Raw genomic sequence first — 54,068 nt, forward strand, 5'->3', positions numbered from 1 at the left:
CGAACGAACCGCTGGTGTTCGGGTTGTCATGCCAATGGCATTGCCCGGTAGCTACGTTCGGAATCGATAACCGCTGAAAGCATCTAAGCGGGAAGCGAGCCCTAAGATGAGTCATCCCTAGGAATTTAATTCCTCTAAAGAGCCGTTCGAGACTAGGACGTTGATAGGCATGGTGTGTAAGCGTTGTGAGGCGTTGAGCTAACATGTACTAATGACTCGAGAGGCTTAACCATACAACCCAGATGGGTTTTACGGACCTTAGACAGAATATCKACACTTGATRAAGTKTGAACTCAAACAAAGCAAATCAGCTTTCCGAATTATTATTAACGTGGTCCAGMGATGGACACGGTAATAAACAGAATTTGCTTGGTGACAATAGCCTTGTGGAACCACCTGATCCCATCCCGAACTCAGAAGTGAAACGCAAACGCGCCGATGGTAGTGTGGGGTCTCCCCATGTGAGAGTAGGTCATCGCCAAGCGCCTAATTTAAATAATCTTAATTGATTAGTATAGAATTGCTGATATGGCTCAGTCGGTAGAGCGCATCCTTGGTAAGGATGAGGTCCCCAGTTCGATTCTGGGTATCAGCACCATTACAATCTAGTGTTTAATCCTAGAATAAAGAATTTGCTTGGTGACAATAGCATTGTGGAACCACCTGATCCCATCCCGAACTCAGAAGTGAAACGCAAACGCGCCGATGGTAGTGTGGGGTCTCCCCATGTGAGAGTAGGTCATCGCCAAGCGCCTAATTATCTCATTGAGATGTAACCAAGCCAGCTGAATAAGCTGGCTTTTTTGCGTCTGTAATCTGAACATTCTTTGCACTAATAGCAATGCTGCCGACTGTAAGTATTGCTATTAGCTTTGTTGGCGAGTTTTTTCTTCCCCTCAATACACAAGCTTTGCTTCCAGATTTTTCACTATTAATCGATAAAAAAAAGCAGCCAGAAGGCTGCTTTGAGGTGGTACTTTTGCATTAGTTTCGCATTAGTTTCGCATTAGGTTGCTTAAGCTTCTTTAAGCCACTGGGCAGCACGTTTAGCGAAGTAAGTTAAAATACCGTCTGCGCCTGCGCGTTTAAAGCAGAGTAGGGATTCCATGACGATGGCTTTTTCTGCTAACCATCCATTTTGGATTGCAGCCATATGCATGGCGTATTCACCACTGACTTGATAGGCGAATGTTGGTACTGCAAGTTCAGTTTTAACGCGATGCACTATATCTAAATACGGCATACCTGGCTTAACCATCACCATATCGGCTCCTTCTTGGATATCGAGTGCGACTTCATGCAAAGCTTCGTCACTGTTCGCTGGATCCATTTGATAGCTATGCTTATTTCCACCTTTGAGGTTACCCGCTGACCCTACGGCATCACGGAATGGACCGTAGTAGTTTGAAGAGTATTTTGCCGAGTAAGCCATTATTTGGGTGTTGACGTGCCCTGCCGCTTCTAATGCTTGGCGAATCGCGCCAATACGGCCATCCATCATGTCCGATGGTGCAATGATGTCTGCTCCAGCATCGGCGTGTGACAGTGCTTGCTTCACTAAAATCTCGGTGGTGATATCGTTAAGGATATAACCTGTTTCGTCTATGATGCCGTCTTGACCGTGAGTGGTGAAAGGATCTAGTGCCACGTCAGTCATGATTCCGAGCTGTGGAAAGGCTTTTTTGAGCTCGCGCACCGCACGTTGCACTAGGGCATCAGCGTTATAGGCTTCTTCTGCCATTAACGTTTTTTTCTCTGCAGGTGTCACAGGGAAAAGTGCAATCAATGGGATACCTAACTCAACCAGTTCTTCAGCTTCTTTCAGTAGCAAGTCTATCGAGTAGCGCTCAACACCGGGCATAGAGGCTATTTTTTCACTGCGATTAGTGCCTTCTAGAACAAACATTGGGTAAATCAAGTCATTGACCGTTAGATGATTTTCGGCCATGAGGCGACGGCTAAAATCATGTTTACGCATGCGGCGCATTCTACGCTGAGGGAAGGCACTGGTAATGATATTCACATTTGACTCCTAATTAGGTACTGGTCTTGCTTGATCCGACAAATACAAGCTGACTTGATTACGTCCACCGTTTTTGGCTTGGTAGAGGGCTTTATCTGCTTGTTCTAGTAATTTAGTACTGTGTTGATCGTGGGTCACTATATTGGCACTGACTCCGATACTGATAGTCAAAGGTATCGCTTCACCTTCCCATTCAAAATGAATAGAGGCAACAGCGTCTCTTATTGTTTCAGCAACTTGGAGAGCACCTTCTGCAGTTGTATTAGGAAGGATGATAGCAAATTCCTCCCCCCCAAAACGTGACACTAGATCCGTTGGCCGTTTTAAATGCTGCTGTAATGTTTGAGCTATTGTACGTAATGCTTGATCGCCTGCAAGATGACCGAATCTGTCGTTGATCAGCTTGAAGCGATCTATATCAAGCATTAACAGTGCTATGGGAGTTTCTTGCCTGCGACTGATCCGGCTTTCAGCGATTAAACGTTTATCAAAGGCACTGCGGTTTTTGACCCCAGTTAAACTGTCGATAGTGCTTTGTTCAGTGAGTTTTTGGTTTACTTCATGCAATTCTCTGAGCGTGATTTCAAGCTCTAAGGTACGTTCTTGTACCATTTGTTCGAGTTTCTCATTGCTCTCGGCTTCCGCTTTTAGGGCTTCTTCCCGCGCACTACGAATTTTCTGTGCTTGTTTCAAGGCTTCTTGCTGGATACGTAGTTTAGCTTTGCGCTCATCGTTATAGCGGATGGCGAGCACCAGAGACATGAAGATAATTTCAAAAGTCAGCCCAAGCATCACAGGCGTTTGCGGTTTTAAATTGAGGTCAATCACGCTGAGATAAAGCAAGCTACTGATGCAGGCGCCTGTCAGCATACTCACCCAGCCAATAGTGTACATACGTGCCAGTTTATGGCCATTGATAGCCTGAGTAATGGCAAAGACCATCAGGACTAGGCTGAGTACTGCAACGGAAATGATCTCGATATAGAGCGCCGTTCCATATTGGATAAATGGTGTGGCGAGTCCAACACAGAGGATATACACAGCACTATAGCGACAAGTGAGTAACATACGGCGGTTTAAATATTTGAGCTGTAATATTTTTTCAGTAAACATTAACGCAAATGCCATAACGATTGGCAGTAAAAACGGCACCATAACTTGCTGCAATAGCGGCCAGTCTGGCCAGAGGAATCGGAAGGCAAAACCGTTAATCGTGGCAACGAGTAAGGTCATGCTAAGGACATAGCCAGAGTAATAGCTGTAGCTGAATGAGCCCGATGCTATGGCGATAAAAAGGCTAAAAATGCCAATTGCGGCAAGTACACCAAGTTGGAATCCATGCTCAACGGCGGTAGATTCGGCAATTTGAGCTAAGTCATTAGAAGACCATAGGTTTAATGGTACTGCAGCACTACCTTCAGTTTGAATATGCAGATAGAAAGTATGGGAGTCATCTGTGTTGATCTTGAAAGGATATAGGAAAATATTGCTCAAGAATGGTCGATCCTCATAGGGGAATATATCACCCATCAGCACAGTATTCATGAGTTTATTATTGACTAAATGGTAGATAGTTACCTTGTCTAACAAAGGGTTATCTAGCGCTAAAATGCGCGAAAGTGTTTCGTCAGGGCTGGTTAAGCTGAAACTGAGCCAAAAATCATGGCCGCTGAGTTTTTGAATGTCTTTATTGGTAAAGTTATGCCAATCAGTTTTTGGCAAAGCTTGTATTTCGGCCAGTTCTTTTGCTGGTGTAGGGTGGCTGACCATTAACCAAGGCGTAAGGTTTAAAGGTGTCGTGGTTGACTCGTCAATGCTCAATAGGGTTGCCAAGGCCTGTGTTGGGTATATCCATAGCCACAGCAAGAGTATGAGTGGCATGTTTTTGTTAAGCATGGATTCGATCCAAATTAAAAAACGCTAAGCTATTTTGGTAGCAACGTTTTGCAAACTCATCCGCATCTTCTCCGCGTAGGTTTGCAATATAATTTGCGATATAAGGAAGGTATTCGGGCTTGTTTTTGCTCGATTTAGGCTTGGGCCGCATACTACGGGGGAGTAGGTAAGGGCTATCTGTCTCGATTAAAATGCGATTCTGCGGAATAAAGGGAACGAGTTGCGCTAGTTCTTGGCCGCGTCTTTCATCGCAGACCCAACCTGTTATGCCTAAGTGTAAATCTAGGTCAATATAGGCTTCCATCTGTGTGTGAGTGCCAGTGAAACAATGCAAAAGCGCGCCACTAAGCTGTGGGCGATATTCCCGCAGGATAGCAATAAAGTCTTCGTGGGCATCGCGTTCGTGCATTAGCACCGGCATTTGCAGTTCAACGGCTAAGGCCAGTTGGGCAATAAAAGCTTGGCGCTGGATAGGTCTCGGGGAGAAATCACGATTGTAGTCTAAACCACATTCGCCAACGGCAACCACTTGCGGTGCGTGACAGAGTTCAGCTTGTCGAGCGTTTGAGCCATCATGCCAACCACTGGCATGGTGGGGATGCACACCAGCAGTGCAGTAAAGTTGGTTAGGATATTGCTCGCATACAGCAATGGCTGCCGCACTTTCAGTTAAATCGCTGCCAATAACAATTAACGGCGAAACCCCTTGGTCCGCCGCCGCTTGTATTATCGATACAGTATCTTGTTCGAGTGCGCTGCCAAGTAAATTGACAGCGATATCTATGTATGAGGGCATTATTTTAGACGTTTTACCCGAACCTTGGCATTGCGATCATCGGTTCCCATTAAAAAAGAACCTAAAGCGGCTTTTTCAATATAGACAGTTTCACCTTGCTTAACATTGTACTTACGGCCATCAGTTTGTTTCCATACCTGACCGTTAGTGAAAGTCACTTTAATGTCTCCGTAGGCATCTTCAGCTATAGATTGAATCTCTAAATAAATCTTATCGACAGTATTTTCTTGAACACGCTTGGCTTCCATCCCAAAGTCATCGGCAATTTTTGCCGCTGGTGCTTGGGGGGCGGTTGCCACTATCGCTGCTGCAGTCGTAGGGACTGCAACTGTTGCTACTGTAGCCGGTATCGCTTGAGTGCTAATGGTGTTAGGTGTCATGCCTTTTAGGCTTTCTGCTAGCTTGTCATAGCAAATCAAGCGGTCGAGTTTATCGGCGGTTGCTGCACATTGGGTTAACTGTTGTTCAATGCTGGCATTTGCTTGGACAGATACAAGCATGATCGCTGCCGTGATAAGGGTTAAGCGCATGAGAATGTTCCTTATTATATTATTCCCCTAACGCCTTCGAGGACGTTAGTCGTTTGTTTGTTCAGTCTCTTCGTCTGACTCGTCATCTGGTTTGCTGTAGAAACGAGCCGCTAATAAACCGCCTTCGAACAATAACAGCATTGGTACAGCAAGCATAGTCTGGGAAATCACATCTGGTGGGGTTAATAGCATGCCGACGACAAAGGCGCCCACTATGATATAAGGACGTTTTTGCTTGAGATCTTCAGGTGTAGTGACACCTGACCAGCAGAGTAAAACAACGGCAATGGGGATTTCAAAGGATAGACCAAAGGCAAAGAACAGCTTCAGAATAAAGTTAAGGTAACTGGTAATATCTGTCGCAACTTGAACTCCCTCTGGCGCATTGTTAGCAAAAAAACCAAAAACAACAGGGAATACAAGATAATAAGCAAATGCAATGCCGAGATAAAACAATAAGGTACTGCTGAATAGCAGTGGCATCACTAAGCGTTTTTCATGTTTATATAAACCCGGTGCCACGAAGGACCAAATTTGAAATAACACGTAGGGCACTGCCACAAAAAATGATAAAACGAGGGTTAGTTTGAAAGGTGCAAAAAATGGTGCAGCGACATCCGTCGCAATCATGCTGCCACCAAGAGGTAAAGACTGCATTAAAGGTATTGCCATGTAGTGGTAGATATCATTTGCCCAGTACACACTACAAATGAACACTAATAACACACTGGCAATGGATTTTAGCAGCTTGGACCTAAGTTCAAGCAAATGGCTGATAAGTGGCTGCTGTTGCGACATGAATTATCCGTTGGCTTTCGGGTTAGAACTGGTATCCACGCCCTGAGATGCCTCACTTGAAGCAGCGGGAGAGGCCGATGTTGGACTCGCCTCTGCAGTGGCTGTTGGATTAGTTTGGCTAGCTTGAACTGGATTCACTTGAGCAGGTGTGTGAATTTGATTCTCAGGCGCAGGGGTGTCTTTTGATGGATCCTGAACCTGATAAGGGCGGTTCACTGACTGTGCCGCTTGCTTTAGTTGCTCAATAGACTCTTTGAGTTCAGGTGAGAGGTTAGATAAACCTTTGCTCTCTGCTTTTTTAAGATCGGCATGCAACTGCTCGATCTTCAGCTCCTGCTCAAGTTCTTCTTTTACCGAGTTCGCCATGCGTTTCATCGCACGGATCCAACTCGTTACCGAACGCACCGCAACCGGTAGACGTTCGGGGCCAAGAACCACTAGCCCCAAAACACCGATCAGCAGCAGCTCCATAAAGCCGATACCGTCAAACATAAAGAGTTACGCCTGTTCTTTGTTAGACTCAGGTTTCTTTTCAGTCGCCTGTTGAGTTGTTTGCGCTGTTTTAGCCGCTTCGGTGTCTTCTAATGCCTTCTTGTCTTCTTCTGAAGACATGGCGTTTTTGAAGCCTTTAACCGCACCACCTAAATCACCACCCAAAGAGCGTAATTTCTTAGTTCCAAACAACAAGACAACGATTAACGCAACGATAAGCAGTTGCCAAATACTAATACCACCCATGAAGGTATCCTCTTAATTGATATCGGTTCTATTATGAACCTCTGATTAATTAGTGCTAGCTAAAATTTGCGATTCTTTGGCCTAGATCGCCATCCTACAAACCACAATATCATGCCTGAAATTAGACAAACATAAGGGGTCCATAGTGTAGCGTCTCTATTAATCAATAACGTGCCACAGATCAATAAAACGGCAGAAGTGATAAGCAAGTAGTTACTCTTGTGTGCCTGCTGCTGATATTTCAAATACTTATCTAGCATTTGTTGCTGAGAACTCAGCAATTTCCTGCCTAACTTAAGATTATCGTAAATTAGTTCAGGGAATTCAGGTAGTTTATCAGCCCAATATGGCAGTTTTGTGGATACCTTTTTAAACATAGCTTTAGGACCGACTTGGTCGGCCATCCACTGCTCTAAAAAGGGTTTGGCGGTTTGCCATAAATCCAACTGCGGATACAGCTGACGGCCTAAGCCTTCGATGTAGAGTAAGGTTTTTTCCAACAATACCAATTGCGGTTGCACCACGATATCGAAGTGGCGCGCAGTGCGGAATAATTCCAGTAACACATGACCAAAGGAGATCTCGTCGAGCGGCTTGTTGAACATAGGTTCACACACCACTTTGATGGCCTGTTCGAAAGCTTGTAGATCGGTTTTTTCCGATACCCAGCCAGACTCAATATAGAGCTGGGCGATTCTGTGATAATCGCGATTAAAGAAGGCGAGGAAATTCTCGGCGAGATAGCGCTTATCGACTTCGCTGAGTGTGCCCATGATGCCGCAGTCGAGCCCAATGTAGTATGGGTTCTCAGGATGATCGCGGGAAATAAAGATATTGCCCGGATGCATGTCGGCATGGAAAAAGTTATCGCGGAATACTTGGGTAAAAAATAGTTCAACACCGCGCTCGGCCAATAACTTAAAGTTGGTACCTTGCGCTTTAAGTGCGGCAATATCCGAGACAGAAATACCGTAAATACGTTCCATCACCATCAGGCGTGGATAGCAAAACTCTTCATACACATAAGGCACATAGAGCGCATCTGAGTTGAGGAAGTTGTTGCGTAGTTTGACTGCGTTTAAGGCTTCGAGCTTAAGGTTTAACTCGCCTAAAATGGTCACGCGGTAATCTTCGATCACTTCAGCAGGGCGCAGTCGGTTACCTTCACCGAGGAGGTATTCAATCAGTTTGGCAGTTTGCGACATCAACTGCAGATCGGCCTGGATTTTAGCTTCTACATTAGGGCGCAGCACCTTAAGTACGACGTCTTTACCGTTAGATTTGAGGGTCGCGGTATGCACCTGAGAAATAGAGGCTGAGGCCAGTGGTATTTCATTAAAGTCATCAAATAGGGATTCAATCGGCGCTTTTAGCTCAGCTTCAATCGCTTGGCGGGCAAGTGCACCATCAAAGGGCGGCACTTTGTCCTGTAGCATGGCCAATTCACTGGCCCATTCATCGCTGAGTAAATCGCGGCGGGTTGAGAGCATTTGTCCAAGCTTGATATAAACGGGGCCGAGTTCCTGCATCGCCAATTTTAAGCGTTCGCCACCGGGCTTATTTTTATGCTTATTGCGGATCCAGAATAGGCTGTTACGGGCGAGTTTAAAGTACCAAGGTGTCATCTTTGGCGGCAATACGTCATCTAACCCGTACTGAAGTAAGGTCTTGATGACGTGGTAACCGCGGCGGATACTGGCAAAGGTCATGGCTTAATTTGGTCTCTTAATTGGGCAATCCGTTGTTCAATCGCGCGAGTGTCGGCAACTAAATCATCCATTTGATCGCGAAAGTGCACTAACTCAATTGGGTGCGGTGCGAGGCGATACTCTTCAACTGCGAGTTGTCCTAAGTGGGAGCGGGTTTTACGCAATACTTCGAGTGCAAAGTCTTTTACCTGATGGCTAGAACAGATGAGTTTGTGAGTGGGACCATCACCTAAATAACGGGATATTGTCTCGGCAAAGTCAAACTCGATGCTGCGTAGATATTGGCTAAAGCTTTGTAATAAATTGAGATCGCCTTCAAGCTTGAGTTTATCTTGCTTGATTAGTTCAGTCAGGTTTGCGCCTTCGGACACGCGGTAAAGCGTCGTCGCATCGGCATGTAGACTGACATCAACATCGCCTTCATAGCGGCTCAGTACTTGGATCTCTTTGGCAAACACTAAATAGAATGGCCAGCTGAGCTGTGATAATTGGATACGAAACACTTTGCCATGCAACTGGCGCTGGCGTAAATAATCGTCGCCCGCTTGGGCCTGAAGTTTTTTCAGACCCGTTTCAATTGCGGCGCAGGCAAGCAGCACAACTTCTTGCGGCATCATTAGAATTTATAACCACGGTGCAATGCGACAATGCCGTCGGTCATGTTGGTGTAGTCGACTTGTTCAAAGCCTGCATCAACCATCATTTGTTTTAATGTGTCTTGATCTGGGTGCATGCGGATCGATTCAGCCAGATACTCGTAGCTGTCGGCATCTTTAGTGATGAGCTCACCCATCTTAGGTAAGACTTTGAAGCTATATAAATCATACACTTTACGCATGATTTCATGCTGAGGCTTAGAGAACTCTAGCACTAATAACTTGCCACCGGGCTTAAGCACGCGGTTCATCGAACGCAGCGCCGCATCTTTATCGGTCACGTTACGCAGACCAAAGGCGATGGTAATGATGTCGAAGTGGTTATCGGGAAACGGCAGTGCTTCGGCGTTGGCTTGCACATAACTGACATTGTTGACTATGCCCTTGTCGCGCAACTTAGTGCGCCCGACTTTTAACATGGAATCGTTAATGTCAGCTAAAACCACTTCACCTTTATCGCCCACTAAGTGAGAGAATTTTGCAGTTAAGTCGCCTGTGCCGCCGGCCAAATCGAGCACTTTCATGCCAGGGCGGGCGCCAGAGACTTCAATGGTGTAACGTTTCCAAAAACGGTGAATGCCGAAGGACATCACATCGTTCATTATGTCGTACTTAGCGGCAACAGAATGAAACACGCCGGCAACGAGTTCAGCCTTTTTATCGGCCTCTACGGTTTTGTAACCAAAGTGGGTACTTTTAGATTCGCCCTCAGACATCAATGTGTTCCTATTGTTTTGCAATGTATTAGTTGCGAGTGTAAGCCATCGCCTGCATTTGCTGAATCTTTGATCTATCACTCTGTGATCGAGCTAGTAAACTAACTGCAATGCCTTAGCTTGAGGCACCCCTGAACAGTCGTAGGATTAAGTGCTTAGCGACCACGTAAAATGGACTGGCATTAGACCACAATATCAGGATTTGGTGAATAGCTTAGCGCCCAGTTGGGTGTAACTGGTGATATTCATTGTGCCAAAAATTGCATACGAGCCTGCACATAAGCGTAGATAAGCTCGCTTAGGCTTTGGCCAACATCCCTAAATCCGGCTTCAATCCCAGCTTCGTGGCAACTTGGTGCAGCCTCGGCTAAATGCAAATATGCGCATGGGCAGTGGCGGGCGATATAGCTGACATAATGCGCCGCATCGAGCAATGGCACACCTGCAGCGGTTGAAGCGCTACTGGGCATTTTAGCGATAGCATCGACGTCAAGTTCTAATCCTACGGGTAAACCTGTGTCATTAAGTTTGGCGGCGATTTCAAGTAAAGCTTGGCTAAGGCTGATTTCACGGCGAACCCAAATTTGTTGCAAGCTATGCCAAGTTCCCCCAAATTCGCTGAGTTGGCTTAGGTTTGCTTCGCTGTTTTTTAACTCGTGTAAACCCAGTACATGGTAGCAACCTAAGGCGCCGCGATCGGCTGCGTAACTAAAGCCATTGCCGCTGTGACGGCCTTCAAGCAAACGAAAATCCGAGTGAGGATCGAGATTCACCGCGGCGACTTGGCGTTGGTAGTGGCCGTAGGTTGCCATCAACAAACCATAGGCATTGTTGTGGCCGCCGCCGATGAGTATGGGTTCTAAACCCGCTTTTAAAATCGCACTGACGATGCGGATCACGCGCTCATCGAGTTGCTCCACCGCATCACGTAATTCATCTAGGGTAACGTTAGTGTTATCTGTAGTATTGCTCGTAGTTTGTTGCTGCAGATCGGCGGTGTTCACTTGGCCTAACACTAGGCATTCGGCGCCAGAAAGAAAATGATTCGATTGTAAATTGAGCCATTGGCGCATACTGGTTGTGAACGCATCGGTTGCACCGCCGCGGCCTAAATTGGCACGTGGGCCTATATCTTCGCCAACGCCGATAATGGCAAAGCTTGCACCGTGGGCTTTTGCAGTGGCGAGTATGGTCTCTAACGTGTGTTCGTGATTGGCCAGATGGACGCATTGGCCTAGCTTAGTTTCGCCCGTTCTTGTGCTGACGAGTGAGGCGATATCGGTATGGGTAAAAGGAATAAATTCAGGCATAGATTGATATTCTTATTCGGCCAGAGTCGAGCTATTGTGGCCAGAGTAGGGCGAGGATTCAATGGGGAAACGCTGAAAATAGTGAATAAAAAAGCCAGCTTAGCTGGCTTTCTTGACTGAACAGTGAGATTACTCAATGTCGAGTGGTTCAGGTGATAAAATTACGCCTGTGTTATCAGCATAAATGTGATCGCCGGGTAAGAAAGTCACACCGCCAAAATTGACTGGAATTTCCACTTCGCCCACTGAATTGCCATCAGCACCCACTGGAATTGAGGCAAGGGCTTGAATACCAATGTCTAACTCTTCCAATGCATCCACATCGCGCACAGAACCGTAAACGATAATGCCTTCCCAGTTGTTGCTAACCGCAAGTTCAGCGATAGCACCATCGATCAGCGCACGGCGTAATGAGCCACCGCCATCAATGAGTAAGACTTTACCTTGGCCATCCTCTTGTAGGACTTCGGTAATTAGGCCGTTGTCTTCAAAGCACTTGATGGTGCTAATAGAACCGCCAAAAGAGCTACAACCACCGTAGTTACTGAACATGGGCTCGACTACATCTACGACATCTAAGTACATGTCACATAGTTCTGAGGTGTTGTATTCCATATTTACACTCCTATTGATCCGCGTTGCGTACAGTTTAGCGAGTTTACGCCAGTATAAAAGGGATTATTGAAAAGAAAAGTGTTATCAATCACGGTATTGTTGCCACTTGGCTGTTAACACATCTGTAGTAAATTTTCGTCACACTATAGAATTTATTCGGTAAAACTTGATATTGGTCATTAAATAACGGTTTTTTATTACAACTCTGTTGCGCGTTTTGGTATTATATCCCAAGTTTAAATTAACTTACTTAACTTAATTTGCTTTAGGGGCATGGACCCCCCGTTACGCTTATGGACGGTAGAGGGCCTTCGAGAGGTGCCTATGGAAGCTGTAAATACGATTGAAATTATTGGTTATTTTGCCTCTATAATGGTGGCGATCTCTCTAATGATGAAGAATATCATTTGGTTGCGATGGTTGAATTTTGTAGGATGCACTCTGTTTGTGGTTTATGGGGTGTTTATTTCTGCTTGGCCTGTGGCCGGCATGAATGCGTTTGTTGCTTGTATTAATATTTACCATTTGACAAAAATTTACCGTGCTAAGGCAAATACTCCCGCCGCAGCCTAAGTTTTATTGGATTGTGTTGCTCTTGAGATTAACGTTTAGAGCAACACAATATCCTGTCTCAGTCCTATCGCTATTTCTAAATAAATCCCTTAGCCCCAGCATAACGTCTCTAGAATCCTTCTAGATCAAAACCTCAGCCATGCTTCTTGTCATAAAACCTTCGAGCAGATGTCACTTAGCCGTCACAGGTCTTTCTTAGTCTCAAGCTATCTAATAGTGCTTTAGCTAATGTGATTTAGGTTTAACTATTAGCAAACAGTAAATTAGCCGTGAGCAGTCAATAACGAATTCAATCGTGAATAGAGCCTTGGTGAGTCGGTTGGTTTCAGACTAAGCACTCTAAGCGTCGTCGAGAGAATGCACAGATTAACATCACAGTAAAACTCGCTGGTATGCCAGCAAGGAGCCTGTTTTATGTTGAGTTACGTTGCAGACTTAGATAAGCGAATGTTTTGCCATATCGTGAGCTTCACCCAGCACCATGGTTTATATGCCCATGCAAAGCGGGTGTCAGCGAGTGGCGATGGGCATGTGTATTTATATTTGTCCGTGGGTTTGATGCTAACGCACGCTCAAGGACAGGCTCTATTTAATTTGATGTTAGCGAGTTTTTTGGTTGAGTTACCTCTGTATTTACTATTGAAAAATAGTATTCGTCGGACACGGCCATGCCATGCATTAGTGGGATTTGAGAGTGGTTTTGAACCATCGGATTGTTTCAGCTTACCGTCTGGTCATACAGCTGCGGCCTTTGTGATGGCAACGAGCGTGGCACAAATTTATCCTGCGGCGGCTCCTGTGGCGTATTTATGGGCTTTTAGCATAGGGGGCTCACGTATTGCACTTGGCGTGCATTATCCCTTAGATATTCTGGCGGGAGCCTCATTGGGAATTGGGTCGGTATTGCTGGTTCCTCCAGTGATTTAATTCAAATATGCGCCTGTTAATCATTTCATTAGTGGGAATTCTCCTTCACTCATCAGTTTAAGGATACGTAATGCGAATACTCTACGGAGTTCAAGGCACAGGGAATGGCCACTTAAGTCGTGCACGCGTCATGGCTAAAGCATTGATGAAACAAGATATTGAAGTGGACTTTCTATTTTCGGGGCGTAAGCCTGATCAGTTTTTCGATATGGAGTGCTTTGGCGATTATCGCGTTCAAGCGGGAATGACGTTTGCGACGCACTCCGGGCGCGTGAATGTGCCACAAACTGTCCGGCAAAATTTGTCCTTGTCGTTATTTAAAGATATTAAAGCATTAGATCTTAGTTGCTACGATTTAGTGCTCAACGACTTTGAACCTGTGTCGGCTTGGGCTGCGCGGCGCCAAGGCGTGCCATCCATTGGTATTAGCCATCAGGCGGCGTTAACTCATCCGGTGCCAAAACTCGGTAGCACTTGGTTTAATGAGATGCTGCTCAATTATTTTGCACCAGTGGATGTGGCGCTGGGGTGTCATTGGCATCATTTTGGCTTCCCTATTTTGCCGCCTTTTGTCGAAGTGGATGCCAGCCCATTCGAACACACGCATCAGATTTTAGTTTATTTGCCTTTTGAAGATGCGGATATGATTGCTCATTTTCTGTCTCATTTTAGTGATTATCAGTTTTTGGTATATCACAGCCAACAACCTAAAGGCCAAGTTGCTGAGCACATTAAATGGCATGGTTTTAATCGTGAGGGGTTTAAGCAACATCTTGCCAGCTGCGGCGGTGTGATAGGCAATGCGGGTTTTGAGCTTGCCAGCGAAGCATTAACCTTAGGTAAAAAACTCTTAGTCAAACCACTGATTGGCCAGTTTGAGCAGTTATCGAATGTGGCGGCGTTACAACTTTTAGCGGCTGCAGATAGCATGATGAGTCTCGATGTGAACATAGTTAAGCGCTGGCTTAAAACGGCATCGCCTAATCCAATCGCATATCCAAAGGTGGGGGATACGCTGGTTAAATGGATTAACGGTGGCGACTGGCACAATAGTCAGCCGCTGTGCCAAGAGTTATGGAGCCAAGTCACGCTTCCCGATACTTGGCGTTAAACAGCGTTGCTGTTCAGATGAAAAGCAACTTAGGCACTAGCTGGCTTAATTGCGTTAGCGTATAATTTCGTCAATTTTGCTGTTAGTCCCTTTCAGCACGTCTATTTTGGCCTAGCCTGGCCGTTAATTATGTTGTTATAAATGAGCCTGAAAAAGTTTACTCAGTACAAGTTACTGTTTTTAATGTTGTTATTACTTTGTGTCCTACTTCCTTTTATTCCAGATCAGGCTTACCACATCCCCGGCCCTGATATCGCTAAGCAAAATTTTCATGTGATTGAGTTTAATGATAAAGGTCAGCCCCACGACGAAAGGCAATGGCAAGGTTTAGAGACGCGAATTTTACACCCAGAGCCTGCACAGATCCCTGAATTATTGATTTTTGTCCATGGCTGGCATCATAGCGCTGAGCCTAAGGATGAAAACTTTATTGCCTTTGAGCAGTTTTATCAGCAAATGGCCGCGTCCGATACCCAGCGCAACTTGTTGGGTTTGTATATTGGCTGGCGGGGCGATAAATACGATCCTTTTTGGATCGATGGCTCAGATGATGCAAAAAGTTGGATAGAACCCTTAGATTTTCCTACTATTTTACAGCGTAAACGGGTTGCTAAACGTATCGGGCAGTTAGGTCTATCACAGCTGCTGGATAAGCTTGATAGCTTAGTAACACAGCATAAACTGCTGCGTTACACTGTGATTGGCCATAGTCTTGGCGGTGCTGTTGTTTTGCATGCGAGTAAAGATCGCATCAAAGCCGCCATTGATAATCAGCAGGATAATCCTAATTTATTCTTACTGTTAAATCCCGCCGTACCTGCTAAAGAGTATCAGCCATTAGATACGTTGGTGAGCTTAGATAGACAAAAACCGAGTATGGTGGTGTTGCAATCGAAGGGGGATTTTGCAGTAAAAGAAGCCTTCAATTACATCAAGGACGGCGAGCGCGCTGTCGGGAACTCTTGGGCTATTACTCACGATATTGACAAATGCTCTGGTGGCAATTGCACCACGCCAATGAAGATGCCTTCGGCCTTGATGGCGCACGATCAAATCCCTGGCTGTATGATGACGCTGCCTCAATCGGGCTGGAAAATTCGTGCTCGCCTGCAGGCTCGTCGTACCGTGCAAACCTGCCCCGATGCCAATATGCAAGCCGTATGGGTACTGGCCGTGTCTGACGAAATCGTCTCTGGGCACAATGGCATTCTCACTCCAGAGCATGGTAAAGCCTTGTCTGAGGTGATGCGTATGATTGATTTATATCGAAATCAATTACCTAAACATGCGGTGGAAAGCCCTGCAAACCAAGATCTCGGCACCTTAGCGCCAGAGTCAGAAGCTGCAACATCTACCGAAGGTGAAACGCCTGTGCCACAAGAGCCAGTGATTATTGTCGAGCCTTTACCTGAAGAGCAGAGTTCACCGACACCTAAGGTTAATGCACCATTGCAGGAGCCAAACGTATCACAGGAACAAGATAAGCCTGCTGCGACTGAGGCGTCACCCGCGCCAATTAAAGCGCCGGAATCAAAGCCTGAGGCTAAGCCAAATGACGGCGCAGAGTCTCAACCTAAGGTTGAAACTGAAGGCATAAAGTGATCGGTAGCTGTACGGAGTAAGTGATAGGGGATACATCTAGTGTTGTATGTCATTGAAAATAGGTAATAAGCTGGTGAATAAACTTTATGAGTCAATATGAGAGCTGAGTTAAGAGCAAAAATCATCACTGTTTGTCATAAAAAAATTGAGACTAAAGGCGATAATGTCGGCCTCTCATTTTACGCTTTCTTTGCGAATAAAAATGATAATCCAGAGCTACTTATGGAAGCCGCAACTTGGTGGATTCAAACTCATCGTTTAGACCATTTTGTTAAGGCTCATAAGGTGATAGAGATGATCCAAAAGGAATCGGAAGAATAGACTCTAAAGCTGTTACTGCGGATTTTTGGTTTGCCACCTGCGCCAAGTAAAAGTGATTAGTGCGGCGAGTATCAGACTGACCATGGCCCATGTGGGGTATTTATGCTGGTGGTAAAACGCCAGCATGGGAGCGATTTCATCGCGGATTAACACTGGGCCTAATCCAAAGAGCGTCACCCAAATGCTGGTGGCGAGAGCATTGCCAATCACAAATTGTTTTAGTGGCATTTTAGCGAGACCGCAGCCGATAAACATAAATTGTTTTAATCCCTCAACAAAACGACTCAGCACTAAAGCGGCAATGCCATATTGACCGATAACGCTGTGGATTTTATTTTCCAATGGCGGCTTTATCCACCCTTTTTTGAGTAATACGTCGCCAAAGCGCCAGCCGATAAAATATCCTAAACAGTTACCGCAGAGTGCTCCGCAAGCAGCGACGATTAATACCAATGGCAGTGACATTTGCCCTGTAGCGGCTAATAAACTGGCGACAATTAATAAGGATTGTCCTGGCGCCGGAATGCCAAAACCCTCGACAGCAATCGCGACAAATAGCAGAACATAACCATATTGCTGCAGCCAAGGCGTGAGTTCTGTGATGATATGTTGTAGCGCTTCTGGCATAGATGAAAGTGATCAAATCAATGTGACGATAGGGTCATCATACTCGCCAACTTCTCTGGTTGGATAGATTTATGAGCAAAGTTTCATGCCCGTTTTAGTTAGTGGCGGTGAATAGGCGTAACGCAGGGGGGCAGTTTTTACCTGAAATATAAAAAAGGCCGAACTCAGTTCGGCCTTAATACCTGTACTACAGTCGTGACGATAAAGCGACTAGGCGAATGCTGCTTGTAGCTGTGGTACTACTTGTTTCTTACGGCTTAATACGCCGTCTAACCACACTTTGCCATCGACGGTATCTTTACCGTAGGCACGTTGGGTCAGCTCCGCATCGTCAGACACAATCAACAACTCTGAACCTTCTTTCATGATGTCAGTCAGCAGCAATAAAACGCTGTGGCGGTTACCTTCCACTTTGAGCGCTTTGATATCGGCTTCTAGCTCGGCCTTGATATCGTCAAATACTGACAGGTCGATCACTTCTAACTGGCCGATACCGACCAAGTTACCGTTCATGTTGAAGTCTTTAAAGTCACGCATTACTAAGTCGCGTGCTGGTGTGCCTTGTACGGCGGATTTCACTTTGAACATTTCCATGCCCAGTTCTTTGAAATCTTCAACGCCGGCGATCTCAGCTAATGCTTCAACGCAGCGAATGTCTGCAGTGGTGCAAGTCGGTGATTTGAAAATCACGGTATCGCTCAGAATGGCGCACATCATGATGCCAGCGATATTTTTAGGGATAGCGACTTGGTAAAAGTCGAACATCATCTTGATCACTGTGTTGCTGCAACCTACTGGGCGGATCCAGCATTCTAGCGGTGTATCTGTGGTGAGATCGCCTAGCTTGTGGTGATCGACAATCCCGACGATAGTCGCTTGGGCGATATCATCCGGTGCTTGAGTCAGTTCTGAATGGTCAACGATATACACTTGCTCGCCAGCGTAGCTGGTTTTGTATTCCGGTGCTTCGAAGCCGAAACGTTCCAAAATAAAAGCAGTTTCGGGTGACAATTCACCTAAACGTGCGGCAATGGCTTCTTCACCGATTTGGTTTTTTAAATAGGCTAACGCGATAGCACCGCAGATTGAATCTGAATCGGGGATCTTGTGACCGACAACGTAAATGGGCATTTCAGGGACTCTCCTTTAAATTTGTGACAATTTTAGCAATATTTGGCTTTAATCGGAAATAGCCAAAGCGCATATCACTGCGCTCTTCAGTTGCTATTTCTCTAAAAATCGAACGCTCAGGTTCGGCAAAGATGGCTTAAGGTTTAGATCTTCACTTTTATCACGACTTTACGCACAGCCGTGGCGATATCGCCTGTGCCGGGCATATGCATGTCACCGGGGAAAAATAACGCAAACATGCCTGTTTTGAGTTTGATATAAGAGGCATTGGCTTGGTTTGCCTCGTAATCAAACTCGGCGTAATCGTGTTTTTCAAAATAGGGTTTCGAGGGTGTTTGCTCCGCTAGTGGCAAGTAACCAAACTCTTCTTCACCGCTGAAAACATATTGCACATCGATATATTTTTGATGAACTTCAAAGGGTTCTGTCGACTTATGCTTGGTTTGATAGTCATTCACTATCACAAAAATATTGTCGCCATCGAGGGGATAATTGCCTACGGGTAGCTGACTAAAGTCGGTCGTCGCTAGATGTTCTAATGCAGTCGCAAGCCGAGGGCTTAAGGATTGATAAATATGGCGGTTTTTTAAGGTATCGACGATCATCGGCTACTCGACATGGTGGAAGTGAAATGAGCGAATGGTAAAGATTATAATCCGATCACCACAGTTAGGACATAAGCTTTGTCGATTGGAAGCAGGTCTAAACATTTCGGCATAAAAAAACAGGCCATTGAATGACCTGTTTCTACATCAAGTATTATTAAACTTAGCTAAAACGGGTTTAGTAAGTGTATTTGGCTTCTAAAAAGTAGTAACCACCATTAAAGCCAAAGGGGGTATTGGTTAATGGGTATACAAAGATACCATTGAAGTTATTGTTATCAGGTCGTTTTTCTGGATACACATCAAACAAATTTTGCACCCCAGCCGTAAAGCTTAGCGCATTGGTGGCGGCGTATCTTACCGACAGATCCATCACCCACTGATCGCTATAGTTCACATCACCCGTTGAATAACCTTCACTGTAGTCACCAAAGTAGTTTAAGCGGATATTGGTTTTAAAATCCCCGAGTTCATGGGTCAGCCCAATACTGCCCGTGTTATGCGGTGTGGCAGACGTCATGCGGGTTCTTTCTATACTATCAAAGAGTTTCTTGTCTAATCCGCCTAAAATAGAGGGTAGATTGATGTCTTGGATCTCGGTTTTATTATAGGCATAGGCTAAGTTCGCCCGTAAATCGCCCCAAGTGCCAATATCAAAGTCTTGGCTAACAACAAGATCGACCCCGCGAGTTCGGCTATCGACGGCATTGACGAAGAAGCGTGCTGAATCAGCATTGGTACCTGCTAGTGCGGTCGCAACCGCGGGGCTATCAGCGGGTCTTAGAGCGCCAGATAAAATGATGCGGTCATCAATCTCGATTTGGTAAGTGTCGAGCGTTACCGCGAGGCCAGCGTTATTGGTATAAACAAGACCGAGACTGAATGATTGAGATATTTCAGGTTCTAGCTCGTTAATTCCAAGCGCCTTTGTCACTGGTGATAAGGTGTTGAAGGTGCCTGATTCAATAGGAACCAGTTGCCCCGTCACTGGATCGGGATTAAACAACGTCGAGATATTGCTGAAGTACAGTTGTTGTACGCTCGGCGCTCTAAAGCCTGTATTGATAGTGCCACGCAGGGCTAAGTTGTCGGTAAAATCGTAACGACCCGCGAGTTTCCAGCTCGTGTTGCCGCCAAAGTCAGAGTAGTTTTCGTAGCGTAGCGCTGCCGCCCAGTAAAACTCGTTGGTTAATTGGTTTTCAAGTTCGGCATAAATGCCTGTGTTATCGCGCGTTTCATCAACCTCAGACTCAGGGGTAAAACCGGTGAAGCCTTGGCTACCCGCCGCTTTGCCATTATAGCCACCATTGATATACGAATCTTCTTCTCCGGCTTCAATTTCATAGCCGTTTTGGCGCCATGAAACACCGGTCGCAAACAGAATTTCAGAATCGTTTATAAAGGCAAAATAACGGGAAATATCCAAATTGATATTGGCTTCACGGGTCGATAACGTTCCTGCGTCGAACTCGGTAGGAGTTTCAGGGCCTAAGGAAGCATTTAAGGTATTGACGATATTATAGTTAAATGAATTCTTGCCATATCCCACTGAGGCATCAATATCCCAGTCACTCAGGTTGAATTCATAGCCTAGGGTAAGAGACGAATCGATAATTTTGGGGTTAATTTGTGGTAAAAAACCGTCGGGATACACTTCGGGTAAGTTACGGGCATCGAGAGCTAAACGGTAAAAAGCACCCGATTTAGTTTCACGTTGGCTAATACCACCAAAGGCATACAGTTTTCCGTCGGTAGATATAGGCTGAGCCGCATTGATAAACAAACCGACATTATCATATTCGGCATCACCAACGTGGTGGCTCTTACGGTTAAATGTCGCTTCGCGCGGATCTGCTGAGCCATCAGCTAACTTAGGGTATTGCTGCCGTGGATCTAACCCTGCGCGGTTTGTGCTGTCTTTGTGATGCGCTTCGAGGGCGACATTCACAAAGCCATCATGGTTTAAACTGATCCCATGGTTAACGCCTATGCGCCATTGCTCACCGTCACCTTGGTAGGTTTGTCCGGCTTGCGCCGAGACGCTACCGCCTTGATCGCTGTCCTTGAGTACCACGTTAATCACGCCAGCAATCGCATCTGAACCGTATTGTGCCGAGGCTCCATCTCGGAGAATTTCAATGCGTTTTATCGCTGTCATTGGAATAGCATTTAAATCGACGTTAGAGGAGCCTTTTCCCATGGTACCGCTTAAATGTACTAGAGCAGAACCATGGCGACGCTTGCCATTTACGAGTACTAAGGTGTGGTCTGGCGACAGGCCGCGTAAGCTCGCGGGGCGCACCGCATCTGAACCGTCAGTCACCGAGGAGAATGGGAAGCTATAGCTTGGCGCAGCAAATTGCAGCGCTTTAGCGGTTTCCGTCATACCTGTTGATTCGAGTTGTTCGGCAGTAATGATATCGACCGGCGCAACACTGTCAGTTGCCGTGCGTAGTGCTATGCGTGAGCCTATGATCTCGATTTTTTCGAAGCCGGTTTGTTGCTCTTCGGCTTGGACTGCTGGAATAACCAGTGTGGATGACACTGCCAATGCGATAACGGCTAGACGCATAAAAACCTCTCAATGATGTTTGTAACCCAATACTCGAACTTAGGTGTGCAGATAAAATAACAATCTGATGCCGAGAAGGTTATCATTGTAACAATTGTTACATTTAGACGTAAATGTGCTAACTCAGAGCCTAGTGTTCTAAATAATATTCAAAATGCAGTTGAATATATTGATGAAAACCTCCCTATCGATCTGCGTGCTTTTGAGGCATCGTACGGCACAATACACGTTGTCGCATGCACATTGCGACTGAGTTAAGTTGATGATATGAATTGTTTATTGACGTATACCTTCGTGGTTTACTATTTTATTTTGCTCTAATGGCATTGGTTTTAAGGTACATAGAATTGTCAGCGTTACGATTTCTCGCAGGACCAACAGCATTTAACACCTTGGCAGAACAAGGTCTTAAATCTGAGCATTTTACCCAGCTACTTGCCGCCTCTGGTGGACCTAAATGGCTTGGTATCGCTGGGTTAGATAAGTATCTGTTTTCTGAGTTTTTCAAAGACAGACAAACACCGCTTTATACACTCGGCGCTTCTTCAGGGGCGTGGCGTTTAGCGTGTTTGGCGCAGCAAGATCCCCTCGCAGCCTATGGCCGCTTAGAGGATTTTTATATTGGTCAGCGTTACGACAGCATGCCAACACCGCAGGAAGTCAGTGCGCAAGTTAAAGGCGTAGTGCAGGGCATTTTAGGGGGAAATGGTGGCAGGGAAATCGTTAATAACACTCATATTCACAGTCATTTCGTCGTGTGCCGTGCTAAACATTTAAATCGTTTAACGGCAAAGCTTCCGCTTGCGGCGGGGCTGGCGATGGCGGCGGCGACCAACTTAGTGAGCCGTCGGAGTTTAGGTTGGCATTTTGAGCGTGTGGTCTTTAGCCAACAAGCTGCAGCATCTCCCTTTTTGCAACTCAACGATTTACCCAGTCAGCAGGTTGAATTAACTGAGGCTAATGTCGATGCTGTGATGTTAGCAACGGGGTCGATTCCTTTATTGCTGGCCCCTGTGTCCCAAATTGAAGGCGTTGCCGATGGGCAGTATTACGATGGCGGCATTACCGACTATCACTTTGATTTGCCTTTATCCCGTGCTAAGGGACTGACGCTGTATCCGCATTTTTATCCGACCATCAGCCCAGGATGGTTCGATAAATCCTTGAAGTGGCGCCAAGGTCGCGCTAATTATCACAATGCGCTAGTGTTGGCGCCATCGGCCGAATTTGTCGCTTCATTGCCCTTTGGCAAAATCCCCGACCGTGAAGATTTTAAGCAACTGGACACGGCGCAGCGGATGCAATATTGGCGTACGTCTGTGGCTTTGAGTGAACGTCTTGCAGAGGAGTTTGCTGAGGTTGTCGTAAGGGGAAATGTGCTAGAGCGACTGGAGCGTTTTTAGTTCGCTGTAATTGTGCTTAGAAAACGGGGTTTGACATGACGTGGTTGAAATGCCCTGATTCAAAATAGCGGGGTCGCAAATTTCTTTGTGCGCTCAGCGGCTTCAGGAAGGAAATTCTTTCACCTGCTACACTTTACAATAATAGGAAATACGAATGCATTGAGTTCGTTTCCTTCTATTTGGGGCAGGAGGTTGCTATGCAAACACGAGAAATGGCGTTACTCATGCGCGATGCCTTGTTACTGCCACAGGGACGGGTGGAGGTTCGCGTGGTTGACCCCGGTCATCTGCGCATGGTGGCCGATGTATTCAAGGGAAAGTATGTGCTCGCCTTTGCCACCATTAGACCCAGTGGTAGTCCGCCCTGTTATCCCACTGCCACCCAATGTGACATTATCGATTTTAATCAGCTAGAAGATGATTCACTCAGCATAGTGCTCGAAGGGCGTCAACGCGTCAGCATCCTCTCAGCGGCGCAGGCCAAAGATAAGCTGTGGATGGCGCGTACTTTACCTTGCCGTAACTGGCAAGAAGAGCCGATTAAAGGTGAATTTGAGTTGATAAGCGCCGCATTAGAGCAATTTTATGAAGTGAATCCCGATCTGTTTGAGCTCTATTCTCAAGTGCATTTGGAAGACGCCGCTTGGGTGAGCCAACGCTGGCTAGAGGTTTTGCCTATGTATAACAAAGATAAATTAGTATTAGTGAATCAGCCAGATTGCCACAAAACCTTGGACTTCGTGCTGCAACTCATCAAGTCCCATGTGGACTGAAAAACCACAAAAAGGCTAGAATAGCGGCTTTCTATAGCCGCTTTTTTTGTGATATGACTGCATCTGCCCGCGCCGCCCAACCTTCTTACATAGTGCTTCCTGTGAATGTCACAGATAAACCCACAGTGTTTGCCTTTCTCGTACAACATTTTGCCCGTATAGGTGAAGATGTATGGTGTCAGCGGATCCTCGACGGAAAAGTGCATTGGCGGGATGGCAGTTTGATCGCCTTGGACACTGAATATCGTCCAGCGGCGCGGGTGTATTACTACCGTGAAGTGCCGGTGGAAGCGAAAATCCCCTTCGAAGAACAGATCCTATTCCAAGATGACAATGTCATTTTGGCCTACAAGCCGCACTTTTTGCCTGTGACGCCAAGCGGCAACTATGTGAACGAATGTCTGGTGCATAGACTAAGATTGCGTACTGGCATTGATACTATCGCGCCCGCTCATAGGCTTGATCGTGAAACTGCTGGAGTGATCCTGATGACTGTCGCGCCTGAAACCCGCGCGCTCTATCATCAACTCTTTATCGACGATGCGATTCGTAAAGACTATGAAGCGATTGCCAAGTTGACTCCTGAGATTATTGAACAATATCAACAGGGCTGCTTAACTTTGCCATTGCACAGGACTGTTACAAACCGCATGCAGCCGAGCGACCCGAGCTTTACCATGAAAATCGTTGAAGGCGAGGCAAATACCCATTCCGAAATCAGTTTAGTGGCGGTAAAAGGCGATCTTGGTTTGTTCCACCTGAGCCCGATTACCGGTAAAACCCACCAACTTCGTGTGCATATGCAAAGCTTAGGTATGCCATTGTTAAACGACAGATTTTATCCAAGCTTATTACCCAAAGGGCCGGATAACTTTGCGACGCCTCTTAAGTTGATGGCGCAGCGGTTACGTTTTATTGACCCAGTGAGCGGGATCCATCACGACGTGCAATGTCAAGGTTTTGAGTTTTAGTCAGCGGAAAGCATTATTTCCAGTCTGTTTAAAGGAAATAATCGGGTGCAATTGTGTGCTTGGCCCTGTGATGGTATGAATACAATCTGCAGTATCTGAGTCTCTGCCATAGGGAGCCATATTACGATTGTTTAAAGGAAGTCCATTATGACCAAATCTGCGATCTTCTCTATCTTGCTTTGCGCTGCAGTATTAGTGGGGGCCATGTATTTTGGTGACTGGACTAAGCAGCCTTATCTGAATGACATTGCCGCCGAAATCCGTAAGGCGAGTGCGGTGATTGAACCGAAGAAACCGAGTTCGTCTGGCACATCGACAGCAGAAGTCGATGCCGAGCGGGATCAAAGCCCTAAGATCATTTGGGATCAAATGGCGCATGAAAAACCGTCGAATAAGTCGCAGCCAGAAGCACTGATTTTTAATCAGGCTCAGCCAAAACCTGCCAAAACCGATGAGGCGCTATCCAAAAATACGCCCTTGATGGATTCTGGCTCTGGTGCCACTCAGCCTGAAACGGTTAAACATAATAAACCCGTTTAATCTGTTACTCCTGTTTGGGTGGTTCGAACAGGGTTTCGCTCATATCGCCATGTAAAACCGCAATTTTTGTTGGTGCACCATCATCTGCTAATTCCAACATACCTATTCCGCTTTTATTCACTAGACGTTTACTCGGCTCACCATTTGGTCGCCTGCCGCGCAGCAACATACGTTTACGTTTTGTCAGTAAGTTAAGTGGTGAAAAGTGGCCATAAAACCAGCCATTGAGTTTATCGAAAATCGGTAACAGCTTCTCAGGGAAGTGATTTTTAATACCGCTGCAGGTGATTTGGTAGATGTTAGGACTACTGCGTCTAAAACGAATACTGATGTCGTAACTAAAGGAGTAATGCACATCGCCGGAGAGGATCACAAACTCCTCTGGGGTTTTACGGTGCATAAAAATACTTAGCAGTGCATTGGCGGCGCCCGGGTGGGCCATCCAGTTTTCGGCGTCGACTAACAGGGAACCGCCGATCAGAGTGGCTGTACGCTGAACAGCTTCAATCAACTTAACCCCAAACATGGGTGCAGGAGAGACGATAATGACCTTCGACTGGCCGAGTAACTCTTGCTGCAAATCCATTAACGCCTCCCAATCCATCAAGCCGGAAGGTTTTGCAAGATTAGATTCACTGCGCCAGCGGCGGGTACGCGTGTCGAGCACGACCAGTTTGGGCGAGGACTCTAAGGTGTAATGCCACTGCTCAAATTTAAGTAATTCATCGATGAGCAGATCCTGACTTTCGCTTTCTTGTCGCGCAAAAAACGCATCGAGCAGCGGGCGGATATCGGCGGCAAATTTATCAGGCGCGTTGCCAAGTCCTTGGAATAAGGTGTAGCCGATTAAGGCATTGCCAATAATGCGTTTCGAAAATGCGTGTTCGTAGGCCGCTTGTTCCCATTTAGCAGTCAGGTTCCAATCATCGGTGACGTCGTGGTCATCAAACATCATATAAACGGGAATGTGCGCCATAAAGCGCCTGACTTGCCCCAGCCCAGCTTTAAAGCCAAGCAAGTGTTGCCACTCATTTTGCCAGCGGGCGGTATTGGCGGGTGATAAGCCGTCGACATCCTTCGAGATATTCACTAATTCCCACAGTTCAGGTGACCAAGTGAGTAAATACAGGGCGATGATTTCATTTAGGCTGACTAAATGATTTACGGCGATGGAGGAGGTAAAAATGGGGTGATTGCGATACCAACGCCAAAGGGCAGTTTTGGCCGGATATTGGGTATGAGGCAACAGGTTTTTATGCCGTTGATACAAATATGCGGGCTGATAATGAATGTCTTCACTAGTGGTGATGCTCGCGCCTTCAAATTGCTCATGTTTAAGACCAAGCAAATCGATGACTTGCCCTATGGCGCTTAACATAGGTCCTGCAACATCATCAATATAGACCTGATCACCACTCATTATGATAAGTGCAGGGCGATCATCCTCCGCATCCCTGTTGATTATCTTGGCTAAATGGGTATCGGCGGCGACCAGTGCATCGTCACTGTGGTGATGCGGATTGCGGCAGGAACCGTGGAATACTTGGGTTAATTCAGGGGTAAAACGTACACTTGGCGTCGACGCATCGCCGTAGTTTAGCTGGCTTATCGTGGCAAAAATATCACCATGTTGAGCGGTAGACACTTGGTAAGGTGTGACGATATTGGGCGCGAGCAACTCTGGGCGCGACAGTATTATTAGATATTGATGGGCATGTTGCCCAAGTGGCACATAGTGTAAATCTGCATCCTGCAATAGGTACTCTTGCTCACCAAGACGCAGCTTAAGTTCAGTTAATGGCTCACGACTTACAAACCACAGGGTAAAGTGTGAGGCATCGCAGTAGCGCAGCATGGGGCCAGCTAATATCAGAGGAAGTGTCGTACTCAAATTCTGCCTATGGGTATTTGGGTTAATCTTGCATGAGTTAACCCTAAGTAAGTTTGGTTTAGAAGAGTAAACAAGTGCGTTGAATATGAAAAGCTTTTAGAATTGTTAGCCATAAATATGCGTTGAAACTGAATGGGGCGATATGGCTAAGATTATGGTAACAGGCGCGACAGGGCTACTCGGCCGAGCTGTCGTAAAACAGCTTGAATTAACAGGACATCAGGTTGTGGCCACGGGTTTTAGCCGCGCAAGTGAACGAGTGCATAAACTCGATCTTACCGCCCCTTTGGATGTCGAGGCATTTATCGCCCGCGAGCAACCGCAAGTGATAGTGCACTGCGCCGCCGAGCGTCGCCCCGATGTCTCCGAGCAAAATCCGCAGGCAGCATTGGCACTTAACTTAACCGCCAGCCAAGCCTTAGCTATGGCAGCTAAGGCCAATAATGCTTGGCTTATCTATATTTCCACTGACTATGTGTTCGATGGCACTCAACCTAAGTACGCTGAAGATGCAGCCACTCATCCGGTTAATTTTTATGGTGAATCTAAGCTAAAGGGCGAAGAAATCGTGCTAGACACTAGCGCTGATTTTGCTGTGCTACGCTTGCCAATCCTTTACGGCCAAGTAGAAAAGCTGAGTGAATCTGCTGTGCTAGTGCTGGTTAACCAATTGATTGAGCGTCGCGCTCAGGGTGTTGATCATTGGGCGATACGCAGTCCAACCTCGACCGCCGATATTGCCCAAGCCATAGACAAGATGATTGCACAGCATATTGTAGCGCCAATAGTGCAGGGGATTTATCATTTTAGCGCCGCAGAGACTATGACTAAGTATCAGATGTTGTTGACCTTAGGAGAGATTTTACAACTCAGCACAGCGCACTTAACGCCTGAGTCTACGCCGACGGATAATGCCAAGCGGCCAAGAGACTGTAGCTTGAGTTGTGCGCGTTTATCTGCTCTGGGGATTTGTTCTGAAATCAATTTTGCCACTGGCGTGCGCCAAGCATTAACACAATCGAGTGGTGCACTTGCCACGCTCGGACTCACTCTGTAGGAATCGCCATGGCTAAGATCTTAGGGACCAGTCTACAGGCTGCCGACCAAGTCGCATTACTGCGAACCTTAGGTTTGCTGCTGCAAATAGGCTTAACCACGTTTGCCGCCGATACTTTTGGTCTTAGCCTGCAAATGGAGCCGTTAGTGCATGTGTTAGTGCTGGAGGTGTTATACCTTTCGCTCACATTGGCGCTACGTAAACCCTTATTTGCTAAGGAGCGTGGCCTCTTTATTGCGCTCAGCTTAGACACATTATTTTGGATATCTTGGTTGCACTTTTCCGGCGGCGCGACCAATGCGTTTATCTCGTTATTACTGTTGCCGATTGCACTTGCGGCTGTGACTTTGCCGATCTGGGCGCCTTGGGCACTGACGGCTATTTCAACCTTTGCCTACAGCCTGATGATCTTTACTGTGCCCGAATCCCCCATGCAGCATCACGGTATGGACATGAGTTCCCACTATTTAGGCATGTGGTTCAACTTTGTGATTTCAGCATTGGTGATGACAACCAGCGTGGCATTAATTACTAAGCGTATGCGCCGCCAAGATGCGCAGTTAGCCTATATGCGCGAAGGGCAATTGCGTCAGGAACAACTCTTAGCCTTAGGCACAGTATCGGCGCAGATGGCACATCAACTGGCCACGCCGCTCTCTAGTCTGAGGTTATTACTCGATGAAGTAAAAGAAGACATAAGCGATACCTCGATAACGATTGTCGAGATGGAAACTGCGTTAGGTCGCTGTGAACATACGCTTGCCGAGCTGAGATTAGCGACGGAGTCGATCCGCGATCGCCGCCAGCGCCCACTAAAGATCATTGAGCTGGTGGACAGTTTAAAGCAAAAAACCTTGTTGTTAATGCCGCAAACTGAACTTAATTGGTTGATCACTTGTATGCCTGAACAACTGGCAGAGCAAAGTATTCTGACTGATATGAGTTTAACGCCAGCCATCATGGCCTTGATTGAAAATGCTGCCCGCGCTAGCGCCGAAACCATAGGTGCGCCGCAGGTGGATATCAGTTTAGATATAGCGCCAAGCGAAGAGCAGATCTACTTGCAGATCCGCGATTATGGCACCGGTATCGCGCCCGATTTATTGCCACAGTTGGGCACCTTACTCATAGAAAGTCCCAAGGGTTTAGGGGTCGCTTTGCTACTCAGTCATGCCAGTTTAGAGCGTTTAGGCGCTGAGTTGATTTTGGCAAATCATCCCCAAGGTGGCACTGTGGCACAAATTCGTTTTACTATATTAAGGGCGCCGGCGCCGTTTGTATCGCACAAGACTAAGGCTAGTGACGAGGTAAGTTCATGAAACGTTTGTTGATTGTAGAGGATGACCTTTCCCTTGCGAGTATTTTAGGGCGCCGATTAACACGCCATGGCTTTGAATGCCGATTAACACATGATGCCAGTGATGCTCTGCTGGTGGCGCGGGAGTTTCGTCCTAGCCATATTCTTTTAGATATGAAGCTTGCCGAAGCCAATGGCTTAGGGTTAATTGTGCCGCTGCGTCATCTGCTGCCCAAGGTGACTATGGTGTTACTCACCGGCTACGCCAGTATCGCCACTGCGGTGGAAGCGATTCGCCTCGGCGCCGATAATTATTTAGCTAAACCTGTGGATACCCAAACCTTGCTCGCCGCACTGGAAATGGATGGGCATTCCCATACTCTTCAAGAAGATGAAGTCGACGATTCGCCACTTAATCCTAAGCGTTTGGAGTGGGAGCATATTCAGCAAGTGCTCAATGCTAACCAAGGCAATGTGTCCGCCACGGCTCGCCAATTGGGAATGCATCGTCGGACGTTACAACGTAAATTGCTGAAGAAACCTGTGGGTGAAAGTGGACATTTGAAGTAACGATTCATCCACGTGTGGGCAAGGAGCAAGGGGCAACAGCTTAAGGCAAACCTTATGAGGTGCTGAGGCTGAGCCGTTTGACCATAAAAAATGCCACTCAAAAGGGCTGAGTGGCATTAACAAGAAAACGAGAAGTGAATCGATGAATTAGCGCTAGGATTTTACGCTAGCGCCATTGCACGATTAGATTATGCGATTAAAAATTAACGGTTTCTTCGTTTGAGCAAGGGCCGTTAGTTTCACACACTTTATAGCTGAAGCTAGTGCCAGCTAGGTCAGTGAAGCGGTCAATAAACGATGAACTGCTTGAAGTACCCACCGCAACACCGTTACGGAAGATAGTATATTCATCAGCGTTGTGACCTTCCCATTCGAGTGCAACACGAATGCTGCCGCGACGAGATTTGTTCGCATTTTTTACTGCCATTTCTAATGCGACTTCAGGGACTTCAACCGCAAATTCTGCCGAAGTGCTTGCTGTTGCGCCATCGTTGTCAGTTACAGTCAGTGTGACTGTGTAGCTGCCTGACTGGGCATACTGATGATTGACACTCGCACCTGCGGCATTTGTACCATCACCAAAATCCCAGTTCCATGATGTCAGGTCGCCATCGCTGTCAGTACTGGTGCTTGTGAAGCTGCCGTTACCGTTAGCAAAGCTTGCAGTAAAGCCTGCGGTTGGAGCTTGGTTTGGAGTGTCATCGCCATCATAAGCACCCACTAGGCTCACTCCTGTGTAACTGCTATAGCCGCTGACCATCACCCAATAAGTTCCCGTTTGAGCTGGATCAATAGCACAGCTTTCGGCATTACCTGACTTGTATGGACGACAATCATAGCTGCTAGACGTCGGCGCTTGACCAAATTTAACATACATGTCCGCATCACCTGTGCCGCCTGACATATTGAAGCTCAGGTTAGTTGCACCGCTAGCGACGTCTAGTTTGTAGTATTTTTTGCTACCTGACGCACCCGCCAAACCTGTCACAGCAACACCGTTTGCGAGCTCAGTGGCTTCTGGTGGTGGCGGTGGTGGTGGGGTTTCGCAAGGGGTGATACCCACAGCGGCAAACGCAGTGACCACATCGCTAGCATTTAAGCCTAAGTCAGTTGCGGCCGATTTAACACCACAGGCGCCTTGCCAGAATAAGCTGTCCGCCGTCCAATATAATTGGTTAGCGACTATGAATGTTTGGAATGCTTTGCGCGTATCCCAACCTGGTAAGTTAGCTAAAGTGTAGAAAGCTTTATTGAATACACCTGAACTGTGGTGCACGTCGATGCCATCATAGTAATCGTCGATATGACCGATTGAGATACCGTCTAAGGTTGGATCTGCCATGTAGCGCAGTGCACCGCTGCCTTTAAAGATATCGGCGCCGACTAACCAGTCGTTTGTGCCGTGCATGTAAAATTCAGCGGCTTCACCCGCCATATCTGAGAAGGCTTCGTTCATGCCGCCAGATTGATCTGCGTAAACCAGCCCTGAGTTTTGTTCAGTGAAACCGTGGCTCACTTCGTGTGCCGAGACATCTAAGCTCACTAATGGGTGGAAGGTTGTTGCGCCATCACCGAAGGTCATAGCACTGCCGTCCCAGAAAGCGTTTTCGTAGTTGTTGCTGTAGTGAACTCGCATCGTTAACTGAAAGGTTAACGGTGCAGTGTTGTACCACTCGCTATACATCTTGTAGATCACGTTGCCGAAGTAGTGCGCATCGTTTAATGGCGAGTAAGCACCGTTGATCTCTTTGACTGTATTGCGCGGACAAGTATAAGAGAAGGCAGTGGCGCCTGATGTGGCACCGTTTAGGTTAACGGTTTTCACGTTAGGTGAGTTCATGGTGCAAGTGTCACCGCTCACTTCAACGTCTAAGCTAGAAAAATCAGTACCGTATTCGTATTGGCCTGTCTTAATGTTACCGCCTGGACCTGTACCAGTTGCAGCATGGTTAATCCCTTCCCAACGCTTAATCACTTCACCTGAGTGCGCGTCAACCATAGTGAATGGGCGGCTTGGCTCATCGCCATATACTACAAATGAAGTCACATAAACGAGGCGAGTTTTAGCGGCATCATCGAGGTAAAGCCATAATTTTGCTTGTTTGTTTTCAGCTTTTAGGCCTGCAACGGCTTTGTCAGACTTGCCACGGATCGCAATATCTAACGCTTTGTTAGCCGTTAGAGTGGGTTTGACAAAATCAGCCGACTTTTCAATATTTTTTAATACGCGGCCAGACATGTCGCTGTAAAAGCCCATGCTCGATTGTGACGTCGCAACAGAGAAACCATAAACAGGTACGCCATGGAAATATTGTTGTAAACGTTGTTTTTGCTTGCCTTGACCTAGGTTGAGTTTTTTCTCGACTTTGAGTTGGCTACCTGCGTCTAAGCTGAACTGAGACACTAAGTTATTGCTTGAAGACGCGCTTCTAAGAGTACCGACATCGACAACATCGGCAGCAAATGCGGATGTGCCTAAAGTGGCCGACACAGCAATGAAGAGTAGCGACAGTTTTTTGTTTAGCATCATGCTTGAAATCCTTTTTCCGTTTTGTAAATAACGTTGGAATGCCATACAGCTTAACTGGCTCGGGCGAGCGTTTTTTATTGTGATTTCTACAGGGTCGTCGGCATCCCTCTGCCATGGCCGCATAGAATGAGCTGTTGCTCAGGCGGGAATTCTCAGATTTTTATTCTGTGCAAAGCGTGAATAACCGCATGACTCTAGATGTTATTTAAATGTAAAAGTGTTAACAATCGTACAAAGGAACTATCTTCAACGTTCATTTAGACGCTTTTAAATCTGAATTAGGACTTTTGGGTAATAGCGATTTAGCCAAGCGGAAGGGTGATGCACTTGAGTGTTTTAAAATAATTTAATGATTTATTTCAATTGTTTATTTTTCAGTGTTCTTGAAAAGGCTTGATTAAGGATGGGGTGTGCGTTGGGGGCATCATCCTATCAAGGCGTTAAAACCCTCGGCTTTGATTTATTAATTTAGAAAGACTCCATCGGAGTTGCCGCTGCTTGACTTGCTCTTCAGCTTATTTCACCAAGGTAACTCTGTGCCATCGTAGGCAAAAAAACGCCCTGTTTGTGCGGGTGTAGCATTGGCAATGATGGGCAGTAAGCAGTTTGCGACATACTCAGGTGTAAACAATTTGCCTTTGGGGACACTCTGTTGAAATGGCTGAGATAATGGCGTGTCTGTCGTGCCCGGATGCAGAGACAACACCACGCCGTGTTTCATGGTGCGTTGCCACTCAATCGACAGTGTTTTGAGAAACATATTCAGCGCAGCTTTTGAGGCGCGATAGCTGTACCAGCCACCCAATCTATTATCGGTAATGCTGCCGACTCTCGCCGATATCACCGCAAATCTTGCCGAGCTACTTTGTTTTAAGGCATGGCAGAAGTGTTTAGCCAGCATGACACTGGGCAGGGTATTGAGCGTTAAATTGTGCTGGAAAAAGTCGATATCCAGTGACTGTAGGCTTTTTTCTGGCCCTTTATCTTGGTTGTGTAAAATCCCGACACAGTTAATAATCCAATCTAATTCAGTGAGTTGTTTACTTAGCTGTCTAATCTCAGCTTCATTGGTCACATCTAAGGCATGCCATTGGATTTTCTCCTGCCTGTCTTGGGGAAGATGATGCCAGTAGGTGGCGTGCACAGTGGCGTCGGGATATGACTCTTGAATTTGCTTAACTATGGCTTTGCCAATACCCCCACTCCCGCCGACGATAAGTACTTTCATAGCAAACTCTCCCTATCCAAATATCTATATCAAATTCTTTATATCAAACTCTTTATATCAATGAGTCACGCTTAGCATTACTCAGCTACAAACGGTTTAGGTGAACGAGGTTGTGTTCCGCTGTGGCTAATATGGCACTCCTTACGGACTCGTCCATTTTGTCCCAAGTCTGGTATAGCATGCCGATCCTAGGATTTTGTGACAATCGCGCGCGGTGTTTGTCCATAAAGCGCCAATAAAAGCTATTGAACGGGCAGGCAAGTGCGCCGCTGCGCTCTTTTATCTTGTAATGACACCCGCTGCAGTAGTCACTCATTTTATTAATGTAAGAGCCGCTGGCGGCGTAGGGTTTAGTGCCGACAATGCCGCCGTCGGCAAACAATGCCATGCCGCGGGTATTGGGCATTTCAACCCATTCGATGGCGTCAACATACACGCCTAAATACCACTCATCGACTTGATTTGGCTCGATTTCGGTCAATAAACAGAAATTGCCGATCACCATTAAGCGCTGAATATGATGGGCGTAGGCAAAATCTAATGATTGGGATAAGGCTTGTCGCATGCAGCTCATCTTAGTGTCGCCATGCCAAAAATAATCGGGCAGCGTCCCATGGGCATCGAGAGCATTAGTGCTGGCGTACTGCGGCATATTGGCCCAGTAAATGCCGCGAACATATTCTCGCCAACCTAATATCTGTCGTACAAACCCTTCAACTTGGGCGATATCAATCTCAGCATTCGTTTGATAACTGTCGATGGCCGCATTGATGACTTCTAACGGGCTGATTAATTTACTGTTAAGGCTGAATGATAGTCGACTATGGTACAAGCTCCACTTGGCAGGATGTTGCGCTGTCATGGCATCTTGAAAACGGCCAAAGGAAGGCAAGCAAACCTGACAAAAATACGTTAATAATTCGAGGCTTTGCGCACGGTTTATCGGCCACAGCAATTGCGCATCAATGCGACCCATGGTCGGGATTTGGTGACGCTCAAGCCTAGCGAGAATTTCAGTTACATCGAGGCTAAACATTAATGGCTCAGGCAAGACTTTTATATCCTGAGTTTTAAGCTTCTGACGGTTGTTGGCATCAAAGTTCCATTGCCCACCGAGTGGCTTTTCGTCTTGCATCAAGATGTTGTAACGCTTACGCATGCGGCGATAAAAGTGCTCCATCATAATGTGTTTGCCGACGGGGAACTGCGCATCGATTTCGTCAAAGGGTAAGATAAAGTGCTCTGTATCGACACAGTTCACCACGGCAGTATTGAGCTTAAGTTGGCTCAATTGCTCAAGCAGGCGGTATTCATCAGGCCTTTGGTATTCAAACTTGATCGCGCCAACCTGTGTTACCTGATGTTGAATTAGCGTCAGTAGATCGCTATAGCCTTGGGTGCCATCATGAGTGTCATCTAGATTCAAATAAAGCACTTGATGCCCTTGCGCACGCAGCTCTTGGGCAAATTGCGCCATTGCCGCAAAGAAGGCACATATTTTTTGCACATGGTGGGTTACATAAGTGTTTTCTTGGTGCAATTCTGCAATCACATACAGCACTTGATCATCAACACGGTTAAACCAAGAATGCTGGGCATTGAGTTGATCGCCTAAAATTAACCTGACTGTATGGAATTGCTGTAATTGCATTAAGTGGACTCGTTGAATGACTTTCGCGGTTAAGCATTTCGCGATGGGATATTGCCGGACATTACGAATTGGGTTGCAGTGAGGATCACAAAGCAGGGTATTTGTCGTGATTTCGACAAGGAGGTTTATCTAAACTTGGTTTGATAGTTTTTAAAGCGAAGTCAAAGTCGGGGGCTTCACCCCTTGATTCTCAATCAAGAGCCCTTGCCGAACAACGTCCATGTCTAACTGCCAGTTCGTCATCCTTGGCTCTCGTTTGTACCGCTGTTTCGCAGCACTCACCCTAGCGAAGTTACATGCATTAACTCTTTATTTATAAGCAGGGCTTCGTGCTTATTCAAAATCGCTAACGCTTACGGTGGTACATCCCTATTAATTAAATAAAGAATCCGAAAGCTAACTCGGCATCCATGCCTCGCTCATGCGATTTTCTTCAACGCCCTTCAGCAACTTCGCAGGTGAAGGTGAACTTCTGAAGTTTTAGTGTTGTTTGTTAGTATTTAAAAAGAGTACTAACACTCCATTTTTAAAATTTAACAATGGGAGTCTAAATAACAAGAGCTAATTCATATAATAAGGCTGGTGGAGCACGTTTTATATTACAAAAATGAGATTGGGTATCCTTAGATATAAAAACATCGGCCTAGACCGATGTTTTGGGGTTGTCTGATGCAATAAAATTCACATAAACAGTGAGATAGCTAACCACTAATCCCAATATACTGTATAGACATGATAGCCAGCATACGGCTTAGGGGATAGTTGATGTTCGCCATAGGGCCAGCCTGTCCCCATTCCATCTGCTGCGATTCCTTCAATCCATTCTTCCACTTCCGCCAGAGGCGCACAGGTAAGAATATGAATGTTCTCAGCTGCAGGCCATAGCTCATCATCCTCAAGTGCTTCGGACCATTCATCGTGCATCCCAACATAAACACCTTGCACATCTGACCTATGTTCGATTTCTTTCAAGCAACGATAGATTTCTTTGATGGATGGTCGACCATAACCCCAATTATTGGGTGCGATAGACTCTTCATCTTCGTTTTCTAAAAAGTACTCATTTAATGTCACTACCGGACAGTGCTCTGGATCGGCGGTCGATAAGGCGCTTAATTTATTGAGTAATTCCGTTCTCGTTGTCACTGACAATACTCCATTTCTAAGATTTGTTTCCAGCGAAGGTTTAACTGTTTTATCACATATGCAGGGCTAATAATAAATCTGGCCATCCATTTTAGAGCAACAATATAATGCACTTTCAGGTTGCCTACAAAGAAGCTGTTTTCAAGACACCCAGCTTAAATGGCGTGGTAGTTAACCTCCGACTATAAGCATTAAACAAGGAGGTTTATATGCCGCGTCCTCTCAGAACTCAGATAAGCCTTGAAGACACTCCCTGTTACCATTGCTATAGCTGCGTTGTGCGGCGTGCTTTTTTATGTGGCGATGATGCCTATTCTGGGAAAAATTATGGCCATCGCTGTAGTTGGGTTGAGTCACTACTGTTTGAACTTGAAGCCGTTTTTGCTATCGATGTTGCAGCCTTTGCGGTGATGTCGAATCATCTACATGTGGTGCTGCGGGTCGATATCGACAGTGCCAATCGTTGGACTGACTGAGAAGTGCTGGAGCAGTGGCATAAGTTGTTTAAAGGCGATGAATTAACACAAAAATCCGTTTAAGGAGAGTTAGTTGAGGCGCATGAGGTCAACCGATTAAAGCATTCAATTGCAATTTACCGCAGCCGATTATGCGATATTTCATGCCTAAGTTTTCAAAAGAGTGCGATGTTTGAATGAGCTAATAGCAAGACAAGCAAATCAAGAAAATCAAGAAAATCAAGAAAATAACTGTACAGGCCGCTTTTAGGAGGGATGGTTTAAATCACAGGCCTTACTTGATGAAGTTGCTGATTTAAAATGGTAGGCCTGATAATTTTCATTTCATTATCCTTGACCATGTGCTCGCGGTGTTCGCACTTCCTTATGCTGCAAATGGCGCCATCGAGCGCTTAGGGATAACTCATTTTTACATCAAAGTCGGCGAGTCACTGGCGTAATAGTCTTAATCGTTGAGTACATTGATCAAAAAGTTATTATTTTATAGTATGTTACTCAATTTTAATGCGTCACTTAACGCAGCAGGAGCTTAGTTCGTATGCGGGAATATGATGGGATTGAAAAGCGTTACCAAAGGCCAGATGCCGATTTAGCTAAAAGTTTGATGATTATCGAAAATTTATTGGGTTTTACGCCGCTAGAGGATAGGTTGGAATTTGATTTGTCTTTTTGGGCTGGCGGTTCAGGTGTATTCGATAAGTTGGCGGTTTCATGTTCTGTGACTCCAGAGCAAATGGTACTCGCTCAAGATAAGTTGAGACTCTATTCCCCAGAGGCAGCGATAGTACTGGATGAATGGCGTGATGATTTTATTTGGCTAGTGGAGGATGAAGACGTTTGTGCCGATGTGCTGGTTAGGTCGGCGCATTTTATTAATAAGAATAAAGCGCCATTTCAAGATGTTTGTCTTAAAACGCAGTCCATTTATTTCGCTTATATGAGCGATGTGAATGGCTGGAGTGCGGTATGGGGTCAGCAAGATAGGCTCAATTATGCTTATTTCTGCCAAGGATAGCTTTTATCTGTAAGTGATTACCGACAATCGCCAGTTAAGTCTTATTTACCAGTCCGTAATCAAGGGCGTAGCTTTCAAGCTTGGCATCGAGATCATCTAGATCTTTATAAAACTCGTCATCGAGCTTATCGAGTACGCTGTACAGGTCTTGGTTATCGGTTGCGGCTAAACGACGATCTCTGTCGATTGGTACTGGCTTTTCGCCAAACACGGCCTGTTTTGCTTGGTGCAGTAAGTTTAACGAGTGGCTTGCTCCCATTTGGATAAGTCCACGTTCAGCAAAGGCGTAATGCTCACCTGAAGAGTTGTCGAAATACTGAATAAATCCACCATTATAGACTTCGCCAGATAAGCAGTTCACCGCATAGTAGTTTTGTTCCTCTGGTCTAAGCGTATAAAAACCTTGATCTTTGTTATGTACCCTTACAACAAGAACTCGCCAAAAGGCTCGAAAGGGACAGGTTTTATCGAGTTCACGCTCTTGTTGGTAGTATTCCTTCGCACGCTCGAGATTTGCACGTATGCCATTTTTGCAGGGCATGCATAAACCCTCATTTTTCTCGGCGGTACTCGGAAGGATTAAGGTTTTACATTCTTGGCAGGGGATTTTTTCCGACATGGTCTTTCCTTTGATACTCAAGTCAGTAAGAGAACTCACAGCTTCACAAGCTACCCATTGTTAAATTCTCTGTTTCTAGAGTTTACATTCCACAATTTTACCTAACGTACTAGTTGTACTTTATATTCATCGCAATCAGCGGTTCGCGTGAGGCTTTTTCTGCGCGTAGGCGGGCGAGGTATTTTTCCCATAGATCCACTTGGTGGGTGGCGAGATCGTAGAGGACTTTCCACGAGAATAGGCCTGTGTCGTGGCCGTCATCGAAGACGATTTTCACTGCGTAATTACCGACGGGTTCTATGGCGCTGATGTTGACGTTTTTCTTGTGGGTGACCAGCTTTGGATTACCGTGACCATGCACTTCGGCCGAGGGCGAGTAGACTCTGAGCATCTCGCAGCTGAGCTGATATTGCTCACCATTGTCGAAACTGATTTCTAGAATGCGTGATTTACGTTTCAGTTTAAGATCGGTGACATTGGGCGTTGCTGTGGTCATAGGTTGGCTACCAAGAAAATGCTAAGGATAGGATAACGACTCATTAAAATAACACCTGACTAATGTAACCACTCGCGGCCAAGGATACAAAGGGTAAGCGAGAACCTTGGTCAGGCTTTTTCGTTTGAGTCACACTTTTGCATTTGAGTCGTCGTTTACCGCCAAGTCGTTTGAGCTTGGCGGTGAACAGTTTAGTACTAGAGGATAAAGCGGCTGAGATCTTCGTCTTGGACTAAGTTATCTAAGTGGGCGCTGACATAGTCTGCGTCGATAACAAAGGCGGAACCCGATTTTTCCGATGCCTCGTAGGAGATATCTTCCATCAGTCTTTCCATCACAGTGTGTAAACGACGGGCACCGATGTTTTCGGTGCGCTCGTTCACTTGCCATGCGGCTTTAGCAATGCTGTCGATACCCGATTCGCTGAATTCAACTTTCACGCCTTCTGTGCCCATCAGCGCGATATATTGCTCGGTGAGCGAGGCGTGTGGCTCGGTTAAAATGCGTTTAAAATCATTAGCTGATAGCGCATCTAACTCGACACGGATCGGTAAACGACCCTGTAATTCAGGAATTAAATCCGACGGTTTAGACATCTGGAATGCGCCAGAGGCGATAAACAGTATGTGGTCGGTTTTTACCATGCCGTGTTTTGTGGTGACAGTGCAGCCTTCGATCAGCGGCAGTAAGTCACGTTGTACGCCTTCACGGGAAACGTCTGGGCCTGAGGTTTCGCCGCGCTTACAGATTTTGTCGATTTCGTCGAGGAACACTATGCCGTGTTGCTCAACCATTTCAATGGCTTGTTCTTTTAAATCTTCTTGATTGACCAGTTTGGCCGCTTCTTCTTCGATCAATAGCTTAAAGGCTTCTTTGATCTTCATCTTGCGACGTTTTGCTGGTGCTTGGCCCATGTTTTTAAACAGACTTTGCAGCTGGTTGGTCATTTCTTCCATGCCTGGAGGCGACATGATTTCAACACCAATTTGCGGTTGGGCTACATCGATATCGATTTCTTTATCGTCTAATTGGCCTTCGCGTAGCTTTTTGCGGAAGACTTGACGGGTATTTGAGTTGGAATCGGTTTCAGTGCTTTCCCAGTCGTTTTTCGGCTTAGGCAACAGGGCATCGAGAATGCGCTCTTCGGCATTTTCTTCAGCGCGTTGGCGACATTTGCCCATTTGCTGTTCACGGGTCAGCTTGATGGCGATATCGGTCAAGTCGCGGATGATTTGCTCGACTTCCTTACCGACATAACCCACTTCTGTGTATTTAGTGGCTTCGACCTTGATAAAAGGCGCGTTCGCCAGTTTGGCTAAACGGCGGGCAATTTCAGTTTTACCAACGCCCGTTGGGCCAATCATCAGAATATTTTTTGGGGTGACTTCTTGACGGAAATCCGCGTCAAGTTGCATCCGGCGCCAGCGGTTACGCAGGGCGACAGCAACAGAACGTTTGGCCTTTTGTTGGCCAATAATGTGTGCATCCAGCTCGTGGACAATCTCACGGGGGGTCATTTCAGACATAATATTCCTCACGGGCTGTTTAGTAATTGAGTTCTTCAATCGTTTTGAATTGATTGGTGAATACGCAGATATCCGCAGCAATAGTCAGGGATTTTTCGGCGATTTCTAAGGCTGACAGCTCAGTATTTTGCAATAGTGCAAGGGCCGCCGCTTGGGCATAGTTGCCGCCTGAACCAATGGCAACTAAGTCGTGTTCTGGCTGAACGACATCACCATTACCTGTGATGATCAGCGAAGTTTCCGCATCGGCCACGACTAACAGGGCTTCGAGTTTACGCAGCATACGGTCGGTACGCCAATCTTTGGCTAGCTCAACGGCTGAGCGCAATAAGTGGCCTTGGTGCATTTCAAGTTTGGCCTCAAAACGCTCGAATAGGGTGAAAGCATCGGCGGTGCCGCCTGCAAAACCTGCCAGTACCTTGTTGTGATATAAGCGACGCACTTTTTTGGCGTTACCTTTCATGACGGTATTGCCTAGGGAGACTTGGCCATCGCCGGCGATGACAACTTGATTATTACGGCGTACTGATACGATAGTGGTCACAATGAATCCTCTTCTGGCCCGCAGCAAAAGTTGCGGTGGATGATGGGATATATATGGGGATGGATGACAATAATTCAAGTAATCGCGGCAAATGCCAAAGGAGTTTGCGATCTTTCGCGCTCCTTTAGCAATAAAAATAAGCGCTTACTGGGAAAGGGTGGATCGACCTACAATAGTGCGGCCATCGAAGGGATAGTATTTAAGATCCCAGTTTTCACTGCCGAAGCTGCGATCGTCAGAGACATAGTTGAAAATGCAGTAAGCATTGGGATCGGTAATGTCGACGGCACCATACCAGTAAACAATGTCGACATTGGGAACTGTGCGCCAAGAGTATTGATCGGCAATGACAAATTCATTATTAGCCAAAAGACCTTGCCATAACTGACCACAATAATCGCCCTGCAATTTAGCACCGGCATCAGCGGTTGCAGTCTCTATTCCCAGTGGAAATCCTGTGGTGGTCGAGTCGAGTTTTCCGTCACCATAACAGGCGAGATCTTGGGTATAACCTGAGTGACCGCCCGCAAGCCTGCAACTGTGATAAAGCTTAACACCAGAGGTAAAGGCCGCAAATGTGGTTTTGGCTCTGGCATCGTGGGCATCTTGGCCTAGGTTTAAAAACCGTGGTGCTGCGACGACGGCCAAGATCCCAAGGATGATAATGACCACAACCAGCTCAATTAATGTAAAGCCCTTCGATGACTGCAAACGACTCATATTGCTCACCTATCTGTTAGAGGACAATATTCTAACGGAACTTTGATTTGCAATCAGTAAGTCATTGATAATATTTAGTTGTTTAACATTGTTGTTACATGGCTCTACAGTAAGATGGCAAGCCGCAAAATGGCAAGCCATCACTTCACCTTTCAATGCCATCTGCCGAATGTAAACGGCTTATAAAGCCATTTTGTCTATAACACGATAGCGGGTTTGTACGTAGCCATTGTCGTATTGCTGCGTGTGAATTGGCATTAATTGAATCGCTTGAGCTAAGTCGCCAAAGAGGGGAATACCTTTACCCAGTAAAGTGGGGATGCGAGTGAGCGTGAGTTCCTGAATTAGCCCCGCCGCTAAAAAGCCTTGGATTGTTTGGCCACCATCGATATAGTGATGTTTGAAGCCACGGGTTTTGAGTTGTTCGCTAATGCTTGCCGCATCGCCATTTAGCACTTGTACGTGCTCACTTAACGCCGACGGTACTGTTACGCCGCTGCGACTTAATACAAACACTGGGATATTTACATAGGGCCAATCACAATCGAAGGAGAGGACTTTTTCAAAGCTTTTTCGTCCCATTACAATCGCATCAATAGTGTCGATAAAGGCATGATAACCAAAGTCTTCATCGGGATTAGTACTGGGGTGCTGATTTAAAAAGTCGATATCCCCATCGGGCGTTGCGATATAACCGTCGAGGGTCGCGGCAATAAAAACGGAGGCTTTCATTCATCTTCCTTAATGCTATTTTCGAGCGTGTTTCTCTAATGATTCTTTCAGTGCTTGTTGTTGAGCGAGGCAGTCTTGTTTTGCTTTGCCCGACATATCGTTACACGTTTGACCTTTATCTGGGCCTTCCAATATGGCGGCTGCAACATAAACTGCGGCGTCGGCTGCATTGCATTCTTGTTTGCTGTAGGGGGAATTTGTATCACATTTTGAATTAAGTGGTCCAACGCAGCCACTCATACTGGCCAAGACTAAGGTGCTAAAGCTGAGTAATGTTAAAGGTTTGAACATTCGCTCTTCCATGATTCTTATTATTTGAGACGGTTGGAAAGTATATAACTGCTTTGCAGACGGAACTAGAATTGGATCGTTCCATTTCCATTTTAGTTGTTATCTTGGAGGAAGGCATTCGCAGATGGAAGCAAAAAAATCCCCGAGGGTATAGTTACCCTCGGGTGGAGGTTCAAAAAGCAGTGGATTTCTTGAGCGCCTGCGGGGCACAAAGGAAGGAACCTATGGCGTGATTGTGCGGGCTGCTACGATATTTAACAAAGCCAAATGCACAAACTGCGACAGCTTGTCGCAGGTTGGATGAAAACTGTGTAGTTACGGTATCTTGAATGGTCGGGGTAAAAAGGGTTTAACGGTTAAATCCTTATGCGTGGCGAGAAGGCTTAACAATTGTTTAGTGACCACGGGTGATTGACTTATAAGACAGAATTCAGATTGCCTAAGTGCTGCACTAGCTCTGCCATATTGTTCACTTCGAGCTTTTTCATGATTTTTGCGCGGTGTACTTCAATCGTGCGCAGGGATAAAAACATCGCCTCCGAGATTTGCTTGTTAGTCATGCCTTGGATCACATGGGCTAACACTTGCTGTTCGCGCTCGGTCAGTTGGTCAAACTTATGCTGCAGACTTTGCTGCTCGAAGGCCGCTTGGCTTTCACGCTGCGCCTTTTCAATCGCTTGTACTAATGCCTTACCCGATACGGGTTTTTGAAAAAAATCGCAGGCCCCCTTACGAAAGGCGCTTAACGCCATAGGTAAATCGCCGTGGCCAGTGAGAAATATCACGCCTAGCGGGCTGTGGGTTTCCAGTAATTTTTGCTGCACTTCTTGGCCGGTGATTTCTGGCATTCGACTATCTAAAATCACGCAGCCCGCCTGTGATAATGCACAGTGCTCAAGGAAGTCGCGGCCGCTGTTGAAGGTTTGCACTTGATAGCCAAATTGTCCGAGCATAAAGCCCAGTGAATCCAGAATCGCTTCATCGTCATCGACTAGATAGAGTGGCAATTTTATTGACATGGTGTTCCTTGTGGGGCGGTAAGCATGCTATTAGCTTAAGCTGGGTACAGAGTGGGCTCAATTTTAAGCCTAGGTCTTGGGAGATACATCACTAAATTAGCCGATTCCCTCTGGGCATAAACCAGAGTTTGGCGGCATTTCACAGCTTGATTTTTATCTGCGAGCTAAAGTCGTTCCATGACAATGACATATAAGAGTGGGTAATAGAGGCGATGACGATTGACTCTTGGTGTAAAGCGATATTGATGGGATGCTTGTTGAGTGTCATTGGGCTTAATTCGTCCTATGCCAACGAAGCGACAGAAGTGAACCATTTTAGAGTCGGAGTGCTGGCAAATCATGGCGTGTTACAGGCCAAGCAGCGTTGGCAACCTATGATGGATTACCTCAGTGAGCAAGTACCTAATAGTCATTTTGAAGTCGTGCCTGTGGATTTTAATGGCATGCGTAGTCAGTTACTTGAGCATGATTTGCAGTTTATCGTCACGAACCCTGGGCAATATCTGCATCTAAGTAACAACTTCCCGCTGTCTTGGCTTGCGACAATGAAGAGCCGTAAGCATCAAGGCAGCACTTTTACCATAGGCGCGACCATTATTGTCCGCGCCGACAGCCCTATCCGCACCTTGCAGGATTTGCGCGGGCGCAATGTGGTTGCCAGTGATCCGCAAGCTTTGGGGGGGTATCAAGCGGCCATGGGGTTACTGCATAAAATGGGTTTTTTACCCGAACAGTTTTTTGGGCAAGTGCGCTTCCTCGGTTTCCCGTTAGAACCGCTTATCTATCAAGTCAGAGATGGCAGTGCCGACGCCGCAATAGCACCTTTTTGTACCTTAGAGGAAATGATCGTAACGGGTCTTGTTAATCAGGGTGATTATCGGGTTATCCATCCTGCAACACCTGCAGGATATGATTGCGAGGTGAGCACTCAGTTATACCCAAACTGGTCATTCGCTGCAGCGGATACGGTTTCTCCTAAGCTAACGATGGCGATTACCCGCGCCTTATTCGATTTACCCGCCGATCATATTGCAGCAATTACCGCCGATACTTTGGGCTGGACTGCGCCCGTAAGCCAGTTAAAAGTGATTGAGTTATTTAAAGAATTACAACTACAGGGAGCATCACCACCACTTTATCAAACCGTATACAAATGGATGGCAAAAAATAAAGAATGGGGTGGCGCACTGTTGTTAATTTTCATTATTTCCACCATTTATCACCTGTGGCTTGAATATAAGTTTCGCCAGAAAAGTGAGTTTTTAGTTAGCACTGAGCGTCAATTAAAGGACAAGGCACTGCAGCTTGAGCGACTGCAAAGTGCGGCGATTCTTGGGGAAATAGGTGCCGGACTTGCCCATGAACTCAATCAACCCATAGCCGCCATTACCCAATACAGCGAAGGTGCCATGCTACAACTGGAAAGGCTTGGGCAAGATAATCCGGAACTCTATGATGTACTCGGTAAAATTAATGCGCAGTCGATTCGCGCCGGAGCGGTTGTGCATCGTATTCGCGGTTTACTCAAGCGGCGTCAGGCCAAGACCGAACCTTTAGATATAGTGCCAGTGGTGAAAGAAGCTTTAGCTCTGTTGCGGCGCGAGCTAGACCGCGCGAATGTGCAAGTGAATGTGCGAGTGCAGGGTGAGCCCTTTGAACTGATGGGCGATAGCGTTGGTTTAAGTCAAATGTGGGTCAATTTAGTAAAAAATAGCTTAGATGCGCTAGAAACCTGCGGCGATAATCGTGTGCGTCAATTATGGATCGATATCTATTATCATCCAAATGAAATCAAAGTGTTAGTTATTGATAATGGCGAAGGGCTACAGGGGCAGGCGAGTGAGTTGATGGCATCTTTTGCCTCAACCAAAGATGCGGGATTAGGCCTTGGCTTAGCCATCTGTAAGGATGTGGTTACCCGCCATCACGGCAGCATTCAAATCGAAAACTGTCAGCAATCTACGCAAGCTTTACTCCCTTGGCAACAGGGCTGTGTGGTGACAGTCGTTCTTCCCAAGGAATAAATTACCATTAGGGCAGTGGATAGCTTTGGGAGAACTGGCTGAGCTTTTCCACTAAAAACTCTATGGTGCGCCGTATCTTATGGCTGGGATAATCGGTTTGTAGGTATACCAATTGCAGTGGGATAGGCGGGGCTATTTTATCGGCTAGCACTAAGTGGAGTCTGCCTTCGGTCACATCTTGCGCTACATCGAGCCAACTCTTATAGGCAATTCCACGACCTGAGAGTGCCCAGTCGCGGATCACTGCGCCATCGTTACAGAAACGTCGGCCCCTGACTTCGATTTCAACGGGTGCGCCGTTATGACTTAACTTCCATTTCTGCCACGGCTCACCGCCGCGATTTAAGATCAGTACTGCGTGTTGGCTCAGTTCATTTAGCGTGCTTGGTGTGCCGTGTTGTGCCAGATAAGCGGGTGAGGCGACCAGTACCCTTGGGGTCATGGCTAGCTGACGCCTTTTAAGGTTTGAGTCGTCAAGCTGCCCATAGCGCAAAGCTAAATGGATATTTTGGTCGATTAAGTCTGTCATATGATCGCCAAAATACAGCTGCACTGTCAGTTCTGGGGCGCTGTCCATCAATTCATCGAGCCAAGCACGGATCTGGCTGCGACCAATATCCGAAGGTAACGCGAGGCGTACTTCGCCCTTAAGCTCACCCCTGTGTTCGGCTAAATTGGCGCTGGCGGTTTCGAGAATCGCCAGTGCGGGTTTCGCCGAATCGAGAAAGATCCGCCCTTCTTCTGTGAGCTGTAAGCGCCGCGTCGAGCGAGCAAATAGCTGACATCCTAGCTTTTTCTCTAATCTTTGCAGCGCGGCACTTGCCGCTGCCGGCGTCATGCCTATTTCTTTACTGGCTGCCGAGAGACTTTCTAAGGCTGCGATACGCAGCGCTAATTGCAGATCGTTTAAATGATACATATCAAATTATTTTTGAAAATGATTTTAATAATAGCCTGATTATCAATATAGATTAACTAATGCACAATTGCACCACTGATGTTTCATCTTAATTTCTGGTTCGGAGTGTGTATGAGTCTATTCATGTCTTACAAATTAGCGTCACTGGCATTAAACAATCGCATCGTGATGGCCCCTATGACTCGGGCGCGTACTACGCAGCCAGGTAATATTCCTAATGATCTGATGGCGCAATATTATGCCCAGCGCGCCTCGGCGGGGTTAATCATCACAGAAGCGACACAAATCTCCGATGACAGCCAAGGTTATTCATTTACGCCGGGCGTGTATACCGCGGAGCAAATTGAGGGCTGGAAAAAAGTCACAGCGGCAGTGCATCAGGCTGGTGGTAAAATCTTTAATCAAATTTGGCATGTTGGCCGTGTATCGCACCCGATTTTTCAGCAGGGTAATGCCCCGATTGCGCCATCAGCTATTGCGCCCGTTGGCACTAAAGTATGGATTGTGGATGAAGCGCATCCTGAAGGGCAAATGGTGGATTGCCCAGAACCTAGGGCTATGGTGCAAGCGGATATCGACCGTGTTGTGGCCGATTTTGCACAGGCGGGTGTGAATGCGGTTGCGGCGGGTTTTGATGGCATCGAAATTCACGGCGGCAATGGTTATCTGATTGACCAGTTTTTACGCACCAATTCAAACCACAGAACTGATGCCTACGGCGGTACTCAGGAAAATCGCATTCGTTTTTTACTCGAAATTGTCCAAGCCGTGAGTGCGAAAATTGGTGCCGATAAAGTCGGGGTTCGCCTCGCCCCTTACGTGACGTTTAAAGATATGGCGTGTCCTGAAATTGTAGACACTATTCTGTTAGCGGCTAAGCATTTATCGGCATTGGGCGTGGCATATTTACATCTTTCAGAGGCTGATTGGGATGATGCACCGCAGGTGCCAGAGTCCTTTAGAGTCGAGCTGCGTAAAGTCTTTAAGGGCAGCATTATTGTTGCGGGTCGCTATGATGTGGCGCGTGCCAATGAAGTGATTGATAACGGTTATGCGGACTTAGTTGCCTTCGGTCGACCTTTTATTGCGAATCCTGATTTGCCTTACCGTTTAATGCATCAATTGCCTTTATCTGCATTCGACAAAGGCCCCTTGTTTGGCGGTAGTGCGGCGGGTTATACCGATTATCCTACACACAACGAAGCATTGAGAGCCGTCATCCGATCCGCTGACGATGAGGTGGCATAATGGATCGGGTTAACACTTTGTATGTTCAACGCTTACCCGCTTGGCTCAGCTTAAGTCTATGGTTTTCAGGCTTTATAGGTATCGCTATTGTGGGTTTTAGCTTAGCAAGTCTGAGCATGGATGCGTTAGCCGCTCAAGGGGCAACAACACAGGATAGTGCTAAAGTGCGAGCGGCGTTAGTGCCAAAAGTGGCGGCAATGGAAACGATTTCTGATGAATCACCGCAGGCACAAGCTATCGCCCGCGCCGCTTTGTTATATGCCAGTTTTTGGCACACGGGCGATGCAAGTTTTGCCCACGGCGCATTGGCGACTGGTTTTATCGACCGTACTCTGCCCGCTGGCCGCGCACAGGGAATCACGGGTCCACTCGAAGCCTCAAAGGCATTTAGGGCAGCGGTCCCCGATCTCTCTGTTTCAGTTGAGCATTTGCTAGTCGTTGGCGATCGTGCAGTGGTACGTCTGCGTTTTAATGGCCGCTTTACTGGTGTCTTTGGTGAGCAAAAAGGCCAAGGGCAGAAAATCGATTTTCGTGCTGTTGACATGTATCGAGTACGGGATGGTTTCATCACAGATAACTGGCACCTCGAAGATTATCAAACGCTATTTTCTCAATTAGCTGCAGGGACTCAATCATGAATCAACGTCGACGATTTTTAATGGCAGGTGGCGCCATCGCTGCTGGGTTCGGCCTAAGCCAAACGGCGCTTGCTATTGGTTTACCATCATTAGATACCTTAGAAAATGACTCCAAAAGTTCAGGTGGCAGTGGGATGAACAAAATATTTTGGCCAAGTGGTGAGCAGTTAGTGATTTCAATCTCAATGCAGTTTGAAGCAGGTGCTCAAGATAAAAATGCCGAAGGGCCGTTTCCGCCGATGGAAAAGGGCTATCCAGATACCATCACCCCGACTTGGTACGACTACGGTATGAACGAAGGTATCCCAAGGCTGCTGCGCTTGTGGCGTAAGCACAATATCAAGGTGACTTCTCACATGGTTGGGCGCGCCGCCGAGCTACATCCTCAACTTGCCAAACAAGTTGCAGATGAGGGGCATGAGATTTCGGGTCACGGACAAACGTGGACGCCACAATACAGCATGTCGCCAGCAGAGGAACGCGCCTCCTATGTGGCGAGTATTGAGACGCTGCAAAGGATCACTGGTCAGCGCCCCTTAGGTTTTAATGCCTTTTGGATGCGCCATAGCACTCAAACCCTCAATATTTTGCAGGACTTAGGTTTTATTTATCACATTGATGACCTATCGCGGGACGAACCTTCAATTATCCCTGTAGGAAATAAGCCCTTTGCGGTTGTGCCTTACACTTTACGTAACAATGATATCGGACGTTTTGGTGGCAACACTGCTATGACGGCCGCGGCTTTTTTGCAGGAACTAAAGGATGAGTTCGATATGCTCTATCAAGAAGGTTCGACGCAGCGACGGATGATGTCGATCAGTGTGCACGACCGTATTGGTGGCGCTCCTGGACTTGTGACCGCTTTAGATAAGTTTATTCAGTACGCTAAAGATCACACCAATGTAGGCTTTATGCGTAAAGATGCCATTGCTAAATGGGCGCTGGCGCAAAAGGACACACCGACCAATCCTGCAAGAACATTTTAGCCTGCTGTAGCTTTGTTGGAAGAGGTTTTAATGGTTAACAAAAAGCGCGTTGTTTAACGCGCTTTTTGTTTTTGGGAACCCTTATTACTGCGAGTCGGAAGCGATTAACGCATGGCCAACATGGCCCAAGTGCGACGACCTTGCTCCAGAATTATCCCCACGGCAAGTCCCGCAGCGGCGTTGATGGCGAGGCAAGTCACCGCGGTTGATAAAATCACAAAGATACAGAAGGGCTTACCATCGATTAAGCGTTTCGACCACGCCAGTTGCAGCCCCGCAGTGGTCAGTAAACTGCCGAGGATTGCCATAGGAATAAGGCTTAATAGCCAAGCGATATTAGTACCCCAGCACAGGGCTATCATTAAGCACGTACTGCCAAAAATTAACGGCGCCAGATAAGTGCGAGCACCAAAATGGTATTGCACCGCAAGTCCGCCCGCACCGTGGCACATTGCCGAGGCACCAAAGGGCGCGAGCAATAAGTTGGCAAGACCAGAGCTAATGGCGAAGTTTTTGGGCGTGAGTTTGGCGGCATCTTCAGGGAATTTCTCCTGTGCCATTACAGACGTGGCAATGACCGCATTGGTTAAAGTTAATGCCAGTTGTGGCAAAACCAACAAAAGGGCGGCAGAGGTCCATTCAACTGATGTCGGCCAAGCCAATTGAAATGGCGCTGTCATTGCTTGAATATCAAAGTTAGTGGCTAAACTAGTTTGTGTACTTGCTTGCCAAATCATCCCCGCTGCTATGACTAAGGGCATGGCAAGGTAGCGCAGCGGCAAAAATTTACTGATAAATAACAGTACAAATGCCCCCACGCCAACCAGCCAAAATTCACTGATCATCTTAGTGCCCATCCACATCAGTTGCAGACCTATGGCGAGTTGAATACCAACACTCACAGCTTGGGATAACTGTTTGGCTAACCAAGTGATGGCGCCGCTAAAGGCGAGAATTAACAGGATAATGCCCATTAACATGGCGCTTGCCTGCAACATGCCTGGGGTTAAGCCCTGAGCGATCACCAGTGCAGCGATGACTTTCATCGGTTGTACCGGAATCGGGCGACGGTAAAACAGCGCGCTGAGAATAGCGAATAGACCAAACCCCAAAAATATCCCTTGAGGCGAAAATTGATTTAGGGCAATTAGCCCTAGCACTAAAGGTAAAAAAGTGCCTAAGTCGGCAAAAGCGCCACTGGTTTCACCGAGTAAACGGTTGAATGAAGGATTGGATACTGTTTGGGAAATTTTGCCCGAGGTCATACTGATTGCCGTAATTGAACACGCTATGACTACGCAAAATAAATGCCATAAAAATCAGATGATTTGGGGGGTAAACAGAGTCAAACTACCGTATTGAGTTACTCAATGAGACAAACTGGGGCAAGGCCGAAGAATGGTTGAGTCTAATTGTCTGCACCTGTGTTTATTGCGGCTGCATTGGGTTAATTGCTCAAGCTCATTTGTGAGTCATGATTCAACCACAACACTGGCGGTCAGTGCCGTGGTTGATATTCTTTATTGTGTAATGTTGCGTGTTAAGGTTGCTGGCGCGTTGGTGCTAGAACGATTTCGCGTACGCATACATTTTGCGGTTGTTGCCATGCAAACAGCGCAGCAGCGGCGACGTTTTCAGGGGCGATAACGCCGCCCATTTCTTCTTTCCAGTCATGGTAACCCGCTTTAATGTCATCGCTGGTGGTATGGCTCAACAGCTCAGTTTCTACGGCACCGGGGGCGATAGTGATAAGGCGTACGTCATCCATGGCGACTTCTTCACGAATGTTTTCTGTTAAGGCGTGCACGGCAAATTTAGTGGCGCAGTAAGCGGCGTGATTTGGAAAGGTTTTACGCCCCGCCACTGAGCTGACATTAATGATAGTGCCAGTTTTGCGAGCTTTCATGTCGGCTAATACCGCATGAATACCATTAAGCACGCCCATCACATTGATATTGAGCATGCGGCTCCATTCATTGGGATCTTGCACATCGATTTGGCCTAGTAGCATGATTCCCGCGTTATTGATAAGACAGCCGACCGGGCCAAATTGTGCTTCTGCTTGGGTTATGGCAGTTTTAATAGCTGCGCCGTCGGTGACATCGACGCTGATAGAAAGGCTGTTTGGTAATTCAAGCGCTTGCATTGCTTCAACCCGACGTGCCAGTAATAGCAGCGGATGGCCTGCAGCGCTAAAGCTTTTGGCCATAGCGGCGCCAATACCCGATGAAGCGCCCGTGATGACAACCAGTGATTTAGTAACTTGATTCATTAGTATTTCCTATTAATTGGAGCCAATGTAAGCCGTAAACAAACTGTTGTTCGGCGTCTTGAACTTGTTAACCAGTATAGGCTGGGGATTTTCAGTCGAAAAATACTTATTCCAGCTGGATATGATAGGCTCAGCCTATGGCACTATTGTTGAAATTTGTGCTGAACTCGTCGGTTGTCGGAGAAGATTAAATGGTCGATTTGCGTTTGCTGCGTTTCTTTATCGCAATTTTTGAAGAGAACAATATTACCTCGGCGGCTAACCGTTGCTTTGTGAGCCAGCCTTCACTGTCTGCTGGGTTAAAGCAACTCGAAGAAGAGCTTGGTGGTCAGTTATTTGAGCGCAGCAAAAAAGGCGTTAAACCTTTGGATAGCGCGCACTATCTATACCCTTTGGCAGTTAAATTAGTCGAGGAGGCGAGTAAGTTACCAGGCTTGTTTATGGCGAAGGCAAGCCGGCAAAAGCTACGTTTGGCTGTGATGCCAGACTTAAGCCAGCGGCGTTTGGCAGGATTTTTACAACAGGTGAATCAAGCCATTGATAAGCTCGATCTTGAACTGGTGGACTATCAAAGCCCTGCAGATTGCCGTTTAAGCATCGACAGCTTACGCCATGAAGATGAAGTATTTTTTCCGCTGTGGGAGGAGGATTATGTACTCTGCGTCCCCAAGGATCATACCCTCGCCCAAGTAGATAGCCTACGTCCCGAGCAGCTCAATGGCTTTGACTTTATTGAGTGCCCACCCTGTGAAGCCCATCAGCAAACGATAGGTTTATTGGCGTGCAGCAATATGTCGCTTAATTTGGTCGCTAAGGCTGAGTCAAAATCTCTAGTGATGTCGCTAGTGTTAGCCGGATTTGGCGTGAGTTTTTTACCCGATGGTTTGATTGAAGATGAGCCTAGGCTCAAGCAAGTGAAATTTGATGGTCCGAGAATGTTCCGTCGTATTGGTTTGTGTTATCCCTCCCATCAGGCAGTTGCGCCAACATTGGCGACCTTGTTACGGCATTTAGCCGCTCGGTCGAATTAATTCCAAGTTAGTTTTGGGTTATCAGCATTCAGATTAGTGAGTTGCTAAGGGCGATTCAGTGAGATTAAGTGGAGGCTCGACGCCGTAGGATTTAAATAGTTGAGTAATTTCACCTGAGGTACGCATGTCGTCGACTATCTGGTGAACTTGCTTGGCATATTGATGCTGCGGCGACATGAGCGGAATACTGAAATAGCGGCCATTTTTGCTGATATCTACGTACGCCATCTGTTTGAGTTGGGGATCTTTGGCAAAAAATTGCATTTCATGCTGTTCGGAGGTGATGGCTAAATCGATACGTCCAACCTTCAACATATTGATTAACTGACCGTTATCATTAACAAAAGACACTTTTAGTTGGTTTTGATTGTCATTAAACTGCGGACAGTAAAAAGCGCCTCTAAGTGCGCCAATGATATGAGGTTTTAGTTCATCGAAATGTTTGACTTCAAGTTGTCTATTCGCAAGGGCAAAGTAATAGACGTAGCGCTTGTCGTATCCCAGTAGCATAGGGTCTAGAAAATCGTTGCGCTCTGGCGTCATCGAATGGACAGGAATTAGGTCGACTTGTCCCATTTCTGCCACTTTAATTGTGCGTGCCCAAGGCACATTACTCCAATTTATCTTGTGACCTAGGCGGGCGATGACTTCATTGATGACAGCTGCACCTGGGCCTTTGCACTCACCATTTTCGACATAAATAACAGGATGCCTATCGCGGCAGTGTGCTTGCCAGACAACAGCAGAGGTTTCTGCCCTTGCTTGGGACAGAAATAAGCATGAAATGACAATGATCAGTATCAGCCTCATTCATCTTGCCTATTAAAATGCTCAGTTTTAATTATCGGGCTGGACAGTTAATTCGACTAGGTTTTATTTTTGAGTCGTTTAGCTGCGCAGGTTTGGTCAATAATTGATTGTAGTGCTTATACATCCACTGTGCTTTTTAAGTAACCTGAGATCGGTTTAACTAGCCATAACTGTAATAGCATTAAACTCCGCATTAGTGAGGTTCAGTTGTGGCTTATTGTCTTTCAATTGATAGGCGATGAGTCCCGCAATCATATTGAGCATAAAACCATGCACGCTGCGGTGTCTTGAGTGCTCTATTTGAGAGATATTTTTTAACTGGTCGTTGATGGTTTCTATGATAAAACGTCTCGACAGCATCGCTCTATCCCACAACGACATTGCCT

52 protein-coding genes, 1 tRNA gene, 3 rRNA genes and 1 pseudogene are annotated in these 54,068 nt (G+C 46.5%); 23 read left to right on the plus strand and 34 right to left on the minus strand.

Translation table 11 applies throughout. The features are described from left to right. The 4 genes from L5L77_RS19015 to rrf (L5L77_RS19030) all read left to right on the plus strand — a co-directional run. Positions 1-233: ribosomal RNA gene (locus L5L77_RS19015) — 23S ribosomal RNA — on the plus strand; the annotation flags it as partial. A gap of 135 nt (positions 234-368) precedes the next feature. After that, positions 369-484, plus strand: a 5S ribosomal RNA gene (gene rrf / locus L5L77_RS19020). Positions 485-522: 38 nt separating this feature from the next. Further along, a tRNA-Thr gene (locus L5L77_RS19025) sits at positions 523-598 on the plus strand. 37 nt (positions 599-635) lie between these two features. Then, positions 636-751: ribosomal RNA gene (gene rrf, locus L5L77_RS19030) — 5S ribosomal RNA — on the plus strand. Between the two features lie 264 nt (positions 752-1,015). Here the strand turns inward: rrf (L5L77_RS19030) and hemB are convergent. From hemB to rraA, 12 genes are all read right to left on the minus strand, one after another. Continuing rightward, the gene (hemB, locus tag L5L77_RS19035) at positions 1,016-2,023 is read right to left on the minus strand and encodes a porphobilinogen synthase (RefSeq protein ID WP_263186321.1); all 1,008 of its coding nucleotides are present in this window, start codon (positions 2,021-2,023) and stop codon (positions 1,016-1,018) included. A gap of 9 nt (positions 2,024-2,032) precedes the next feature. Beyond that, on the minus strand, positions 2,033-3,919 hold the full coding sequence (locus L5L77_RS19040) for a diguanylate cyclase (protein ID WP_263186323.1): 1,887 nt from the start codon (positions 3,917-3,919) through the stop codon (positions 2,033-2,035). Beyond that, complete coding sequence (locus L5L77_RS19045) at positions 3,912-4,715, minus strand: TatD family hydrolase (RefSeq protein ID WP_173496411.1); 804 nt, start codon at positions 4,713-4,715, stop codon at positions 3,912-3,914. The genes L5L77_RS19040 and L5L77_RS19045 overlap by 8 nt, the downstream gene beginning before the upstream one ends. Further along, entirely contained in the window at positions 4,715-5,245 is a 531-nt protein-coding gene (locus L5L77_RS19050; RefSeq protein WP_173496412.1) for a hypothetical protein, read from the minus strand. The genes L5L77_RS19045 and L5L77_RS19050 overlap by 1 nt, the downstream gene beginning before the upstream one ends. Before the next feature lie 45 nt (positions 5,246-5,290). Next, positions 5,291-6,043: a twin-arginine translocase subunit TatC gene (gene tatC / locus L5L77_RS19055; protein ID WP_168825778.1), complete on the minus strand. Its 753-nt coding sequence runs from the start codon at positions 6,041-6,043 to the stop codon at positions 5,291-5,293. Between the two features lie 3 nt (positions 6,044-6,046). Next, entirely contained in the window at positions 6,047-6,535 is a 489-nt protein-coding gene (tatB, locus tag L5L77_RS19060; protein WP_173496413.1) for a Sec-independent protein translocase protein TatB, read from the minus strand. 6 nt (positions 6,536-6,541) lie between these two features. Next, the gene (tatA, locus tag L5L77_RS19065) at positions 6,542-6,781 is read right to left on the minus strand and encodes a Sec-independent protein translocase subunit TatA (RefSeq protein WP_006083329.1); all 240 of its coding nucleotides are present in this window, start codon (positions 6,779-6,781) and stop codon (positions 6,542-6,544) included. Between the two features lie 59 nt (positions 6,782-6,840). After that, on the minus strand, positions 6,841-8,490 hold the full coding sequence (gene ubiB, locus L5L77_RS19070) for a ubiquinone biosynthesis regulatory protein kinase UbiB (protein ID WP_105251211.1): 1,650 nt from the start codon (positions 8,488-8,490) through the stop codon (positions 6,841-6,843). Then, entirely contained in the window at positions 8,487-9,107 is a 621-nt protein-coding gene (locus tag L5L77_RS19075; protein ID WP_263186325.1) for an SCP2 domain-containing protein, read from the minus strand. Before L5L77_RS19075 ends, ubiB begins: the two co-directional genes overlap by 4 nt. Then, on the minus strand, positions 9,107-9,862 hold the full coding sequence (gene ubiE / locus L5L77_RS19080; protein WP_006083326.1) for a bifunctional demethylmenaquinone methyltransferase/2-methoxy-6-polyprenyl-1,4-benzoquinol methylase UbiE: 756 nt from the start codon (positions 9,860-9,862) through the stop codon (positions 9,107-9,109). The genes L5L77_RS19075 and ubiE overlap by 1 nt, the downstream gene beginning before the upstream one ends. A gap of 245 nt (positions 9,863-10,107) precedes the next feature. Further along, entirely contained in the window at positions 10,108-11,172 is a 1,065-nt protein-coding gene (locus L5L77_RS19085; RefSeq protein WP_263223332.1) for a formimidoylglutamase, read from the minus strand. A gap of 129 nt (positions 11,173-11,301) precedes the next feature. After that, entirely contained in the window at positions 11,302-11,787 is a 486-nt protein-coding gene (rraA, locus tag L5L77_RS19090; protein WP_105251214.1) for a ribonuclease E activity regulator RraA, read from the minus strand. 324 nt (positions 11,788-12,111) lie between these two features. On the opposite strand from rraA, the gene L5L77_RS19095 reads away from it, so the two are divergent. The 5 genes from L5L77_RS19095 to L5L77_RS19115 all read left to right on the plus strand — a co-directional run bounded on the left by L5L77_RS19095 (position 12,112) and on the right by L5L77_RS19115 (position 16,321). After that, positions 12,112-12,360: a YgjV family protein gene (locus L5L77_RS19095; RefSeq protein WP_113940145.1), complete on the plus strand. Its 249-nt coding sequence runs from the start codon at positions 12,112-12,114 to the stop codon at positions 12,358-12,360. A 414-nt stretch (positions 12,361-12,774) separates the two neighbouring features. Beyond that, on the plus strand, positions 12,775-13,287 hold the full coding sequence (locus L5L77_RS19100) for a phosphatase PAP2 family protein (RefSeq protein ID WP_263223333.1): 513 nt from the start codon (positions 12,775-12,777) through the stop codon (positions 13,285-13,287). 70 nt (positions 13,288-13,357) lie between these two features. Beyond that, positions 13,358-14,398, plus strand: coding sequence for an MJ1255/VC2487 family glycosyltransferase (locus L5L77_RS19105; protein WP_105251217.1), 1,041 nt, complete (start codon positions 13,358-13,360; stop codon positions 14,396-14,398). A gap of 141 nt (positions 14,399-14,539) precedes the next feature. Further along, positions 14,540-16,000 carry a thioesterase gene (locus L5L77_RS19110; RefSeq protein WP_173247305.1) on the plus strand — a complete coding sequence of 487 codons (1,461 nt, stop codon included), beginning with the start codon at positions 14,540-14,542 and terminating at the stop codon, positions 15,998-16,000. 96 nt (positions 16,001-16,096) lie between these two features. Beyond that, entirely contained in the window at positions 16,097-16,321 is a 225-nt protein-coding gene (locus tag L5L77_RS19115; RefSeq protein WP_173247302.1) for a DUF6500 family protein, read from the plus strand. Positions 16,322-16,333: 12 nt separating this feature from the next. Here L5L77_RS19115 and L5L77_RS19120 read toward each other — a convergent pair whose 3' ends face one another. The 4 genes from L5L77_RS19120 to L5L77_RS19135 all read right to left on the minus strand — a co-directional run bounded on the left by L5L77_RS19120 (position 16,334) and on the right by L5L77_RS19135 (position 21,256). Continuing rightward, positions 16,334-16,948 (minus strand): DedA family protein, encoded by a 615-nt coding sequence (locus L5L77_RS19120; protein WP_173247299.1) that lies wholly within the window; start codon positions 16,946-16,948, stop codon positions 16,334-16,336. A gap of 210 nt (positions 16,949-17,158) precedes the next feature. Continuing rightward, a complete protein-coding gene (locus L5L77_RS19125) occupies positions 17,159-18,079 on the minus strand; it encodes a manganese-dependent inorganic pyrophosphatase (RefSeq protein WP_212600488.1) in 921 nt (306 codons plus the stop codon). Between the two features lie 143 nt (positions 18,080-18,222). Beyond that, positions 18,223-18,684, minus strand: coding sequence for a YhcH/YjgK/YiaL family protein (locus L5L77_RS19130; RefSeq protein WP_263223334.1), 462 nt, complete (start codon positions 18,682-18,684; stop codon positions 18,223-18,225). A 178-nt stretch (positions 18,685-18,862) separates the two neighbouring features. After that, a complete protein-coding gene (locus L5L77_RS19135; protein ID WP_263223335.1) occupies positions 18,863-21,256 on the minus strand; it encodes a TonB-dependent receptor plug domain-containing protein in 2,394 nt (797 codons plus the stop codon). Positions 21,257-21,603: 347 nt separating this feature from the next. On the opposite strand from L5L77_RS19135, the gene L5L77_RS19140 reads away from it, so the two are divergent. From L5L77_RS19140 to L5L77_RS19155, 4 genes are all read left to right on the plus strand, one after another. Further along, positions 21,604-22,659: an alpha/beta hydrolase gene (locus L5L77_RS19140; RefSeq protein WP_263223336.1), complete on the plus strand. Its 1,056-nt coding sequence runs from the start codon at positions 21,604-21,606 to the stop codon at positions 22,657-22,659. 197 nt (positions 22,660-22,856) lie between these two features. Beyond that, the gene (locus tag L5L77_RS19145) at positions 22,857-23,432 is read left to right on the plus strand and encodes an LON peptidase substrate-binding domain-containing protein (protein WP_105251225.1); all 576 of its coding nucleotides are present in this window, start codon (positions 22,857-22,859) and stop codon (positions 23,430-23,432) included. A gap of 53 nt (positions 23,433-23,485) precedes the next feature. Further along, entirely contained in the window at positions 23,486-24,403 is a 918-nt protein-coding gene (locus L5L77_RS19150; RefSeq protein ID WP_263223337.1) for a pseudouridine synthase, read from the plus strand. Positions 24,404-24,550: 147 nt separating this feature from the next. Next, positions 24,551-24,943 carry a hypothetical protein gene (locus L5L77_RS19155; RefSeq protein ID WP_105251227.1) on the plus strand — a complete coding sequence of 131 codons (393 nt, stop codon included), beginning with the start codon at positions 24,551-24,553 and terminating at the stop codon, positions 24,941-24,943. Positions 24,944-24,947: 4 nt separating this feature from the next. Here L5L77_RS19155 and L5L77_RS19160 read toward each other — a convergent pair whose 3' ends face one another. Next, on the minus strand, positions 24,948-26,798 hold the full coding sequence (locus L5L77_RS19160; RefSeq protein ID WP_131523500.1) for an alkaline phosphatase D family protein: 1,851 nt from the start codon (positions 26,796-26,798) through the stop codon (positions 24,948-24,950). 178 nt (positions 26,799-26,976) lie between these two features. Between L5L77_RS19160 and L5L77_RS19165 the strand changes: the two genes are divergently transcribed. Genes L5L77_RS19165 through L5L77_RS19175 form a run of 3 tightly spaced genes read left to right on the plus strand, consistent with a single transcriptional unit; the run spans position 26,977 to position 29,758 of the window. Continuing rightward, entirely contained in the window at positions 26,977-27,891 is a 915-nt protein-coding gene (locus tag L5L77_RS19165; protein WP_131523483.1) for a dTDP-4-dehydrorhamnose reductase family protein, read from the plus strand. An 8-nt stretch (positions 27,892-27,899) separates the two neighbouring features. Beyond that, a complete protein-coding gene (locus L5L77_RS19170; RefSeq protein WP_263223338.1) occupies positions 27,900-29,210 on the plus strand; it encodes a sensor histidine kinase in 1,311 nt (436 codons plus the stop codon). After that, positions 29,207-29,758: a response regulator transcription factor gene (locus L5L77_RS19175; protein ID WP_105251231.1), complete on the plus strand. Its 552-nt coding sequence runs from the start codon at positions 29,207-29,209 to the stop codon at positions 29,756-29,758. Before L5L77_RS19170 ends, L5L77_RS19175 begins: the two co-directional genes overlap by 4 nt. Before the next feature lie 196 nt (positions 29,759-29,954). Here L5L77_RS19175 and L5L77_RS19180 read toward each other — a convergent pair whose 3' ends face one another. The 4 genes from L5L77_RS19180 to L5L77_RS19195 form a co-directional block, all read right to left on the minus strand. Continuing rightward, on the minus strand, positions 29,955-32,288 hold the full coding sequence (locus L5L77_RS19180; protein ID WP_263223339.1) for a M4 family metallopeptidase: 2,334 nt from the start codon (positions 32,286-32,288) through the stop codon (positions 29,955-29,957). Positions 32,289-32,808: 520 nt separating this feature from the next. Beyond that, positions 32,809-33,516 (minus strand): SDR family oxidoreductase, encoded by a 708-nt coding sequence (locus tag L5L77_RS19185; protein ID WP_263147971.1) that lies wholly within the window; start codon positions 33,514-33,516, stop codon positions 32,809-32,811. Between the two features lie 85 nt (positions 33,517-33,601). Further along, positions 33,602-35,167 (minus strand): cryptochrome/photolyase family protein, encoded by a 1,566-nt coding sequence (locus L5L77_RS19190; RefSeq protein ID WP_263142589.1) that lies wholly within the window; start codon positions 35,165-35,167, stop codon positions 33,602-33,604. 708 nt (positions 35,168-35,875) lie between these two features. After that, positions 35,876-36,313, minus strand: coding sequence for a hypothetical protein (locus tag L5L77_RS19195; RefSeq protein ID WP_113940113.1), 438 nt, complete (start codon positions 36,311-36,313; stop codon positions 35,876-35,878). 209 nt (positions 36,314-36,522) lie between these two features. Here L5L77_RS19195 and L5L77_RS19200 point away from each other — a divergent pair. Next, positions 36,523-37,036, plus strand: a pseudogene (locus L5L77_RS19200) (transposase); the annotation flags it as partial. A gap of 291 nt (positions 37,037-37,327) precedes the next feature. Further along, positions 37,328-37,804: a hypothetical protein gene (locus L5L77_RS19205; protein WP_263147975.1), complete on the plus strand. Its 477-nt coding sequence runs from the start codon at positions 37,328-37,330 to the stop codon at positions 37,802-37,804. Positions 37,805-37,838: 34 nt separating this feature from the next. On the opposite strand, the gene L5L77_RS19210 is transcribed toward L5L77_RS19205, so the two are convergent. The 8 genes from L5L77_RS19210 to L5L77_RS19245 form a co-directional block, all read right to left on the minus strand. Then, a complete protein-coding gene (locus tag L5L77_RS19210; protein WP_263223340.1) occupies positions 37,839-38,423 on the minus strand; it encodes a DMP19 family protein in 585 nt (194 codons plus the stop codon). A gap of 109 nt (positions 38,424-38,532) precedes the next feature. Further along, positions 38,533-38,919 carry a gamma-butyrobetaine hydroxylase-like domain-containing protein gene (locus L5L77_RS19215; RefSeq protein WP_063883307.1) on the minus strand — a complete coding sequence of 129 codons (387 nt, stop codon included), beginning with the start codon at positions 38,917-38,919 and terminating at the stop codon, positions 38,533-38,535. A gap of 197 nt (positions 38,920-39,116) precedes the next feature. Further along, complete coding sequence (gene hslU, locus L5L77_RS19220) at positions 39,117-40,445, minus strand: HslU--HslV peptidase ATPase subunit (protein WP_105251238.1); 1,329 nt, start codon at positions 40,443-40,445, stop codon at positions 39,117-39,119. 19 nt (positions 40,446-40,464) lie between these two features. Then, positions 40,465-40,989, minus strand: a complete 525-nt coding sequence (hslV, locus tag L5L77_RS19225) for an ATP-dependent protease subunit HslV (RefSeq protein ID WP_006083300.1) — start codon at positions 40,987-40,989, stop codon at positions 40,465-40,467. 144 nt (positions 40,990-41,133) lie between these two features. Further along, positions 41,134-41,709 (minus strand): type II secretion system protein, encoded by a 576-nt coding sequence (locus L5L77_RS19230; protein ID WP_263223341.1) that lies wholly within the window; start codon positions 41,707-41,709, stop codon positions 41,134-41,136. 180 nt (positions 41,710-41,889) lie between these two features. Beyond that, positions 41,890-42,441, minus strand: a complete 552-nt coding sequence (locus L5L77_RS19235; protein ID WP_263223342.1) for a dihydrofolate reductase family protein — start codon at positions 42,439-42,441, stop codon at positions 41,890-41,892. 15 nt (positions 42,442-42,456) lie between these two features. Next, a complete protein-coding gene (locus L5L77_RS19240; protein WP_263223343.1) occupies positions 42,457-42,732 on the minus strand; it encodes a hypothetical protein in 276 nt (91 codons plus the stop codon). 416 nt (positions 42,733-43,148) lie between these two features. After that, on the minus strand, positions 43,149-43,751 hold the full coding sequence (locus L5L77_RS19245; protein ID WP_105251242.1) for a response regulator transcription factor: 603 nt from the start codon (positions 43,749-43,751) through the stop codon (positions 43,149-43,151). A 212-nt stretch (positions 43,752-43,963) separates the two neighbouring features. Here L5L77_RS19245 and L5L77_RS19250 point away from each other — a divergent pair, with 212 nt between their 5' ends. After that, positions 43,964-45,775 (plus strand): PhnD/SsuA/transferrin family substrate-binding protein, encoded by a 1,812-nt coding sequence (locus tag L5L77_RS19250; protein ID WP_263223344.1) that lies wholly within the window; start codon positions 43,964-43,966, stop codon positions 45,773-45,775. Between the two features lie 7 nt (positions 45,776-45,782). On the opposite strand, the gene L5L77_RS19255 is transcribed toward L5L77_RS19250, so the two are convergent. Beyond that, the gene (locus L5L77_RS19255) at positions 45,783-46,694 is read right to left on the minus strand and encodes a LysR family transcriptional regulator (protein ID WP_263186338.1); all 912 of its coding nucleotides are present in this window, start codon (positions 46,692-46,694) and stop codon (positions 45,783-45,785) included. Positions 46,695-46,805: 111 nt separating this feature from the next. On the opposite strand from L5L77_RS19255, the gene L5L77_RS19260 reads away from it, so the two are divergent. From L5L77_RS19260 to L5L77_RS19270, 3 genes are read left to right on the plus strand one after another with little or no spacing between them, the layout of a single operon-like run. Beyond that, positions 46,806-47,942 carry an alkene reductase gene (locus L5L77_RS19260; protein ID WP_212600502.1) on the plus strand — a complete coding sequence of 379 codons (1,137 nt, stop codon included), beginning with the start codon at positions 46,806-46,808 and terminating at the stop codon, positions 47,940-47,942. Next, positions 47,942-48,580, plus strand: a complete 639-nt coding sequence (locus tag L5L77_RS19265) for an ester cyclase (RefSeq protein WP_219250692.1) — start codon at positions 47,942-47,944, stop codon at positions 48,578-48,580. The genes L5L77_RS19260 and L5L77_RS19265 overlap by 1 nt, the downstream gene beginning before the upstream one ends. Next, positions 48,577-49,569: a polysaccharide deacetylase family protein gene (locus L5L77_RS19270; protein ID WP_263172950.1), complete on the plus strand. Its 993-nt coding sequence runs from the start codon at positions 48,577-48,579 to the stop codon at positions 49,567-49,569. The genes L5L77_RS19265 and L5L77_RS19270 overlap by 4 nt, the downstream gene beginning before the upstream one ends. A gap of 104 nt (positions 49,570-49,673) precedes the next feature. Here the strand turns inward: L5L77_RS19270 and L5L77_RS19275 are convergent, their stop codons facing one another. Both L5L77_RS19275 and L5L77_RS19280 read right to left on the minus strand, forming a co-directional pair. Then, positions 49,674-50,834, minus strand: coding sequence for a putative sulfate/molybdate transporter (locus tag L5L77_RS19275; protein ID WP_263186339.1), 1,161 nt, complete (start codon positions 50,832-50,834; stop codon positions 49,674-49,676). Positions 50,835-51,109: 275 nt separating this feature from the next. Then, positions 51,110-51,841, minus strand: coding sequence for an SDR family oxidoreductase (locus L5L77_RS19280; RefSeq protein ID WP_105251250.1), 732 nt, complete (start codon positions 51,839-51,841; stop codon positions 51,110-51,112). Positions 51,842-52,032: 191 nt separating this feature from the next. Between L5L77_RS19280 and L5L77_RS19285 the strand changes: the two genes are divergently transcribed. Beyond that, complete coding sequence (locus L5L77_RS19285; RefSeq protein WP_212600507.1) at positions 52,033-52,872, plus strand: LysR family transcriptional regulator; 840 nt, start codon at positions 52,033-52,035, stop codon at positions 52,870-52,872. Positions 52,873-52,905: 33 nt separating this feature from the next. Here L5L77_RS19285 and L5L77_RS19290 read toward each other — a convergent pair whose 3' ends face one another. Together L5L77_RS19290 and L5L77_RS19295 are read right to left on the minus strand one after the other, a co-directional pair. After that, positions 52,906-53,682: a substrate-binding periplasmic protein gene (locus tag L5L77_RS19290; protein WP_263176133.1), complete on the minus strand. Its 777-nt coding sequence runs from the start codon at positions 53,680-53,682 to the stop codon at positions 52,906-52,908. Between the two features lie 156 nt (positions 53,683-53,838). Next, positions 53,839-54,068, minus strand: a 230-nt coding sequence (locus L5L77_RS19295) for a transposase (RefSeq protein WP_263222740.1), incomplete at its 5' end; no start/stop codon positions are given.

It is taken from the genome of Shewanella sp. SM29 (assembly GCF_025654245.1).
Classification (GTDB): domain Bacteria; phylum Pseudomonadota; class Gammaproteobacteria; order Enterobacterales; family Shewanellaceae; genus Shewanella; species Shewanella oncorhynchi.

What these genes read in the sequence shown, in the direction of transcription:
- L5L77_RS19075 (WP_263186325.1), bottom strand. Translation starts at nt 9,107, where the DNA reads ATGATGCCGCAAGAAGTTGTGCTGCTTGCCTGCGCCGCAATTGAAACG.
- L5L77_RS19245 (WP_105251242.1), bottom strand. Translation starts at nt 43,751, where the DNA reads ATGTCAATAAAATTGCCACTCTATCTAGTCGATGACGATGAAGCGATT.
- L5L77_RS19190 (WP_263142589.1), bottom strand. Translation starts at nt 35,167, where the DNA reads ATGCAATTACAGCAATTCCATACAGTCAGGTTAATTTTAGGCGATCAA.
- tatC (WP_168825778.1), bottom strand. Translation starts at nt 6,043, where the DNA reads ATGTCGCAACAGCAGCCACTTATCAGCCATTTGCTTGAACTTAGGTCC.
- L5L77_RS19120 (WP_173247299.1), bottom strand. Translation starts at nt 16,948, where the DNA reads ATGCCAGAAGCGCTACAACATATCATCACAGAACTCACGCCTTGGCTG.
- tatA (WP_006083329.1), bottom strand. Translation starts at nt 6,781, where the DNA reads ATGGGTGGTATTAGTATTTGGCAACTGCTTATCGTTGCGTTAATCGTT.
- ubiE (WP_006083326.1), bottom strand. Translation starts at nt 9,862, where the DNA reads ATGTCTGAGGGCGAATCTAAAAGTACCCACTTTGGTTACAAAACCGTA.
- L5L77_RS19230 (WP_263223341.1), bottom strand. Translation starts at nt 41,709, where the DNA reads ATGAGTCGTTTGCAGTCATCGAAGGGCTTTACATTAATTGAGCTGGTT.
- L5L77_RS19285 (WP_212600507.1), top strand. Translation starts at nt 52,033, where the DNA reads ATGGTCGATTTGCGTTTGCTGCGTTTCTTTATCGCAATTTTTGAAGAG.
- L5L77_RS19235 (WP_263223342.1), bottom strand. Translation starts at nt 42,441, where the DNA reads ATGAAAGCCTCCGTTTTTATTGCCGCGACCCTCGACGGTTATATCGCA.
- L5L77_RS19180 (WP_263223339.1), bottom strand. Translation starts at nt 32,288, where the DNA reads ATGATGCTAAACAAAAAACTGTCGCTACTCTTCATTGCTGTGTCGGCC.
- L5L77_RS19205 (WP_263147975.1), top strand. Translation starts at nt 37,328, where the DNA reads ATGCGGGAATATGATGGGATTGAAAAGCGTTACCAAAGGCCAGATGCC.
- L5L77_RS19040 (WP_263186323.1), bottom strand. Translation starts at nt 3,919, where the DNA reads ATGCTTAACAAAAACATGCCACTCATACTCTTGCTGTGGCTATGGATA.
- L5L77_RS19185 (WP_263147971.1), bottom strand. Translation starts at nt 33,516, where the DNA reads ATGAAAGTACTTATCGTCGGCGGGAGTGGGGGTATTGGCAAAGCCATA.
- L5L77_RS19290 (WP_263176133.1), bottom strand. Translation starts at nt 53,682, where the DNA reads ATGAGGCTGATACTGATCATTGTCATTTCATGCTTATTTCTGTCCCAA.
- L5L77_RS19175 (WP_105251231.1), top strand. Translation starts at nt 29,207, where the DNA reads ATGAAACGTTTGTTGATTGTAGAGGATGACCTTTCCCTTGCGAGTATT.
- hslU (WP_105251238.1), bottom strand. Translation starts at nt 40,445, where the DNA reads ATGTCTGAAATGACCCCCCGTGAGATTGTCCACGAGCTGGATGCACAC.
- L5L77_RS19105 (WP_105251217.1), top strand. Translation starts at nt 13,358, where the DNA reads ATGCGAATACTCTACGGAGTTCAAGGCACAGGGAATGGCCACTTAAGT.
- L5L77_RS19165 (WP_131523483.1), top strand. Translation starts at nt 26,977, where the DNA reads ATGGCTAAGATTATGGTAACAGGCGCGACAGGGCTACTCGGCCGAGCT.
- L5L77_RS19145 (WP_105251225.1), top strand. Translation starts at nt 22,857, where the DNA reads ATGCAAACACGAGAAATGGCGTTACTCATGCGCGATGCCTTGTTACTG.
- ubiB (WP_105251211.1), bottom strand. Translation starts at nt 8,490, where the DNA reads ATGACCTTTGCCAGTATCCGCCGCGGTTACCACGTCATCAAGACCTTA.
- rraA (WP_105251214.1), bottom strand. Translation starts at nt 11,787, where the DNA reads ATGGAATACAACACCTCAGAACTATGTGACATGTACTTAGATGTCGTA.
- L5L77_RS19115 (WP_173247302.1), top strand. Translation starts at nt 16,097, where the DNA reads ATGAGAGCTGAGTTAAGAGCAAAAATCATCACTGTTTGTCATAAAAAA.
- L5L77_RS19255 (WP_263186338.1), bottom strand. Translation starts at nt 46,694, where the DNA reads ATGTATCATTTAAACGATCTGCAATTAGCGCTGCGTATCGCAGCCTTA.
- L5L77_RS19050 (WP_173496412.1), bottom strand. Translation starts at nt 5,245, where the DNA reads ATGCGCTTAACCCTTATCACGGCAGCGATCATGCTTGTATCTGTCCAA.
- L5L77_RS19155 (WP_105251227.1), top strand. Translation starts at nt 24,551, where the DNA reads ATGACCAAATCTGCGATCTTCTCTATCTTGCTTTGCGCTGCAGTATTA.
- L5L77_RS19045 (WP_173496411.1), bottom strand. Translation starts at nt 4,715, where the DNA reads ATGCCCTCATACATAGATATCGCTGTCAATTTACTTGGCAGCGCACTC.
- L5L77_RS19100 (WP_263223333.1), top strand. Translation starts at nt 12,775, where the DNA reads ATGTTGAGTTACGTTGCAGACTTAGATAAGCGAATGTTTTGCCATATC.
- L5L77_RS19170 (WP_263223338.1), top strand. Translation starts at nt 27,900, where the DNA reads ATGGCTAAGATCTTAGGGACCAGTCTACAGGCTGCCGACCAAGTCGCA.
- L5L77_RS19280 (WP_105251250.1), bottom strand. Translation starts at nt 51,841, where the DNA reads ATGAATCAAGTTACTAAATCACTGGTTGTCATCACGGGCGCTTCATCG.
- L5L77_RS19215 (WP_063883307.1), bottom strand. Translation starts at nt 38,919, where the DNA reads ATGACCACAGCAACGCCCAATGTCACCGATCTTAAACTGAAACGTAAA.
- L5L77_RS19160 (WP_131523500.1), bottom strand. Translation starts at nt 26,798, where the DNA reads ATGCTGCGCTACTGCGATGCCTCACACTTTACCCTGTGGTTTGTAAGT.
- L5L77_RS19125 (WP_212600488.1), bottom strand. Translation starts at nt 18,079, where the DNA reads ATGCCCATTTACGTTGTCGGTCACAAGATCCCCGATTCAGATTCAATC.
- tatB (WP_173496413.1), bottom strand. Translation starts at nt 6,535, where the DNA reads ATGTTTGACGGTATCGGCTTTATGGAGCTGCTGCTGATCGGTGTTTTG.
- L5L77_RS19110 (WP_173247305.1), top strand. Translation starts at nt 14,540, where the DNA reads ATGAGCCTGAAAAAGTTTACTCAGTACAAGTTACTGTTTTTAATGTTG.
- L5L77_RS19270 (WP_263172950.1), top strand. Translation starts at nt 48,577, where the DNA reads ATGAATCAACGTCGACGATTTTTAATGGCAGGTGGCGCCATCGCTGCT.
- L5L77_RS19210 (WP_263223340.1), bottom strand. Translation starts at nt 38,423, where the DNA reads ATGTCGGAAAAAATCCCCTGCCAAGAATGTAAAACCTTAATCCTTCCG.
- L5L77_RS19130 (WP_263223334.1), bottom strand. Translation starts at nt 18,684, where the DNA reads ATGATCGTCGATACCTTAAAAAACCGCCATATTTATCAATCCTTAAGC.
- L5L77_RS19250 (WP_263223344.1), top strand. Translation starts at nt 43,964, where the DNA reads ATGACGATTGACTCTTGGTGTAAAGCGATATTGATGGGATGCTTGTTG.
- L5L77_RS19085 (WP_263223332.1), bottom strand. Translation starts at nt 11,172, where the DNA reads ATGCCTGAATTTATTCCTTTTACCCATACCGATATCGCCTCACTCGTC.
- L5L77_RS19240 (WP_263223343.1), bottom strand. Translation starts at nt 42,732, where the DNA reads ATGTTCAAACCTTTAACATTACTCAGCTTTAGCACCTTAGTCTTGGCC.
- L5L77_RS19275 (WP_263186339.1), bottom strand. Translation starts at nt 50,834, where the DNA reads ATGACCTCGGGCAAAATTTCCCAAACAGTATCCAATCCTTCATTCAAC.
- L5L77_RS19265 (WP_219250692.1), top strand. Translation starts at nt 47,942, where the DNA reads ATGGATCGGGTTAACACTTTGTATGTTCAACGCTTACCCGCTTGGCTC.
- L5L77_RS19260 (WP_212600502.1), top strand. Translation starts at nt 46,806, where the DNA reads ATGAGTCTATTCATGTCTTACAAATTAGCGTCACTGGCATTAAACAAT.
- L5L77_RS19150 (WP_263223337.1), top strand. Translation starts at nt 23,486, where the DNA reads ATGACTGCATCTGCCCGCGCCGCCCAACCTTCTTACATAGTGCTTCCT.
- L5L77_RS19095 (WP_113940145.1), top strand. Translation starts at nt 12,112, where the DNA reads ATGGAAGCTGTAAATACGATTGAAATTATTGGTTATTTTGCCTCTATA.
- L5L77_RS19135 (WP_263223335.1), bottom strand. Translation starts at nt 21,256, where the DNA reads ATGCGTCTAGCCGTTATCGCATTGGCAGTGTCATCCACACTGGTTATT.